This window comes from Salinactinospora qingdaonensis (assembly GCF_039539445.1).
Classification (GTDB): Bacteria; Actinomycetota; Actinomycetes; order Streptosporangiales; family Streptosporangiaceae; genus Salinactinospora; species Salinactinospora qingdaonensis.
This window is the reverse complement of sequence record NZ_BAABDD010000013.1, coordinates 39,013-96,683: the sequence shown is the minus strand read 5'-3', so window position 1 is coordinate 96,683 and position 57,671 is coordinate 39,013. Positions and strand designations below refer to the sequence as shown.

At 68.4% G+C, this 57,671-nt stretch carries 49 protein-coding genes, 1 tRNA gene and 1 other RNA gene (1 of these 51 running past the window's edge); 19 read left to right on the top strand and 32 right to left on the bottom strand.

Annotated features, from left to right (window positions below):
- Positions 1–415, bottom strand: partial view of an Lrp/AsnC family transcriptional regulator gene (locus ABD848_RS14990; protein ID WP_344972242.1) — the 5' portion only. Its footprint begins 89 nt before the window's first position; 415 of the gene's 504 nt are visible here — the first part of the coding sequence; the start codon lies at positions 413–415; its stop codon lies beyond the left edge, outside the window.
- 187 nt (positions 416–602) lie between these two features.
- Between ABD848_RS14990 and ABD848_RS14985 the strand changes: the two genes are divergently transcribed.
- Positions 603–1,088 (top strand): DUF2000 domain-containing protein, encoded by a 486-nt coding sequence (locus ABD848_RS14985; RefSeq protein ID WP_344972240.1) that lies wholly within the window; start codon positions 603–605, stop codon positions 1,086–1,088.
- 418 nt (positions 1,089–1,506) lie between these two features.
- Here ABD848_RS14985 and ABD848_RS14980 read toward each other — a convergent pair whose 3' ends face one another.
- The 3 genes from ABD848_RS14980 to ABD848_RS14970 form a co-directional block, all read right to left on the bottom strand.
- On the bottom strand, positions 1,507–2,025 hold the full coding sequence (locus ABD848_RS14980; protein ID WP_344972238.1) for a hypothetical protein: 519 nt from the start codon (positions 2,023–2,025) through the stop codon (positions 1,507–1,509).
- Positions 2,026–2,032: 7 nt separating this feature from the next.
- On the bottom strand, positions 2,033–3,133 hold the full coding sequence (locus ABD848_RS14975; protein WP_344972236.1) for a helix-turn-helix domain-containing protein: 1,101 nt from the start codon (positions 3,131–3,133) through the stop codon (positions 2,033–2,035).
- 355 nt (positions 3,134–3,488) lie between these two features.
- Entirely contained in the window at positions 3,489–4,049 is a 561-nt protein-coding gene (locus tag ABD848_RS14970) for an NADAR family protein (protein ID WP_344972234.1), read from the bottom strand.
- Positions 4,050–4,234: 185 nt separating this feature from the next.
- On the opposite strand from ABD848_RS14970, the gene ABD848_RS14965 reads away from it, so the two are divergent.
- From ABD848_RS14965 to ABD848_RS14955, 3 genes are all read left to right on the top strand, one after another.
- Positions 4,235–6,031, top strand: coding sequence for a S9 family peptidase (locus tag ABD848_RS14965; protein WP_344972232.1), 1,797 nt, complete (start codon positions 4,235–4,237; stop codon positions 6,029–6,031).
- A gap of 2 nt (positions 6,032–6,033) precedes the next feature.
- Positions 6,034–6,759 carry a GntR family transcriptional regulator gene (locus ABD848_RS14960; RefSeq protein ID WP_344972230.1) on the top strand — a complete coding sequence of 242 codons (726 nt, stop codon included), beginning with the start codon at positions 6,034–6,036 and terminating at the stop codon, positions 6,757–6,759.
- Positions 6,760–6,851: 92 nt separating this feature from the next.
- The gene (locus ABD848_RS14955) at positions 6,852–7,637 is read left to right on the top strand and encodes an SDR family oxidoreductase (protein WP_344972228.1); all 786 of its coding nucleotides are present in this window, start codon (positions 6,852–6,854) and stop codon (positions 7,635–7,637) included.
- A 135-nt stretch (positions 7,638–7,772) separates the two neighbouring features.
- Here the strand turns inward: ABD848_RS14955 and ABD848_RS14950 are convergent, their stop codons facing one another.
- The 8 genes from ABD848_RS14950 to ffs all read right to left on the bottom strand — a co-directional run bounded on the left by ABD848_RS14950 (position 7,773) and on the right by ffs (position 15,230).
- A complete protein-coding gene (locus tag ABD848_RS14950; RefSeq protein ID WP_344972225.1) occupies positions 7,773–8,012 on the bottom strand; it encodes a hypothetical protein in 240 nt (79 codons plus the stop codon).
- A gap of 459 nt (positions 8,013–8,471) precedes the next feature.
- The gene (locus ABD848_RS14945) at positions 8,472–8,705 is read right to left on the bottom strand and encodes a hypothetical protein (RefSeq protein WP_344972223.1); all 234 of its coding nucleotides are present in this window, start codon (positions 8,703–8,705) and stop codon (positions 8,472–8,474) included.
- A 278-nt stretch (positions 8,706–8,983) separates the two neighbouring features.
- Entirely contained in the window at positions 8,984–10,045 is a 1,062-nt protein-coding gene (locus tag ABD848_RS14940; RefSeq protein ID WP_344972221.1) for an aspartate-semialdehyde dehydrogenase, read from the bottom strand.
- On the bottom strand, positions 10,042–11,313 hold the full coding sequence (locus ABD848_RS14935; RefSeq protein ID WP_344972219.1) for an aspartate kinase: 1,272 nt from the start codon (positions 11,311–11,313) through the stop codon (positions 10,042–10,044). Before ABD848_RS14935 ends, ABD848_RS14940 begins: the two co-directional genes overlap by 4 nt.
- A gap of 208 nt (positions 11,314–11,521) precedes the next feature.
- A complete protein-coding gene (gene recR, locus ABD848_RS14930) occupies positions 11,522–12,121 on the bottom strand; it encodes a recombination mediator RecR (protein WP_344972217.1) in 600 nt (199 codons plus the stop codon).
- 233 nt (positions 12,122–12,354) lie between these two features.
- The gene (locus tag ABD848_RS14925; RefSeq protein ID WP_344972350.1) at positions 12,355–12,690 is read right to left on the bottom strand and encodes a YbaB/EbfC family nucleoid-associated protein; all 336 of its coding nucleotides are present in this window, start codon (positions 12,688–12,690) and stop codon (positions 12,355–12,357) included.
- A gap of 153 nt (positions 12,691–12,843) precedes the next feature.
- Positions 12,844–14,940 carry a DNA polymerase III subunit gamma and tau gene (locus ABD848_RS14920; RefSeq protein WP_344972215.1) on the bottom strand — a complete coding sequence of 699 codons (2,097 nt, stop codon included), beginning with the start codon at positions 14,938–14,940 and terminating at the stop codon, positions 12,844–12,846.
- Positions 14,941–15,134: 194 nt separating this feature from the next.
- Positions 15,135–15,230, bottom strand: an RNA gene (gene ffs, locus ABD848_RS14915) — signal recognition particle sRNA small type.
- A 482-nt stretch (positions 15,231–15,712) separates the two neighbouring features.
- Here ffs and ABD848_RS14910 point away from each other — a divergent pair.
- From ABD848_RS14910 to ABD848_RS14895, 4 genes are all read left to right on the top strand, one after another.
- On the top strand, positions 15,713–16,948 hold the full coding sequence (locus ABD848_RS14910) for a fatty acid desaturase family protein (RefSeq protein WP_344972213.1): 1,236 nt from the start codon (positions 15,713–15,715) through the stop codon (positions 16,946–16,948).
- A 453-nt stretch (positions 16,949–17,401) separates the two neighbouring features.
- Entirely contained in the window at positions 17,402–17,860 is a 459-nt protein-coding gene (locus tag ABD848_RS14905) for a DUF5994 family protein (protein ID WP_344972211.1), read from the top strand.
- A gap of 311 nt (positions 17,861–18,171) precedes the next feature.
- Positions 18,172–19,020 carry an alpha/beta fold hydrolase gene (locus ABD848_RS14900; RefSeq protein WP_344972208.1) on the top strand — a complete coding sequence of 283 codons (849 nt, stop codon included), beginning with the start codon at positions 18,172–18,174 and terminating at the stop codon, positions 19,018–19,020.
- 243 nt (positions 19,021–19,263) lie between these two features.
- Positions 19,264–19,351 (top strand) — tRNA-Ser (locus ABD848_RS14895).
- A 245-nt stretch (positions 19,352–19,596) separates the two neighbouring features.
- On the opposite strand, the gene ABD848_RS14890 is transcribed toward ABD848_RS14895, so the two are convergent.
- Positions 19,597–20,640, bottom strand: coding sequence for an enediyne biosynthesis protein UnbU (locus tag ABD848_RS14890; RefSeq protein ID WP_344972206.1), 1,044 nt, complete (start codon positions 20,638–20,640; stop codon positions 19,597–19,599).
- Positions 20,637–22,541: an FG-GAP repeat domain-containing protein gene (locus tag ABD848_RS14885; RefSeq protein ID WP_344972204.1), complete on the bottom strand. Its 1,905-nt coding sequence runs from the start codon at positions 22,539–22,541 to the stop codon at positions 20,637–20,639. Before ABD848_RS14885 ends, ABD848_RS14890 begins: the two co-directional genes overlap by 4 nt.
- A 666-nt stretch (positions 22,542–23,207) precedes the next feature.
- Between ABD848_RS14885 and ABD848_RS14880 the strand changes: the two genes are divergently transcribed.
- From ABD848_RS14880 to ABD848_RS14870, 3 genes are all read left to right on the top strand, one after another.
- The gene (locus ABD848_RS14880) at positions 23,208–24,392 is read left to right on the top strand and encodes an acyl-CoA dehydrogenase family protein (protein ID WP_344972202.1); all 1,185 of its coding nucleotides are present in this window, start codon (positions 23,208–23,210) and stop codon (positions 24,390–24,392) included.
- Between the two features lie 63 nt (positions 24,393–24,455).
- Positions 24,456–24,887, top strand: a complete 432-nt coding sequence (locus ABD848_RS14875; RefSeq protein ID WP_344972199.1) for an SgcJ/EcaC family oxidoreductase — start codon at positions 24,456–24,458, stop codon at positions 24,885–24,887.
- Between the two features lie 25 nt (positions 24,888–24,912).
- Positions 24,913–26,289 carry an FAD-dependent oxidoreductase gene (locus tag ABD848_RS14870; protein ID WP_344972197.1) on the top strand — a complete coding sequence of 459 codons (1,377 nt, stop codon included), beginning with the start codon at positions 24,913–24,915 and terminating at the stop codon, positions 26,287–26,289.
- A gap of 269 nt (positions 26,290–26,558) precedes the next feature.
- On the opposite strand, the gene ABD848_RS14865 is transcribed toward ABD848_RS14870, so the two are convergent.
- The 6 genes from ABD848_RS14865 to ABD848_RS14840 all read right to left on the bottom strand — a co-directional run bounded on the left by ABD848_RS14865 (position 26,559) and on the right by ABD848_RS14840 (position 34,074).
- Positions 26,559–27,809, bottom strand: a complete 1,251-nt coding sequence (locus ABD848_RS14865; RefSeq protein ID WP_344972195.1) for a cytochrome P450 family protein — start codon at positions 27,807–27,809, stop codon at positions 26,559–26,561.
- 138 nt (positions 27,810–27,947) lie between these two features.
- Positions 27,948–29,102 (bottom strand): epoxide hydrolase family protein, encoded by a 1,155-nt coding sequence (locus ABD848_RS14860; RefSeq protein ID WP_344972193.1) that lies wholly within the window; start codon positions 29,100–29,102, stop codon positions 27,948–27,950.
- Positions 29,103–29,233: 131 nt separating this feature from the next.
- Positions 29,234–30,610: a condensation domain-containing protein gene (locus ABD848_RS14855; RefSeq protein WP_344972191.1), complete on the bottom strand. Its 1,377-nt coding sequence runs from the start codon at positions 30,608–30,610 to the stop codon at positions 29,234–29,236.
- Between the two features lie 58 nt (positions 30,611–30,668).
- Positions 30,669–31,760 (bottom strand): 4-hydroxyphenylpyruvate dioxygenase, encoded by a 1,092-nt coding sequence (gene hppD / locus ABD848_RS14850; RefSeq protein WP_344972189.1) that lies wholly within the window; start codon positions 31,758–31,760, stop codon positions 30,669–30,671.
- A gap of 76 nt (positions 31,761–31,836) precedes the next feature.
- Complete coding sequence (locus ABD848_RS14845; protein WP_344972187.1) at positions 31,837–32,049, bottom strand: MbtH family protein; 213 nt, start codon at positions 32,047–32,049, stop codon at positions 31,837–31,839.
- A gap of 240 nt (positions 32,050–32,289) precedes the next feature.
- On the bottom strand, positions 32,290–34,074 hold the full coding sequence (locus tag ABD848_RS14840; RefSeq protein WP_344972347.1) for a non-ribosomal peptide synthetase: 1,785 nt from the start codon (positions 34,072–34,074) through the stop codon (positions 32,290–32,292).
- Positions 34,075–34,517: 443 nt separating this feature from the next.
- Between ABD848_RS14840 and ABD848_RS14835 the strand changes: the two genes are divergently transcribed.
- Both ABD848_RS14835 and ABD848_RS14830 read left to right on the top strand, forming a co-directional pair.
- Entirely contained in the window at positions 34,518–34,856 is a 339-nt protein-coding gene (locus ABD848_RS14835) for a YciI family protein (protein WP_344972185.1), read from the top strand.
- A complete protein-coding gene (locus ABD848_RS14830) occupies positions 34,853–36,103 on the top strand; it encodes an RNA polymerase sigma factor (protein ID WP_344972183.1) in 1,251 nt (416 codons plus the stop codon). Before ABD848_RS14835 ends, ABD848_RS14830 begins: the two co-directional genes overlap by 4 nt.
- Before the next feature lie 127 nt (positions 36,104–36,230).
- Here ABD848_RS14830 and ABD848_RS14825 read toward each other — a convergent pair whose 3' ends face one another.
- Positions 36,231–36,884, bottom strand: coding sequence for a DUF899 domain-containing protein (locus ABD848_RS14825; RefSeq protein WP_344972181.1), 654 nt, complete (start codon positions 36,882–36,884; stop codon positions 36,231–36,233).
- Positions 36,885–37,444: 560 nt separating this feature from the next.
- Between ABD848_RS14825 and ABD848_RS14820 the strand changes: the two genes are divergently transcribed.
- Positions 37,445–38,344 (top strand): VOC family protein, encoded by a 900-nt coding sequence (locus ABD848_RS14820; RefSeq protein ID WP_344972179.1) that lies wholly within the window; start codon positions 37,445–37,447, stop codon positions 38,342–38,344.
- 316 nt (positions 38,345–38,660) lie between these two features.
- Here ABD848_RS14820 and ABD848_RS14815 read toward each other — a convergent pair whose 3' ends face one another.
- The 11 genes from ABD848_RS14815 to ABD848_RS14765 all read right to left on the bottom strand — a co-directional run bounded on the left by ABD848_RS14815 (position 38,661) and on the right by ABD848_RS14765 (position 50,640).
- On the bottom strand, positions 38,661–38,948 hold the full coding sequence (locus ABD848_RS14815; protein WP_344972176.1) for a putative quinol monooxygenase: 288 nt from the start codon (positions 38,946–38,948) through the stop codon (positions 38,661–38,663).
- Positions 38,949–38,998: 50 nt separating this feature from the next.
- Positions 38,999–40,648 (bottom strand): MFS transporter, encoded by a 1,650-nt coding sequence (locus ABD848_RS14810; protein ID WP_344972174.1) that lies wholly within the window; start codon positions 40,646–40,648, stop codon positions 38,999–39,001.
- A gap of 423 nt (positions 40,649–41,071) precedes the next feature.
- Positions 41,072–41,851 (bottom strand): alpha/beta fold hydrolase, encoded by a 780-nt coding sequence (locus ABD848_RS14805; protein ID WP_344972172.1) that lies wholly within the window; start codon positions 41,849–41,851, stop codon positions 41,072–41,074.
- 202 nt (positions 41,852–42,053) lie between these two features.
- Entirely contained in the window at positions 42,054–43,634 is a 1,581-nt protein-coding gene (locus ABD848_RS14800; RefSeq protein ID WP_344972170.1) for a 4-hydroxyphenylacetate 3-hydroxylase family protein, read from the bottom strand.
- 336 nt (positions 43,635–43,970) lie between these two features.
- Complete coding sequence (locus ABD848_RS14795) at positions 43,971–44,780, bottom strand: alpha/beta hydrolase (RefSeq protein WP_344972168.1); 810 nt, start codon at positions 44,778–44,780, stop codon at positions 43,971–43,973.
- 71 nt (positions 44,781–44,851) lie between these two features.
- The gene (gene trpC, locus ABD848_RS14790; RefSeq protein ID WP_344972166.1) at positions 44,852–45,688 is read right to left on the bottom strand and encodes an indole-3-glycerol phosphate synthase TrpC; all 837 of its coding nucleotides are present in this window, start codon (positions 45,686–45,688) and stop codon (positions 44,852–44,854) included.
- Positions 45,689–45,738: 50 nt separating this feature from the next.
- A complete protein-coding gene (locus ABD848_RS14785) occupies positions 45,739–45,939 on the bottom strand; it encodes a DUF6052 family protein (RefSeq protein ID WP_344972164.1) in 201 nt (66 codons plus the stop codon).
- Positions 45,920–47,248 (bottom strand): phenylacetate--CoA ligase family protein, encoded by a 1,329-nt coding sequence (locus ABD848_RS14780; RefSeq protein WP_344972162.1) that lies wholly within the window; start codon positions 47,246–47,248, stop codon positions 45,920–45,922. Before ABD848_RS14780 ends, ABD848_RS14785 begins: the two co-directional genes overlap by 20 nt.
- 2 nt (positions 47,249–47,250) lie before the next feature.
- A complete protein-coding gene (locus tag ABD848_RS14775) occupies positions 47,251–49,107 on the bottom strand; it encodes an FAD-dependent monooxygenase (RefSeq protein ID WP_344972160.1) in 1,857 nt (618 codons plus the stop codon).
- Between the two features lie 4 nt (positions 49,108–49,111).
- Positions 49,112–49,936, bottom strand: coding sequence for a tryptophan synthase subunit alpha (locus ABD848_RS14770; RefSeq protein ID WP_344972158.1), 825 nt, complete (start codon positions 49,934–49,936; stop codon positions 49,112–49,114).
- A complete protein-coding gene (locus ABD848_RS14765) occupies positions 49,924–50,640 on the bottom strand; it encodes an indole-3-glycerol-phosphate synthase (protein WP_344972156.1) in 717 nt (238 codons plus the stop codon). Before ABD848_RS14765 ends, ABD848_RS14770 begins: the two co-directional genes overlap by 13 nt.
- A 610-nt stretch (positions 50,641–51,250) precedes the next feature.
- Between ABD848_RS14765 and ABD848_RS14760 the strand changes: the two genes are divergently transcribed.
- From ABD848_RS14760 to trpD, 5 genes are all read left to right on the top strand, one after another.
- Positions 51,251–52,021 (top strand): tryptophan 2,3-dioxygenase, encoded by a 771-nt coding sequence (locus tag ABD848_RS14760; RefSeq protein WP_344972154.1) that lies wholly within the window; start codon positions 51,251–51,253, stop codon positions 52,019–52,021.
- Positions 52,018–53,295: an aminotransferase class V-fold PLP-dependent enzyme gene (locus tag ABD848_RS14755; RefSeq protein ID WP_344972152.1), complete on the top strand. Its 1,278-nt coding sequence runs from the start codon at positions 52,018–52,020 to the stop codon at positions 53,293–53,295. The genes ABD848_RS14760 and ABD848_RS14755 overlap by 4 nt, the downstream gene beginning before the upstream one ends.
- A gap of 78 nt (positions 53,296–53,373) precedes the next feature.
- On the top strand, positions 53,374–54,711 hold the full coding sequence (locus ABD848_RS14750; RefSeq protein ID WP_344972150.1) for a tryptophan 2,3-dioxygenase: 1,338 nt from the start codon (positions 53,374–53,376) through the stop codon (positions 54,709–54,711).
- A gap of 10 nt (positions 54,712–54,721) precedes the next feature.
- On the top strand, positions 54,722–55,732 hold the full coding sequence (locus tag ABD848_RS14745; RefSeq protein WP_344972149.1) for a methyltransferase: 1,011 nt from the start codon (positions 54,722–54,724) through the stop codon (positions 55,730–55,732).
- 346 nt (positions 55,733–56,078) lie between these two features.
- Positions 56,079–57,239, top strand: coding sequence for an anthranilate phosphoribosyltransferase (gene trpD / locus ABD848_RS14740; protein ID WP_344972147.1), 1,161 nt, complete (start codon positions 56,079–56,081; stop codon positions 57,237–57,239).
- Positions 57,240–57,671: the final 432 nt, after the last annotated feature.

Below are 57,671 nucleotides of genomic sequence, written 5' to 3'. Positions count from 1 at the left end.
CCACGCTGGTCTCCACATCGGCCACCTCGGGACGCTGCGTCAGTCGGTCGATGACGAAGGCGTAAAGACCATCGGTGTCAGCCACAGCGATGTGGATGAGGAAATCCCGACTGCCGGAGGTGACGAACACACCCACAGTCTCCGACAGTCGCGACACCCACTCGCGGAAGCTCTCGATGTTGCGGCGAGACGGCGGGCGGATGCGTACCGCGATCATCGCCTGCACGTGACGACCGATCGCGTCGAGGTCGACATCGGCACGGTAGCCACGCACCACGCCCCTCTCCCGCAGCGCCCGCACCCGCTCCAACGAGGTCGAGGGTGCCACCCCCACGGCAGCGGCGAGGTCGCGGTTGGTCTGCCGAGCATCCTTTTGCAGTTCCCGCAGAATCGCGCGGTCAAGTTCGTCGATCATAAAGAAAATCCCCTTTGCCCCGAATAAAATTCGGCAGATCTTACATAAGAACGGATTTTCATTTAGCTTATACGCGATTCTCCGCACGCAGGGAAGATCAACGACGCATCCGTGCCGATGGTTCGGCGCCTTTACCTGGGCGCCGAACCATGGGCGAGGGCTGCCGAAACGAGAGGACGCCTTACTCATGGCCGATCAACGGACCGCGCCGGTCCCCTTCCAACTCGCTGACAACGAGATCCAGATCGACCTGTCCACGCGGGAACTCGGGTTCAAGTGGGTCATGGTGGTCAACCGGGACCTGCCGTCCGGGTTGATCGCCAACACCACCGGCTGTATGGCCGCCGCCGTTGGCAAAGCGATCCCGGCTCTCGTCGGTCCCGGCGGGACGGACGCCTCGGGAACCGACCACGTCGGATTGCCGTGGTCGGGGTGCACGGTTCTGGGTGCCGAGGTGGAGAAGGTGCGCGAGATCCGCGAGAAGAGCCGAACCAAGAGTGGCCTGTTCGTGGTGGACATGCCCGAGACGGCCCAGATCTGCCGTGTCTACGGCGGCTACCTGAACACGCTGAGTACCACTGCCAGCGAAAACATCACCTACCACGGAGTGAGCATCGTCGGACCGCGCAACAAGGTCGACAAACTCGTGGGACGGCTCCCGCTGCTGGGCTGAGCCTCCTCGCACCGCCCGTCGACACGGCGACCTGTCCCGCTAAGACAGTCATGAAGACAAGCCGGTTCGCCCAGCGCCCCAATGACGGTGAGGACGGCGGCGGCAGCACGGTCCCCGGAACCTGTTCGAGGAAGCGGCCTCGGCCTACCGATGGTGGAGGGAGGCCGGGGCCGCGGACCACACACGGTTCGGCCCCACCGTGCATCTCCACGGACACTCCGCGTGGCTGGATCACCCCTCCCACATCGTGGCGTACTCGGTAAGGAGGGGTGGAGGCACACCTATCTGCGGACAGATGCGGCAGTAGAGAACGACTCAGGCCGGAAGCGATAGAGGTGCCGTCCCGGGACGAGCACGGTGGGTCCCTTAGCCCGGATCTCGAAGGCGCCGGCGACGATACGCAGCTATCAGTGGCACGTTAGTCGAGCAGCTTCTCTTCTCTGGCCCACTGCTGGAATCCGCCTTTGTCAAAGGGGAGTCGCATGCCGGAGTCCTTGAGCTCGTCAGCGAGTACTGATGCGTTCGTGACCGTACAGTCCTGTCGTCGGCAAGCGTCGGCGATCAGGCCAACCGTCCCTCGAACGGTCAGCCCGTGCTTCTGAGCAACATTACGAGCATCCAGGTCGTCTACGATCAAAACTCCGCCGTGGACGTCAGCGTAGGCGCACAGCGTGGTCTCCCCAATGTTGTGGCCGTCACCAGTCAGCCCCATGCGCATGCTCCACTTCACCACAGCGTTGAGCAGTTCCAACGAGTCAGTCTCAACCACCGAGATCCATTCCGCTCTGAGAACCGCTGTCGAGGCCTGGGGGTCATTACGGTGGATCTCGTCGAGGACGGCCCGGGTCGTCGCAGGTGCGAAGCCCTTGACCAAGTCCCCCAGCACATCGAGGCGGTCCGCCTTGGCGGAGTGCAGCAGTGGAGATGCGTCGAACAACAATCGTTCAGGGGGAGAGTGCTTCCTCGGTGAGTTCTTCGATCGAGACCTGGTCCCGCATCATCTCCACGGCACGTGTGGGGGTAATGGCGTGCGCTCGCATCGCCGCCATCACCGCAGAGGCATAGCGGGGTGAGACCCGTACCGATTCGAGGTCCGGCTGAGGTTTCCACCCCAGAGCGTCCTTGAGTTCGACCTCGGTGGGGATACGGGCTTTCAGCCGACGCAACTCGTCATCACCGGTCGCTCCGCTGTCCCTGAACTGAGTGAGAGCGAGACCCCATGAGACCCGGTAAGTCGCCGACAACCGGACCAAAGCATGGCGCCGTTCCTTCTCGGTGCCCTCTTCAGCGACCTCTCGCGCTTGCTCACAGGGCAGCAGGAACTCGGCGGCGAACACTTCCACCACCCTCTCTCGCTCCTCGCGTGAAGCATGCACTCCGAGGTCACTGGAGAACTCATCCCCCAACACCAGGTGTCCCAACTCGTGGGCGGCGGTGCTGCGTCGCCGTCCCGGTACCAACTCCTTGTTGACCACGGCCACCGCGACGTCACCATCCACCAAGGATGCGCCGTCCGAGGGCAGAGGGATGACCGCGACGAACTGACCCGCCCGCTCGCAGACATCGGCGACGGAGTCGATCGGTTCGGCGCCAAGATCGAGCTGCCCGCGCAGCCATCGGGCGGCTTCTCTGGCCTGTTCGACGTGAGCCACCTCATGGGGGTAACGCAGCATCGGAGCGGGGACGAGGAAGGTGGTCTGGATGAGTTGACGTACGTCGCGCAACCACCCCGCGAGCAGTGCCTCGGTACGGTAGGCGCTACTTGCGGCCGGACTGTCCCCGACATCGGTGCTGTCAGCGATAGACGCTCTACGCGAGATGACCTCGGGGGCAGGGTGCAAGAAATGCGTCAAGGGGTAGTCGAGCGCGCCAGCGAGTCGGGTGAGTTCGACCGCGTCGATCCGGCGGTCTCCCTTCTCCAGCTTGGAGATCATGCTGCGCTCCAGGCCGACCTTGTCAGCGAGGTCCTGCTGGGAAAGCCCGGCAGCCGCCCTGCTCTCCCGGATGCGCTCGCCGATCAGCGCCCAACTCAACTCCATCTCCATATGTGCGATGATCGCACAATTACCGGAAGCTGTGAATGAGGGAAGCAACAAAAAATACAAACTGTTTGGACACAACTCCGAGGAGTCATTTCTCAGGTGTTTCTGTCGGGCGCGCTCACTCAGCAACATGGGCCCCGGAGGGGGTTCTTGTGGAAGTGGCCGTCTTCGGCAGGACGGCGGGGGTGGGGTGGATGCGGCCGGCAAGTCCGGGGCCTGGGGGAATCGCCACCTACGAGGATCGACCGGCGGCGTCCTTACGCCCGGGCAAGCGGCTCGGCGCAACTCCCGCCACAGCAGTACCAGCCGCGATATGGCCGGAACCGGACACGCTATGGCCTTATATGGACACGTTTCGTCATGGCGATAGCTGCTCTCTGGCGTGCATCAGGGCGAAACCGAGCAGGTTCAGGCCGGGCCAACGGGTGGGGTCGGTGGCGCGTTCGTCCTTGGCGGTCACGCCGATGCCCCACACCAGGTCATGGGGGTTGGCCTCGGCGAGGATACGCCGGCGGGTGCCGAGCAGGAAGTCCGCCAACTCGGGGTGCTGGCCGAACTTCTCGACCGAGCCGCGCGCCACGATGTCAAAACGGTGCTCGCACCACACCTGCTCGTCAAAGCCGCGGACCTTGCGGCCCAGCGCCTTGGCCTCGCCCGGATGGGTGGCGGCGGTGATATGTCGCGCCGTCACGTCGTCGCCGAACAAGCGCGCTTTCTGCGCCATCATCCAGTGCTGCGCGGTGGCGTAGGTGACCCCGCCGACCGTGAACGGCGCCGGCCACCACTGGCTCAGACAGCCCGGCCCGATCGAGCCGTCGCGTAACGGTCGATGGCCCCAGAAGAACAGGAACGCGAAGCTTTCGCCGCGCTCGGTGCGGTCACGCAACTCCGGCAACGACAGTGGGGACGGCTCGACCATAAGGGTCATTGTGCCGGGTGTGGGAGGCCGCGGCGAGCGGCCGGCGAGTTACGGTCATCCACGACACCGAGTCGGTGACCACGGCATTCACATCGGTCCCCGTGCCGGATGGCCGGTCACGCCCGATCGCCCCTATCCGATACGCCAGGTCCGATGATCCGAATACTGCTGCTTTACTGGGTGCCATGGGAGAACACTGGCAGGACAGGTTCCGGGCGGCGAAGATCAGCCTGCCCTCATGGGCCAGAAACGCACCACAGCGCTGCCTCTTCCGCAGCAACGCCAGCGGCACGTGGGAGATCTACACCTGGGACCGGGAAAGCGGCGAGCAGCGCCAAGCGACGAAACGGCGGCAGGGCACCATGGTGGGGGTCCTCGACCCCACCGGCGAGTGGGTGTGGTGGTTCGACGACACCGACGGCGACGAGTTCGGGGTGTGGCGGCGCCAACCCTTCATGGGCGGCCTCGACGACCTCGCCGTGCCGGGGCTGGAGCCCTCCTACGCCGCGGGGCTCGCCTTGGGCGCCTCAGGGGTGGCGCTGGTGGGCCGCTCCACCGACGACGGTTTCGACGTGCGGCTGAGCGTGCCCGGTGCCGAACCCCGCACCGTCTACTCCCATCGCCAGGAGGGCTGGCTCGCCGACCTCTCCGCCGACGAGTCGCTGTTCGCCATCGCCCACAGCGAGCACGGTGACAGTCGGCACATGGCCGTGCGGGTGCTGCGCATGGACACCGACTCCGGCGCTGTCGAGACCGTGGCCGACCTGTGGGACGGTCCGCACAAGGACCTCTCGCCCGTGGGCTTCGCGCCCGACGATTCCCGGCTGCTCCTGCTGCACGAGCGCCACGGCCGCCTCGAACCCCTCATCCTCGACGCCATCACCGGCGCCGAGCACGAGATCCACCTCGATCTGCCCGGCGATCTGCTGGCCGACTGGTACCCCGACGGTGCGTCGCTGCTCATCGAGCAGGACTACCACGCCCGTTCCCAACTGTTCCGCTACGACTTGGCCAGTGGCGAGCTGATCTCTCTGGAGGTCGCGCGCGGCCTCGTCTCGGCGGCGGGTGCCCGTCCCGACGGCACCGTGGAGTATGTGTGGTCCAGCTCGGCCGAGCCGCCGGTGGTACGCGACACCACCGGAACCGTGGTGCTGTCGGCGCCCGGGACTCCCGCGCCCGCCTCGGTGCCGGTCACTGACGCGATGGTGCCCGGGCCCGGCGGGGAGATCCACGCGCTCATCTCCACACCCGAGGCCGGCACCGCTCCCCACCCCACCGTGTTCATCGTCCACGGCGGCCCGCAAGCCCAGGACTTCGACACCTTCGCCCCCGACGTGGCCGCGTGGGTGGATCACGGTTTCGCTGCCGTGCGCGTCAACTACCGCGGCTCCACCGGCTACGGCAGCGCCTGGCGCGACGCCTTGGAGGGACGGGTCGGGTTGACCGAGCTGGAGGATGTGAAGACGGTGCGCGACTGGGCGGTGCAGTCGGGGCTCACCGACCCCGAACGCATCGTGATCGAGGGCGGCTCCTGGGGCGGCTACCTGGCGCTCCTGGGAGCCGGTGTCTACCCCGACTCGTGGGGAGCCGTGATCGCCGCCGTCCCCATCGCCGACTACATCACCGCCTACGCCGACGAGATGGAGGCGCTGCGGGCGTTCGACCGTTCCCTGTTCGGCGGCTCCCCCGACGAGGTCCCGGAGCTGTACCGGCGCTCCTCTCCGCTGACCTACGCCGACGACGTGGCCGCGCCGGTGCTGATCCTGGCCGGGGAGAACGACCCGCGCTGCCCCATCCGCCAGATCGACAACTACATCGAACGCCTTGCCGAGCTAGGGAAGCCGCACGAGGTGTACCGTTTCGACGCCGGTCACGGTTCGCTCGTCGTCGAGGAGCACATCCGTCATATGTCGGTCGAACTCGACTTCGCGTTGAGAAGCACCGGGCTAAACGCAGCGGAGTCGTCCTTCTCGGAGGTCTAGCTGTGGATGGGCAGCCACGCTACGTATGGCTGGCCAACACGCTTCGCCAGCCCATCCTCAGCGGCGAACTGTCCCCCGGGAGCCGGTTGCCGTCCCGGGCTCAGCTCGCCCGCGACCATGGAGTCAGCGAACAGGTGTCGCGGCGCGCGCTGCGCCTGCTGATCAACGAAGGGATCGTGGAAAGCCGCCCCGGGGCGGGCTACTACGTGCGCCAGGTGCCCGAACGCATCCGATTTCCACGCACCGACCACTCCTCGCGGGCGTTCTTGGGGACGCTGCACCAGCAGCCGGTCGACACGATCACCGAACCGGCCGGTGGCGACATCGCCGAGCGGCTGGGCATCCGCGAAGAGGAGGCGCTGTACCGCACCCGGCGGATCGGGGAACGCGACGGTTTCCCGGTCGTTGCGCACGTCTCGTGGGAGCCGACCGTGCTCACTTACAACACCACGCGCTCGCCGTGCGAGAGCGACCCCGACCTCAGCGTGGTGGACCGGCTGGGCGCGGCCGGGATACGTATCGACCGGGTCATCGAGGAGGTTACGGTGCGCCCGCTGAGCGGGGCGGAGGCGGAACTGCTCAACCGGATGCCCGGTGACCCCGCGATTGTGATGGAGCGCACCCACTACAACGGCGAGCGTGCGGTGGAAACCTCGGATCTGCTCGGCGCGACCGACCAGTGCCGTCTGGTCTACCGGCTCAGTATGGTCCGCACGCAGCGGCGGTGAGTAGGGCGCTCAAACCGGTCTCGGCCGGCTCACCAGCGGTGATACTCGCTGCCTACCAGCAGGGGGCGGCCACTCGTTTAACCTTGCAGAACATGGAGACCACCAACCTCGGAAATCTCAACGGTATGGGCGAGTTCGGTCCCCGGCCGTTGGACGGGGCCACCGCGATCATCACCGGCGCCTCCCGGGGCATCGGTCGCGCCATCGCCCTGCGCCTCGCCTCCGACGGCGCCCATGTCGTCGTCAACTACCGCAGCAATGCTGAGGCAGCCCAGGCCACCGTGTCCACGATCGAGTCGCACGGCGGGCTGGCCACCCCCCTCCAAGGCGACGTCAGCAGCAGCGAAGATGTTGAGCGGCTGTTCGACGACGCGGAGAAGATCAACGGCGGGGTCGACATCCTCGTGGCCAATGCCGGCCTGGTCGTTTTGGCACCGCTCGGTGAACTCGACGAGGCCGACGTCGATCGGATGATCGCCACCAACCTCAAAGGCACCTTCTTGGTGATGCGCCAAGCGGCGCGGCGGCTGCGCGACGGCGGGCGTGTCATCGCCATCTCCGGGGAGGCCACCCGGTCGGCCCCGGCCGGTTTCGGCGCCGCCGCGGGCACCAAGGCGGCGGTGGAAGCGATGGCCGTAGCGCTATCCAAAGAGGTGGGGCCGCGCCGCATCACCGTCAACTCTGTCCTGCCCGGCGTGACGCCGCCCGAGCGGATCACGCCACAGATGCAGCCTCACGTCGACGCCGTCGTGGCTGCCACCCCGCTGGGTCGGGCCGGGACACCGCACGACATCGCCGATGTGGTCGGGTTTCTCGCCAGCGACGACGCCCGCTGGATCACCGGGCAGACCATCGTGGCCACCGGTGGCGCGGTGTGAGGCGGTCACAGGCGGCCCACGAAAGGCGCCGCGAGACCCGTGCGGCTCCCGCGGCGCCCGCTGCACCGTTGGCCGCTCCACGCGCTGGGCTAAGGGTCCCCCCGTTCACGCGGGCGCGCAGTGCGGCCGAGAGTGCTAGTTGTTGTTGTTCACCGAGTTGTCGACGAAGTTGGCGTTGCAGTTGGTCAGCAGGTCGACGTTGAGGCCGACCGCAACCAGACCCTGCGTGTTCTTGCCCTGGTTACAGGCCGAGTAGTTGGTGTCCTGGTTGTAGATGTCCTTGCCGCTGGCCGAGGCGGCCCCCGCCCCAAAGCTCAGCAGAGCGGCAGTCGCCATGGTCACGGCCGCGGTCTTGCCCAGGAATCGCATATGCATACCTTCCCTAGTCGGGTGATGACAGAAGTTGAAGAGTGAACACTCTTTGTGTTCGACCCACAACTAAGAGTAACAATACCCAGAGGTGGCCACAGGAAAACAGGACGGAAGCCGCCGCAGCCGGCCTTGGCCAGCCTCGACGCCGCCGCGGACACCTCAGGCGGCGGTGGAGGCAATGGCCGTATCGCCACCCAACGAGGTGCGAGCACGGCCGTGCCCACCGCCATTCCACGCGCCTCCGGCATGGCCGCGCCCGAGCGGATTGCGCCACAGCCGCAAGTCCCACACCGACACCGCCATCGCCATGCGTGGCTAATAGTGATTATTTAACTACGGAGAGTATCGGAAAAAGCGCCGCGAACCCCTTGAGGACCTCGCGGCGCCCGCGCACCGTCAACCGGCCGACACGGCGAACCGGCGGCTTACCGCCCACTCGCACGTGCAGCACGGGGTGGGGTACTAGTTGTTGTTGTTCACCGAGTTGTCCTGGAAGTTGGCGTTGCAGTTGGTCAACGCGCTGATGTTGAGGCCGACCGCAATCAGACCCTGCGTGTTCTTGCCCTCGTTACAGGCCGAGTAGTTGGTGTCCTGGTTGTAGATGTCCTTGTGGCCGGCGGAGGCGGCCCCCGCCCCAAAGCCCATCAGAGCAGCAGTCACCATGGTCACGGCCGCAGCCTTGCCCAGGAATCGCATGTGCATACCTTCCCAGTTGGGTAACAACAGAAGCGACCACCGAACACGCTAAGCATTCGTTCGGTCGCCGAGAGCGATGATGCCCGACGCGACAGCGCAAAAACAGCGCGAAACGCAAAGCCTGAGGAAATTATTTATTTTACTTCCATCTTCAATAGAAAGATGAACAGTTGAATTTGAGGAATTTTGGAAACAGCGAATTTCCTGCTAGGTCGGGGGTTTCACGAAAAAGCGGCGGCGGCACCGGGGCCCGGTGCCGCCGCCGCTGAACGAGGAGGTCAGCCCCGAGTAAACTCGGCCGCCACGACCTCGGCGATCTGCGCCGTGTTGAGTGCGGCGCCCTTACGCAGATTGTCACCGCACAGGAACAGGTCGAGCGACGTCGGATCGTCGATCGAGCGGCGAATCCGCCCCACCCATGTGGGGTCAGTGCCCACCACATCGGCCGGCGTGGGGAAGTCGGCCGTGGCGGGATCGTCTTGAACGACCACGCCGGGTGCGGCGGCCAGCGCCTCACGGGCCGCGTCCGCGTCAACGTCGCGGTCGAAGCTCGCATGCACCGACAGCGCGTGCGTGGTGATCACCGGCACGCGCACACAGGTGGCCGACACCTTCAGATCGGCAAGCCCGAGAATCTTGCGGGACTCGTTGCGGACCTTCAGCTCCTCCGAGGACCAGCCGTCCTCCTTGAGTGAGCCGGCCCAGGGCACCACGTTCATCGCCAGCGGCGCCGGGAACGGTCCCAGCTCCCCGACCGCGGCGCGCACGTCACCGGCCCGATCGCCGAGGGTACGATCGCCGGCGACCTTGTCGATCTGGTTGCGCAGCGTGTCAATGCCCTCCTGACCAGCGCCAGAGGCGGCCTGGTAGGAGGCGACGACCAGACCGTTGAGTCCATAGGCGCGGTGCAGCGCACCCAAGGCCACGATCATCGACAGGGTCGTGCAGTTGGGGTTGCTGATGATGCCGCGCGGACGGTTGGCGGCCTGCTCGGCGTTGACCTCGGGCACCACCAGCGGCACCTCGGGGTCCATGCGAAACGCGCCCGAGTTGTCGACAGCCACAGCGCCGCGCTCGGCGGCCACGGGCGCCCACTCCTTCGACACCTCGTCGGGAACGTCGAACATGGCGACGTCGACATCGTCGAAGACCTCGGGCGCGAGCGCCTGAACCTCGACCTGCTCGCCACGCACGGTGAGCCGCTTGCCCGCCGAACGCGGGGAGGCCACCAGCCGGATCTCGCCCCACACGTTCTCGCGGGTGGAGAGGATGTCGAGCATGACAGAGCCGACAGCGCCGGTGGCGCCGACGACGGCAAGGGTGGGAAGGCGGTTACTCATCGGCCGGTACCTCCGTAGACAACGGCTTCGACCTGGTCGGAGTCGAGCTCAAAAGCGGTGTGCGCTGCGGCGACGGCGCCGTCGATCGCGTCCTGTTCGACGACCACGGAAATGCGGATCTCCGACGTGGAGATCATCTCGATGTTGATGCCGGCGGCGGCAATGGCGTCGAACAGCCGCGACGTGACACCGGGATAGGAGCGCATCCCGGCGCCGATCAGGGAGACCTTGCCGATCTGGTCGTCGTAGCGCAACGACTCGAAACCGATGTCGTCTTGCACCTTCTTCAGCGCTGTCAGCGCGTTCTGCCCGTCGGCGGCCGGCAGCGTGAACGAGATATCGGTGCGCGCGGTGGAGGCGGCCGAGACGTTCTGCACGATCATGTCGACGTTGATCTCGCTCTCAGCGAGCGAACTGAAGATCTTGGCGGCCACACCGACCTGGTCAGGCACGCCGACGACCGTGATCTTGGCCTCGCTCCGGTCGTGGGCGACACCGGAGATGATCGGTTGTTCCATGCCTTCGCTTTCCTCAACTTCCGAGACGACCCATGTGCCGGGCTTTTGGCTGAACGACGAGCGGACGTGGAGCGGGATGCCGTAGCGACGCGCGTACTCCACACAGCGCAGGTGCAAGATCTTGCTGCCGGAGGCGGCCATCTCCAGCATCTCCTCGTAGGAGACCTTCGGGATGCGCCGCGCCGAGGGCACGATCCGCGGGTCGGCGGTGAAAACCCCGTCGACGTCGCTGTAGATCTCGCACGCATCGGCGTTCAGCGCCGCGGCCAGGGCCACGGCCGTGGTGTCGGAGCCGCCCCGGCCCAGCGTGGTGATGTCCTTGCTGTCCTCGGAGACCCCCTGGAAACCGGCGACGATGGCGATGGCGCCCTCGTCGACCGCCTCCTGAATCCGTCCCGGGGTGACATCGATGATCTTGGCGTTACCGTGTGCGGCCGTGGTGATGACGCCGGCCTGCGAGCCGGTGAAGGACCGGGCTTCGTATCCCAGGCTGCCAATGGCCATCGCGACCAGCGCCATGGAGATACGCTCGCCGGAGGTCAGCAGCATGTCGAGTTCCCGCCCCGGCGGCAGGGGTGTGACCTGCTCGGCGAGGTCGAGAAGTTCGTCAGTGGAGTCGCCCATGGCCGAGACCACGACGACGACGTCGTATCCCGCTTTTTTCTGAGCGACGATCCGTTGGGCCACTCGCTTGATGGCTTCCGCGTCGGCCACGGAAGACCCGCCGTACTTCTGCACGATCAGAGCCACGGTCGGCGCTCCTGAAGAGTTGGGATCACAATGACAACCGTTAAGTGTAGCGATCTGGTTCGTTACGGCACCCCGTCACCAGCGACGGTGGGTACCAGCGCAAGGATTTACCCCATCATCGGGGCGGTAAGCGCGGGGTGGCGAGGATACGGGACACGCCTGGCGGAACCTCATTGTGCCGCCGGTGCGGCGCGCCCGGCAGGGGCCGCTAAAGCTCCAGGCTGCGGCGCCCCTCGAAAGCCCGTCCGAGTGTCACCTCGTCGGCGTACTCCAAGTCGCCGCCGACGGGCAGCCCGCTGGCCAGCCGCGAGATTTTCAGCCCCATGGGTTTGACGAGGCGGGCCAGATAGGTGGCTGTGGCCTCGCCTTCCAGGTTGGGATCGGTGGCCAGAATCAACTCGGTGACCTGACCATCTGACAGGCGCGTCATCAATTCCTTGACGCGCAGGTCATCGGGGCCGACACCCTCCATAGGGCTGATGGCTCCGCCCAGCACGTGGTAGCGGCCACGGAACTCTCGGGTGCGCTCGATGGCCACGACGTCCTTGGACTCCTCGACGACGCAGATGACAGCGGCGTCGCGGCGCGGGTCACGGCAGACGCGGCACTCCTCCTCTTCGGAGACGTTGCCGCACACGGAGCAGAAGCGAACGCGCTCCTTGACCTCAACGAGCGCGTTCACCAAGCGCTTGACGTCGGCATCCTCGGCGGCGAGGAGGTGGAAGGCGATCCGCTGCGCGCTTTTGGGACCGACGCCCGGGAGTCGCCCGAGTTCGTCGATCAGATTCTGAACCGCGCCTTCGTACATCGCCCGCCTGCTCGCCTTCGCCGTGTCAGCGTCGCCTCCCACGGTAATGCAGCCACGTCCCGCCCGCGACCGTAGCCCGCCGCGCCGTCCAGCAGACCCGCTCCTTCTGCGCTGCGGGGAAGAGGGCCGCGCCGCCGGCGCCGCTCTCAGAGACGTCCGGCCGCCGGCCGGACGTCACGGCTCGCGTGCCGCCGGCCCACCATGCTCTCGGGCGGGGTCGTGCGCACCGGCCGTTAGAACCCCGGCAGACCGGGCATGCCACCCTCGCCCATGCCTTCGGCCAGGGGGCCCATTTTCTCCTGTTGCAGCTCATCGACCGCGCGCTCGGCGTCACGCACCGCCGCCAACACCAGATCGGCGATCGTCTGCGCGGTCTCACCGGCGTCGTCGGGGTCGATGGCCTTGGGGTCGATCGTGACATCTTGCAACTGGCCCCGGCCGTTGAGCGTGGTCTTAACCAGCCCCCCGCCGGCGGTGCCCTCAACCTGGGCGTCGTCGAGTTCCTGCTGGGCAGCCATGAGCTGCTGCTGCATCTGCTGCGCCTGTTGCAGGATCGCCTGCATGTCCATTCCACCGCCAGAATTCACTGGAACGTCTCTCCTCACGCGCATCGGCTACGTCTGCGAGCGTAGCCGCTCGTCACGGAACCCGTCGCGCTCTCAGCCACGTGGGAGAGGCCCGGCGCGCCGCGTTCGCGGCCATGACCACTGTCGGCGGTGGTCTCAACTCGCGTCGGTATCGGACTCGTCGATGATCTTGCCGCCCAATTCCCGTTGCAGCAACGAGAAGCCCGCGGGCTCGGGGGCGCCGGGCTCGTCGGGGCCACGCTGCGGCGTGGCGCCGGCGGCCGGCGCGGAGGGCTGCTGTGTGGCCGGGGCGGGCCGGGCGGGCTCAGGCGGCTCGGGCTGTGGAGTCTCCTGCCCTGTCGGCTGCGGATGCGCCGGGCCGCTCGGTGCGGCCGGCTCGGTCTCTTCCGAGGCGGACGGTGTGGGTTCAGGCGAGGGCTGCGCCTCGCCGGCGGGCGGCTGCGGCGCCTGCCGCGGAGGCTCGGGAGAGGACGGAGGCGGCGGTGGCGGCGCGGCCTGCGCGACGGGCAGCGGTTCAGGGGCGCCGACCGCGGCCTCGACCTGAACCTCCAAACCGAAGGCCTGTTGGACGGCGGCGCTGACGTCGCGTCCGCGCCCTGCGCCGACGAAGGAGTTACGCATCCCTTCGTGCTCGAAGTAAAGAGTGAGGGTTTGGCCGTGGATGGTGGTCGCGCGCACCCCGTCGCGTACCAGGGCGTGAGCGGCCGGCTTACGGCTAGCCGCCAAAGTCTCGACGACGGTGGGCCACTGCTCGTCGAAGGAGCGCGGGCCGTCCCCCTGCGATGCGGCGACCGAGTGGGCGCGCGGCGGCGCGGGCTGGGCGGGAGCTGGGGGACGCCCTGAGCCGGCCCCCTTGGGCTCGGGCCAGCCGTCGTCAGCCGCGGGCGCGGCGGGAGCCGGCTGGGCGGGCCGCTGCACCGGTTGGCGGCCGGGCTGTTCACCGGCAGGGGCCGGGGCCGGCGGCGCCGGAGGCTGCTGCGGCTGCGGCGCCTGCTGAGGCTGGGGGGCAGCCGCGGGCGCGGCAGTGGCGGCGGAAGCGAGGCGGCGCTCCAACCGGTCGAGGCGGGCTGCCAGCTCGCCGGCGTCGCCCCCCGAAGGGCTGGCCTGCCCGGCCCGCCCAGGCTGTGCAGCGGCCCCCGGCAGCAGCACCCGGGAGCACAGCAGCTCCAGCAGTAGCTGCGGCGAGGTGGCGCCGCGCATCTCGGTCAACCCCTGGTTGAGGATCTCGGCGGCGCGGGTGAGGTCGACGCTGCCGATCGAACTCGCCTGGTGGCGCATGTGGTCGACCGCGTCGGGCGAGACGTTGATCAAGCCCTTGTCGAGAGCGTCGGGTACCGCGGCGAGCACCACCAGGTCACGGATGCGCTCCAGCAGATCGCTGGTGAAGCGTCGCGGATCGTGGCCGGCCTCGATGATGCGGTCGATCAGCTCGAAGACCGCCGCGCCGTCGCGGGCGCCTAGCGCGTCGACCATCTCGGCCAGCAGCGCGGAATCGGTGAAGCCCAGCAGCGCCACCGCGCCGTCGCGGGTGATGCCTTTGTCGTCGGCGCCGGCCAACAGTTGGTCGAGGATCGACAGCGAGTCGCGCGCCGACCCGGCGCCGGCACGCACGACCAGCGGCAGCGCGGCGCTCTCGAACGGCACCCCCTCGGCGGTGAGGACCTCCTCCAGGAGTTCCCGCAAGGTTCCCGGCGGGATGAGCCGGAAGGGGTAGTGGTGGGTGCGCGAGCGGATGGTGCCGATGACCTTGTCCGGTTCGGTGGTGGCGAACACGAACATCAGGTGCGGCGGGGGCTCCTCGACGAGTTTGAGTAGCGCGTTGAAACCCTCGCGGGTCACCATGTGCGCCTCGTCGATGATGTAGACCTTGTACCGCGAGTTCACCGGGGCGAAGAACGCGCGTTCCCGAAGGTCGCGGGCGTCGTCGACACCGCCGTGCGAGGCGGCGTCGATCTCGATGACGTCGATGCTGCCGGGGCCGTTGGGGGCGAGCGCCTCGCAGGGCTCGCACTCGCCGCACGGATCGGGCGTGGGTCCCTTCTCGCAGTTGAGCGAGCGGGCGAGGATGCGCGCGCTGGACGTCTTACCGCAGCCGCGCGGACCACTGAACAGGTAGGCGTGGTTGATCCGACCGTTGCGCAACGCCTGCCGGAGTGGTTCGGTGACGTGCTCTTGCCCCCGCAACTCACCGAACGTCGCCGACCGGTACTTGCGATACAGCGCGATGGTCACGGCGCGTTCACTGCTCCCTCCGCGAACCGGCACGTCGCGGTCACCGGCGTGACTCGCGCACCGGTGCTCGCATCCACACGCCCCATTCAACCGTGCCACGGTGACACTCGGGGCCAGATCCCCGCGCTCGGCGGGAGCGAGTTCTCGCGGGGGCTTTCGCGGGCGAGGGGGAGCCGCGAGTCGCGCCGAGAGACGAAAAGGACCCCCCGCGCACCCGCCAGAGCCTACTTATCCTTGCTGCCTTCCGGCCCTGGGGAGGTTCGTAAGGTGACGCCGCACGAGGGGTCTGCCTCGTAGTCTATAGGCCATACGCCGTGTTCCGGTAACGCGGGACCGGAGTGTCGCCACTCCCACGCTGCGGGGGCGCCGAACGCGCTTTCGTCTGGCCGGGCACGCACCGCCACACCCGGCAAAACGACGGGCGTAAAAGACGAGCGCGAAAAACGTCGTCGTCCCGCGAGAGGCGGCTCGCTCAGCCCCGCCTGCCAACCTCCACACCGCTCCTCTCGCCTCGCGGACGCCCTACTCAGCGGGCGCGGCTCGGCCGGTGGCCGCGGAGAAGGTCAGGAATGTTTTCTCTACAGGGCGTGTTGAAAAAATATAGGCGGAATGCGGTCGGTTCTTCCGAGCACGGCCGTCACCGCGCCCCAACCCCCAGGTGCCCCACTGTCTCCGATTTCCGGATGTCCCTGGAAGGGCGGACGTTCGGCAAAGTCAAGGCCACGCTGATCGTGCGGCCTTCGCCCATTCGCCTTGAACAGGAGACATTCATATGTCCCAAGGGACCGCGAAGTGGTCTACCCCGAGCGAGAGCACCAGGCGCCTCGCCTCCCAGGAAGAGGCGGCCGAGACCTTCGTCGACCACTCAGACGGCGGCCTCGTCGCCGTTTCTCCCAAGGAGGATCAGGGGGTGAGCGCCCCCCTCGACCAAGATCCCATCGGCTCGCGGACTGAGGAGCCTCGCCGCAGCGTCCCGGGCCGCCCCTCGGCCACCCGCCGGGGCAGCGACTACGCGGTGCTCTCACGTGAGGTTCAGGCGGCTGGGCTGCTGAACCGACGGCCGGCCTCCTATGCGGTCAGAATCGGTGTGAACCTGCTCCTGATGGCCGCGGGGTGGGGAGCGTTCGCGCTGATCGGCCCGTCATGGTGGCAGATGCTGACCGGCGCACTCCTCGCGGTGCTGACCACCCAGACCGCGTTTATCGGGCACGACGCCGGTCATCAGCAGATATCCGATTCCAAACGTGTCAACAACCTCATCGGGCGATTGCACGGCAACCTCTTGGTCGGGCTCAGCTATAGCTGGTGGCTCTCCAAGCACAACAGACACCACGCCCACCCCAACCAGGTCGGCCGCGATCCCGACATCGGCGGCAACGCGATCGCCTTCACCGAGGAGCAGACCCGCGCCCGCAAAGGCTTGGGGGTCTGGCTGGCGCGCAGCCAGGCGTGGCTGTTCTTCCCCATGCTGCTCTTGGAAGGGATCAACCTGCACGTCGCCGGCGTCCGTGCCCTGTTCGGTCGCGCCACGGCCACCCGCGGCACCAAGCTGGTCGAGGCCGGGCTGCTCCTGGCGCACTTCGGCGGCTATCTCACCATCGTCTTCCTCGTTCTCTCCCCGCTCCAGGCCGTGTGTTTCATCGCCGTGCACCAAGGAATCTTCGGCCTGTACATGGGGTGCTCCTTCGCGCCCAACCACAAGGGCATGCCGGTATTCGCCAAAGGCGACAAAGTCGACTTCCTGCGCCGGCAGGTCCTGACCTCGCGCAACATCCGCGGTGGCCGCCTCACCGACCTTGCCCTGGGTGGGCTGAACTACCAGGTCGAACACCACCTGTTCCCCTCCATGCCCCGCCCCGCCCTGCCCCGCGTACAGCCCCTCGTGCGCGCGTTCTGCGCCCGACACGGCATCACCTACCACGAGACGGGACTGCTGAACTCCTATGCCCAAGTGCTGGGCCACCTCCACACGGTCGGCGCGAGGCTGCGTCCCGAACTGGAGTACTGAAACGCCTCGCGGGCGCGCGAACCTCTCGCCGCGGAGCGGCTCCGACGGCGCGGCCGTGCACAGGTGATTTCCGAGCGGTACCGACCCGGCCAGAGGGCGTGCCCATCCCTCTCATCACCCGCTCTTTACCCGCCCTCGCGTAGGGTGAAGGTATCCGGAGACGAAAGCGTCCTCACGCGAGGCTCGCCCGCCGCTCCGGCCGTTCCAGGGAGACGCCGCACTGATTTCCTACCGTGCCCGCAAGGCCCCGCGCGTTCCACCGGACCATAGCCGTTGCGAACCGTGCGCACCGACGTCGAAGCGCCCCGCTCCCGGAGTCTCGACCGCTCCGCCTTGTGCGCAGGCCGTAGCCGGTGACCGCGCATCCCCACTTTCCCGGGACCGCTCACACGGTGAGCGGTCTCCCAGACAGGAGCACTCTTTCCCATGCGGACGCCCGCACCACGCCAACCTGTGACCGCTGAGTCGCCACCGTCGACGCCCCGCCTCCTCCTGCAATCCGTAGCCACCCGCGACGCCCTGCTCGACGGCGGCTGGTGGCCGCGCTCCAACATCCCCATGGCCGAGCTGCCCGGCCTCATCCTCGCCCTTGAGGATTACCGGGGCCCCATCCACCACATCCTGCTGGGCGCCACCGGATGGGCGAGCCGACCCCACTTGCTGGACGTGGCCGGACGCGCGGTTCGGCTCGTCTGGTCCACCTCTCTGCCGACCGACCTGCTCACCGCGATCAGCACCAGCGGCACCCGTATCGACCTCCTGGTCGTACCGCCCGGGGTGAACATGCCTACGGCCTGGGCTGCCATCGGACTGGCCGCCCAAAGCACCAACACCACACATGCCTCCGAGCTCATCACCGCCGCCGACCACCTGCTGCTGCCGTCGGAAGGGAAAACGGACAGCGTCGGGTAGTCCAAAAGCGGCCGACCGGCCGCTACGGCTACGCACCCCCGTGGGCCGGGGACGGGGGATGACCATCGCCCTTCCGAGCCCTGATGCGGCCCCCGAAGAGCGAGCGAGTTCCTCACCATGGCTTACGCCGAGGGCCGCGCCGTTGACCCCTTTATCACCACTCCGCAAGAAGTGATCTTGACCACGTTTGTGTCCTGGTGTAACAATCCTTTTCGCCAGCCGGCTCGCCTCCGCAGAGCGCGCATCAGTCCTGTTCGGTCGGGGACGGCCGTAATCCCGGCGCCGACGCCGGTCTTCGCAAAGGAGTGACGATGCCCGCCGACCCCACCCCGGTGCTGTTCGTGCACGGCTACTGGCACGGCTCGTGGTGCTGGAACGAGGTCATCGCCGAGGTCGCGAGTACCGGCCGCTGTTGCCTGGCGGTGGACATGGTGGGGCACGGCCTGCGGGCCCGGCGCCCCGAGTCGGTCAATGCCCGCCCCTTCGACACCGAGGCGCTGGCGACCGAGGCATCGCCCGTGGCCGATGTGGACCTCGACCAAGCGGGCGATCTGTTGGCGTCGCAGATCGAGCGACTTGGCCGCGGCGGCCCGGTCACCGTGGTGGCGCACAGTATGGGCGGCACCGTGCTGACGCGAGCCGTGCAGCAGGTGCCCGAGTTGGTGGCGCACGCGGTGTACCTGGCCGCGTTCATGCCGGCCTCCGACGTCCCGGCGATCGCCTACATTCAAACGCCCGAGAACGAGGGGGAACTCGTCGGGCCCTCACTGCGGGCCGACCCCACGGCGATCGGCGCGCTGCGACTCGACCCCGCCGCACCTGACGCCGACTACCGCGGCCGGCTTCGAGAAACCTTCTACGGCGACGTGGACCCCGGCGTCGCCGACGCCGCGATCGGGCTGCTGAGCCCCGACGCTCCGGCCGGCATCGCCCTCGGCGCCACCACCTTGACCCGGGAGGGCTGGGGCTCGGTTTCCCGCACCTACGTCACCTGCGCGCGCGACATGGCCATCCGGCCGGCGTTGCAGCAGAAGTTCATCGCCGAGGCCGACGCCGCCTTCCCAGACAACCCGACCTCGGTCGTGACGTTGGACGCCTCGCATTCGCCGTTCCTGTCGATGCCCGGCGAGGTCGCCGCAATCGTCGGAAAACTGGACTGACAGCCCCGACCACTCATCGGCCTCCGGCGGGGGTGTGCGCGCCTTGGGCCGTGGACGCTGCGACAGTCGGCCGTAAACCCGGCCACGGCGGGACCGCGGTCTCTGTCGAGGCGGTCTTCCGCGGGGAGTCGGCGCGGACGGGCAGGCGAGAGGCTTGAGGTGGGCTCGTCCCGCTCTTGGGGAGGGGCGACCCCATAGCGCGATGTGTCACAGAAGGTCGCAGATTCCTGTACAGTGGCGTGCGGAGGATTCGCCTAGTGGCCTAGGGCGCACGATTGGAAATCGTGTTGGGGGCAACCCCTCGCGGGTTCAAATCCCGCATCCTCCGCCATTCCATGACGGCATACATGGGCGCGTGAAGGCCCGAACCGCAGCAGCGGTTCGGGCCTTCGTCGTGTTGGCGGGGCATCGTCGCCCATCGCGGAAGCGGCGGCCACGCCCGCCGGAGACCGATCCTCCGGCGGGCGTGCCTTCGTCAGCTCGTGCCTCGATCGCTGCGCGATCTCACCAGCCTGCGGGGACGCTCACCCGCGTGTACCCGCCGCCTGCCCTCGCCGCGCTTCTAAAAAACAGCACTTAGCCGGTGGTGTCGGAGGTGGGCGCGCTCTGCCCGCCGGTGCCCGCGGTCGTGGCCCGGCCGGTGGAGTCCTGCTCGGCGCCCCGGGAAGTGGCCAGCAGGATCACGCCGCGCACCGCGCAGGTGATGACCAGGGCGAAGAACAGCCCGAAGACGATGTGGAAAGAGACCAGCAGTCCGTAGACGGCTGCCGTGCCCACCCCGAAGATGACCTGGTTGCGCCGGTTGGTGGGGGTGGTGCTGGGGTCGGTGATCATGTAGTTGGTGAACAGGATGAATGCCACGCCGGTCATCGGCATCAACGCCGCCAGCAGAGCGTGGTCCAGCACCAGCCACCGTAGGACGGCTTGGGCGGCGAAACCGCCGACCCACCCCAGGATCAGGGGCCACCTGCCGGTCAGGTTGGCGTTGAGCATGGTGCCCGCCATGAGGATGCCCAGCGGGATCAGCCAGTCCAGGGCGCCGAAGGTGTTGTTGGTGAAGTGGTAGGGCGGAGCGATGCCCACCCACGGGAACAGGATCAGCGTCACGGCGATCCCGGTGTTGGAGGGGTTCAGGACGTGGCGCCTGCGGCCACGCACGGTGACGCGGAAAAGGTATTTGCTGCCGACGGCGACGGCCACGGCGAGCAGGTAGGGCCACAGCGACTCGTTGCCCCACAGCAGCATGGCGCAGGCCAGCGAGGAGATGTGGGTGGGCAGCAGGTAGTCCACGAACTGCTGTGGTCCGCCGGTGTAGCCGGGGGCGCGGCCGTCGGCCCGGGCGTCAAGGGTCTCCAACAGCAGGTCGAGCACATAGCCCACCAGCACCGCGACGATGGGGGTCAGCGGCGACTGCTCGAAGCCGAGAAACAGGTGACCGAGCACGTTGAAGACGGTGATCGAGATCGCGAACATGCGCAGCGCTTTGAGGCGCTTGTCCACTGGCGGCGTGGCCGGCGCGGCACTGCCGTGCTCAGGGGGTGGGGTCGCTATCGAGGGGGCGTTGTCCTCGGGAGCGTGCTCGGCTGCGCTGGGCACGCCCCCCGGTTGGGTTGTCGTCATCGCAGAACCGCCGTTCCGTCGTCGTTGAGCTCGACCGTGCTGTCTCCGGGGGGCAGCTCTACCTGAGCTGATTGGACGTCACCGTCGGCGAGCCATTCGACGGTGACCGGCAGCGAGCCGGTGCGCGGGGCCGCCAGGTGCAGGGTGTCGTCGGAGACGCCGACGTGGCCGTTGCCGGGGAAGAGTTGGCGCCGCTGCTGTGGCAGATCGCCGGTGGGCGGGGCGGTGACCGTGGCGCCGCTGGCGGGACGGTGGGCGTCGCCGACGGCGGCCGGTGTGACCAGGTTCAGGCTGATGCCGGGGCGGGCGTCGGGGGCCTGGTTGAGCAGCACCCGCGAGTCCTGCCACTGGTTGGCGAGCACGGCGTCGAGGAGACCGTCGCCGTTGATGTCGCCGAAGGCGTAGGCGCGGCTCACGTCGGGCTCGTCGAGGCCGAGGGGTGCCGCCAGGTCGGCGTAGCGGCCCTCGGGGTCGCGCACCCAGAAGGGGTTGTGCTCGTGGCCGGAGACGTCGTCGCCGGGCTGGAAGTTCGTCCAGATCCACGGGTGCTTCAGCAACTGGTCGTTGCCCATGGCGATCTCCTGGAGTTCGGCCCAGCGGTCGATCTCACCGGCCAGGAAGCCGGTGGCCTGGAAGAGCTCGTCGGTGCCGTCGTTGTTGAAGTCGCCGGCTTTGACGTCCCAGGACCAGCCGCTGCGGGACAGTCCCAACGGTTCACTGTCGTCGTGGTAGGGGACTTCGCCCTCCAGCAACTGGGAGCCCTCGCCGGTGGGCACGAACGCGAAGTTGCTCTCATGCAGGGCGTAGGGAGAGGTGATGTTGCTGACGACGATGGTCGGGAGTTCGGCGTCGTCGGGGTAGGTGAAGGTGACGCCCATCCCCTTGAACGACCCGTTGCCCAGCACCTTGGACTTGGGTTCGGTGATGTCGCGGTCGTCGCGTACCAGGTCCAGCTCCACCTGCCCGGGCTCGGAGTGGTTGACGAGCAGGCTGTCGTTGCCGAAGTCGTTGGCGAGGTAGATCTCGGGCAGCATGTCGTCGGTGAGGTGCTGGAACCCGATCGCCAGGGTCCATGCGGTCGTGGCCTTGCGCGGCAGCGCGTTGCTGTCGTCGACCACGGTGGGCGGGGTGTCGGGTTCGCCGGTGGGGGTGGTCAGCAGGAGCTGATTGCGGCCCCCGTTCCGGGCCAGGCTCATGCTCTGCTGCATCTCCATGCGGTGGTCGTCGTCGGCCTCCGGGTCGAGCACTCGGGCGCCGTCGGGGAAGTAGTTGCCGACGAGGATGTCGAGATGGCCGTCGCCGTCGATGTCGGCGATGTTGGTGGCGGTGGTGTTCCACACCTGCATGGGTTCGACCAGCTCGTGGGCGGTGAAGTCAGCCGCGTCGGGGGTCTGGTCGGGGCCGGCGGTGTTCATGAACAGCACCGGGGAGCGTCCCCAGTAGTAGATGAGGAAATCGGTGTCGCTGTCCTCGTCGTAGTCGGCCGGGACACACCCCATGGGGGCCATCGTGTCGTCGTAGGGCAGGCCGGTGGGCACCAGTTCGACCACCGGGTATTCGGGGGCACCGCTGCCGGGGGCCGACCGCAGCGTGACGCTGTCATCGCGCGGATCGACCAGGCAGACGTCGGCGGCTTGGCCCAAACCGCGGAGGTCGGCCAGGGCGACGGAGGCGCCGACCGCGGAGATCCAGCCGCGGAAGTGCTCCAGCGCCGGGGCTACCTGACGTTCGTAGGCGGCGTCAGGGGGTGCCGAATTCAGGTCGAGAACGTCGAAGCCGTAGGGCTCGGCCATTTTGGCGGCCTCGGCTTCGGTCGGCGAGGGTCGGACGGTGAACGCGCCCATCACGGCGATGACGGCGAGCGCCACAACGACCGTCGCCCCGCGGAACAACAACCGCATTGTCTACCCCTAAGCATGGTCATAGAAATGATCGCCACTCATTGCGTTTCTCCGAGTCGGTCTTGTCGCGCGGTCTGGCTGCTGAGACTGCCGTCCGCGACTGCTCGCCCGGCGGATTCTTGTGTCGCCCCAGAACGGAAACGAGACGTTTAGACGTTTCGCCACCTCCGGAACGGTGTTTTCTTTCTTGTCGTCGCTACGGCCGGGAGGCACTGGGTCACTCGGCTCTACCAAACGATTAATAGCAACGACATAGATGGCCAGACAAGTAACACCGCCCTGAAGGGCAATCCGAAAGAAAACACCGGAGCGACGCTGTGCATTCCACTTCCGCGCCATCTCCGAGAAAAGTCGCAATCGAGGAGACGCACGCCTGCCGGGATCGGTGGGACGGTCTTAGGGAGCATCGACGAAGGATCGCAGTCGTGTCTACCGAGCGCGGAAAGGAGCTCCTCCGGTTCACGGTCAAGTGAATCTTCAGCACTACCGAATCGACGACTGCTGTCCCCAGATATCGGCGACCACACGTCGCTTTTTCGCGGCATGCCACGCCGTTGAAAAGCGCACTCCGGGCGACGCTTCTCGCGGTCCTTTTCCGCCACAGGCGGCGGGGCGCACGGCGCGCGCTTTCGATTCTTTCGCATGAATTCCCTGAGGAGGACAGACATGGTGCTGGCCACCGAACAGCCCACGCGGGAGGAGCTGGTCCGCCGCGTCTCGGACCTGGCGCCCACCCTGCAAGCCAGAACAGCCTGGTCGGAGGAGAACAGGCGCGCCCACGACGACTCGATCGCGGACCTGGCCGAGGCCGGGATCTTCAAGATGCGGGTGCCCGCGCGCTACGGCGGTTATGAGTGCGACACCCGCTCCCTGGTGGACGTGGCCACCGAACTGGGTAGGATCGACGGCTCGCTGGCTTGGACGGCGTCGGTGTACTGGATTCCGACCTGGATGGCCTGCCTGTTTCCCGACGAGGTCCAAGACGAGGTGTTCTCGACCCCCGATGTGCGGGTGTGCGGGACGCTGAGCCCGGGCGGGATGGCCACCCCGGTCGACGGCGGGGCCGTCGTCAACGGCAAGTGGGGGTTCATCAGCGGGGCGCCCCACAGCCACTGGCAGGAGATCATCGCGGTTATGCCCGGTGACGACGGCGAACCGGCGCCCGTTATGGCGCTGGTGCCGATGTCGGAGCTGCGGATCATCGACGACTGGCACACCTCGGGCATGCGGGGCACGGGAAGTGTCAGCACGGTGGCCGAGGACGTCTTCGTTCCCTCTGAGCGCATCCTCCCGCTGGGCGCCGTACTGCAAGGCCAGTCCGCCTCCGCGCACAACACCGGCTCCCCGATCTACCGCGTTCCGCTGCTGCCGGTGGCATCGGCGTCCTCGGTCGGTGCGGTCCTGGGGATGGCCAAGGCCGCTCGGGACGTGTTCTTCGAGCGGATGCCCAAGCGCACGATCACCTACACCAACTACACGAGCCAGGCCGAAGCACCCCTGACCCACTTCCAGGTCGCCGAGGCCACGATGCGGATCGACGAAGCCGAGTTCCACGCCCACCGCCTGGCGGAGATGGTGGACACCAAGGGTGTCGAGAACGCGACCTGGACCGTGGAGGAACGGGTGCGCGCGCGGGCCGACCTCGGCGCGGTGTGCCGCCTTGGCAAGGAGGCCGTTGACACCCTGGCCACGGCGAGCGGCGGTTCGTCGATCTACAACGACGTCGCGATGCAGCGGATCTCGCGCGACATGCAGGCCGTGAACCTCCACGCCCTCATGCACCCCAACACCAACACCGAGCTGTACGGGCGTGTCCTGTGCGGCTTGGAGCCCAACACCCTCTACCTCTAGGGCCGCCTCAAGCGCGTGGCGCCCCGCGTGTGCATCTCCCCCTGTTCAGCGAAGGAGACAAGTATGAGCATCGACAACTCCCCCGCAGCCATGACCGCCCCCTCCGAGGCCGACAAAGCGGCGGTGGCCAACCTCCCGCAGCGGATCGTCGCTGCCTGGAAAGCCCATGACGCCGAGGCGTTCGCCGAGGTCTTCACCGAGGACGCCACGATGATCCTGCCCGGCCTGTACCGGAAGGGACGCGACGAGATCCGCTCCTTCATGGCGGCTGCGTTCGCGGGACAGTTCAAGGGCACCCAGGTCACTGGAGACCCCCTGGACATCCGGCTCTTCAACGGCACGGCAGGGGTGGTGGTCACCCAGGGCGGCGTCTTGGCTCCCGGAGAGAGCGAGGTTTCCGACGAGCGCGCCATCCGGGCTTCGTGGGTGGTCGTCAAGGAGAACGGCGAGTGGAAGCTCGCCGCCTACCAGAACAGTCCGCGCGATGCCGCCTGAGCTGAGAACGGGGGAAGCTACCACGATGGACGACTCCACGGAAGATCGCGCGATCGTACTGGGCGGGAGCATGGCGGGGCTACTCGCGGCGCGTGTGCTCTCCGACTGGTACTCGCGGGTACTGGTGGTGGACCGCGACAAACTGCTCGGCGTCACCGAGGCGCGGCGCGGCGTACCCCAGGGTCACCACGTCCACGGTCTGCTGGCGCGCGGCCAGCAGATCCTGGACGAACTGTTTCCCGGCTTCACCGAGGAAGCCGTCGCGGCCGGCGTGCCCACTGGGGACCTCGGCGAGTTGCGCTGGTTCTTCGACGGACGCCGGCTCCAGCCGGCCAGCACTGGCCTGGTCTGCGTCTCCGCTGCCAGGCCGGTCTTGGAAAAACAGGTCCGCGACCGGGTGGCCGCACTGCCCAATGTGGCGTTCGCCGAGCAGCGCGACATCGTCGGACTGACGACGACACCGCGGGGCGACCGGGTGACCGGGGTGCGGGTGCAGCCACGGTCAGGCGGCGACGAGGAGGTGCTGGAGGGCGCGCTCGTCGTCGACGCCAGCGGCCGAGGGTCGCGGACTCCGGTGTGGCTAGAGGAGATGGGCTACCGGCGCCCCGAGGAGGAGCGGGTCAAAATCGACCTGACCTACACCACCCGGCACTACCGGCTGCGCTCCGAGGAGGCGTTGAACGGCGATCTGTCGATCAACCCGGTGTCGACGCCCTCCCATCGGCGGGGGGCGTTCTTCTCCCGCATCGAGAACGGTCGGTGCGTGCTGTCGCTCACCGGTGTTCTCGGTGACAGCCCGCCGGCCGACCCCGAGGGTTTCCTCGACTTCGTGCGTTCGCTGGAGGTCCCCGACGTCTACGAGGTGATCCGGGACGCCGAGCCCCTCAACGACCCGGTCTCCTTCCGGTATCCGGCGAGCGTGCGACGCCACTACGAGCGGTTGGAACAGTTCCCGGACCGACTGCTGGTGGTGGGGGACGCGGTGTGCAGCTTCAACCCGGTCTACGGGCAAGGTATGACCGTGGCCGCGATCGAGGCGACCATCCTGCGTAAGCATCTGCGGCAGGGCCGGCCGCCCCAGCCCATGCGCTTTCTCAGCGACGTCTCCGATGCCCTCGACGCTCCGTGGGACATCTCGGCGGGAGGTGATCTGGACTTCCCGGAGGTGGCGGGCAAACGCCCCTTGAAGGTGCGGATGGCCAACGCCTACATGTCGCTGCTGCGGTCGGCGGCCACGCGCGACGGGCAGTTGACGCGGGCGTTCATGCGGGTGGCGGGTCTGATCGATCCGCCGGAGACCCTCATGCGGCCGGCGATGATACTGCGCGTGCTGCGCAATGCCAGAGGCCGCCGCGAGCCGTCGGCCTCCGCACAGCGGGGCAAGCGGGCCGTGGACGCTTAGGACCGCGCCCACCCGCGGGGCGGCGGTGCCGGGAAAAGCCCGGCACCGCCGCCTTTTTCGGCTGCGCCGCCACACAGGGGGAGCGGGTGAGGGGGCGGTGGCTTGGCGGGCGCGCCATGGGTGTCGACAGTGGCGGCCCGCCGCCTACCGCGATCGGCCGCGGGAGCGGCAGGGCCGGCAGCGCGGCTCACCAGCGGCACCCGCCAGCGGGCGGGTGAGCCGAAAAGAAACCGGCCGGCGGGGCGCCGGCCGGTTCAGGTCGCAGGGACTCAAGCGGCGTCGGCCGCGGCGGGAACCGGAGAGGTCAGCCGCACCGGCAGTGTGCGGTGGCCGTTCATGATAAAGGTCGGCAGGGGCTGCAACCCCTCGGCGGGGGTGGCCAGCGTCATGTCGGGGAAACGCTCGAACAGGGTGGCGAGCCCCACGCGCGCCACCAGGCGGGCGATACCGGCGCCCAGACAGTAGTGGGGGCCGAGGCCGAAGGAGAGATGGCCTTTGTCGGTGCGGGTGATGTCGAAGTGGTCGGCTTCGGCGCCGTTGAGCGCCGGGTCGCGCCCCACAGCGCTGTAGTTGACCAGGATCGGGTCACCCTTCGGGATGGTGAGGCCGTCCAGTTCGATGTCCTCGGCGGCGTAGCGCAGCGGCAGGTGCGCCAGCGGCGACTCCACGCGCAGCGTTTCGTCGATGACATCGTCCCACGAGGCGTTCCCGCTGGTGACCAGTTCCCGTTGCTCGGGGTGGGTCAACAGCGCGGTGATGGCGTTGTCGAAGAAGTTGATCGTGGTCTCCGAGCCGGCGCCGAGGATGGCGAAGATGGTGTCGGTCAACTCGGCCTCGGAGAGCCGGGAACCGTCCTCGTCTCTGGCGGCGATCAGGTCGCTGGTGATGTCCTCGCCCGGCGACTCGCGCTTGGCGGCGATCAGCTCCTCCATCGCCCCTCGCCAACCGAGCAGGATCTCTTGGGCCTGATCGGGGGTGACGGTGGTGTCGACCATCATGTCGATGACGCTGGCGGTTTTGGCGCGGGCCTCCTCGGACATGCCGATCAGGTCGGCCACCAGGCGGGCGGGCAGCGGGTAGGCGAACTTCTCGCGCAAGTCCACCACCTCGCCGGGCTCCGTGGCGGCCAAGGCGTCGACGAGTTGGTTGGTCAGTTCCTCGACGCGCGGCCGGATGGCCTCGGTGCGGCGGGGGGTGAACGCCTTGCCGACCAACTTGCGCAGCCGGACGTGGTCCTTACCGTAGGCGGTGACCATGTTGTCCATCGCGACCCAACTGATCATCTCCCAGTCCGGGGGGATCTCGCCGTTGATGAAGGCCGGCCAGTGGTTGCGGGCGCTCTTGGTCACGCGAGGGTCGGTCAGCACCTGCCGGATGGCGGCGTGGCTGTTGAGGGACCACGCCAATACCCCGCCGGGAAGCTCGACCTGGACGGCGGGTCCCTGCTCGCGCAGGGTCGCGGCTTCGCCGTGGATGTCCTGGCCGGTCGTGTCGAGTGTGAAGGGACATTTGTTCGCCAAGGGTGTCTCCCCGATTTCGGTTGCGGGACATGGGAACGGTGCGGGAAAAGGGGTCGGCCCAGGAGGTCGCCGCGCGGCTCTCGTCGGAGGGCGCCGTCCCGAAGGCTCTTGCGCCTCGGGTGCTGGACCGTGCTCGGCTCACTTCAGTGAGCGGAAGAACGTGCGGACGTCGTCGACGAGTGCGGCGGGCCGCTCCATCGCGGCGAAGTGCCCGCCGTGATCGAACTCGGTCCAGTGGGTGATCGTCGGGATGTCGCGTTCGGCGATCCGGCGAACCGGCAAGAAGATGTCGTTCGGGAACACCGCCACGCCCACTGGTGCGGCGACCGGCGGCGGCACCTCTCCGGCCACCGCGTGGCTCATCGCCTCAGCTCCCTCGTAGTAGAACTGCGCCGAGGAGCCGGCGGTGGCCGTGAGCCAGTAGATGGTGACGATGGTCAGCATCAGGTCGCGGTCGACCGCCTCCTCGGGCGCCTTCTCTGCCTCGGTCCACTCCAGGAACTTCTCCACGATCCAGGCGAGCTGGCCCACCGGAGAGTCGGTGAGGCCGTAGGCCAGAGTCTGCGGCCGGGTGGCCTGGACCTTCATATAGCCGGAGAGCTCGGTGTCGAAGCGCCCCAGCGCGGCGAGGCGCGCCTGGTCGGACTCGCTGAGCCCGGCCAGCTCCTCGGGGTCGCCGGAGGGAAACGTCATGAGCATGTTCAGGTGAACGCCGACGACGTGTTCGGGGGCGACCCGGGCCAACTCAAGGGAGATCACCGAGCCGGCGTCGCCGCCCTGGGCGGCGTAGGACTCGTAGCCGAGGCGGCGCATCAGCTCGGCCCACGCCTTGGCGATGCGGTGGGTGTCCCAACCGGTCTGGCGCAGGGGGCTGGAGAAGCCGTAGCCGGGGATGGAGGGGATGACGAGGTGGAAGGCGTCCGCGGGGTCGCCGCCGTGGGCTCGAGGGTCGGTGAGGGGGCCGATGATGTCGAGGAACTCCGCAACCGATCCGGGCCAACCGTGGGTGAGCAGCAGCGGCAGCGCATCCGGCTCGGGCGAGCGAACGTGCATGAAGTGCACGTCCTCGCCGTCGATCTCGGTTATGAAGTTGGGGTACTGGTTCAACCGCGCCTCGACCGCGCGCCAGTCGTACGAGGTGCGCCAGTACTCTGCCAGCTCCTTGAGGTACTCCGGCGGCACGCCGCGGCTCCAGCCGACGTCGGGCAGGCCGTCGGGCCAGCGAGTGTTGGCGATCCGGCTCTTGAGGTCGTCGATGTCGGCCTGTGGAATCTCAATGGTGAAAGGACGCATGGTCCCCCCTTTGTTCTGGATGGTGTTCACCGCAGCGGAATTGTTTTCACATGTTCCCGGCGATGATCCTGTACTGGGAAAATGGTGAATGAAGGGACGGTGGTCCGGGGAGAGTGAGGGCGACGTGGCGCTCAGACTTCCTTGATGGATGCGTCGGGATCGGTCACCAGCGTCCGCAGGATCTCGCGGAATTGTTCGACCATTTCCCCGATCGTGCTGTCGTCGTATTCGCCTTTGTTGAATTTGATGTTGCCGAACATCCCCTGGGAGGAGTCGATATCGAGCGTCCACAGCACCCCGTTGGGAATGTCGGAGCTGACCGACTGGGAAAGCAGCCTCTTGCGCACCTCGGAGTACTGGACGTCCCCGACCGTTTCCGCCTCCATCGTGAAGGGGTGCTGAAAGACCTGGATCGCTGAGACGGCCACCCCAGGCTGGGCGGCCGGAGCCATGATGTCGGGGGCCTCGGCCAGGATCTTCGCGAACGGGATGTCGTTGGTTTGGGCTTCCAAGCAGGTGGAACGCGAGCGAAGGACGACGTCGCGCAGCGTCTGGCACTCGGTGAGATCGGTTCGCAGCGGGATGAAGTTGAAAAACGGCCCCACCGTGTTCTCGAATCGGGCATCTCCCCGGCCGGAGCTGATCGTGGGGACGACGACGTCGGGAGTGCCCGTGCGCTTCCACAACAGGAGGTTGTAGGCGGCGAGCAAGACCATGAAGGGCGAGCTTCGCGCGGCGACGGCGAACCGCAGGGTGGCGGCCGTGAGCTCCGGGTCGATCAGGAACCGGTGGGTGGCGGTGGAGCCCAGCGCGGTGTCGGGCTCGGCGCGATCGGTGGGCAGCGGCAGCATTTGCGCGCCTTGCAGTTTGGCGCGCCAGTACTCCCGGGGGCCGGCCGTGGTCTCTTCAGTGACGGTGTCGCGCTGCCACTTGGCGTACTCCCGATACTGGCGCATCTCGGGCAGGTCGGGTCCGCCGTAGCCCCTGCGGGCGGCGTAACAGGCGGCGAGGTCACGCATGATCAGCAAGAGGGACCAGCCGTCGGCCACCGTGTGGTGGACCAGCAGCGCGAGGACGGCGTCACGGTCGTCGAAGCGTCCCAAAGCCGCGCGCAGCAAGGGGATGTCGCGGACACTGTGCTGGAAGGACTCGACCTCGTTGAGGAACTCCTCGACCTGCTCCTCGCGGTTCTCGGGGGCGCCGTCGAGATCGCGCACCAGCAGATCGGGCGGGCTGGGAGGCAGGATGCGCTGATACCCGCCTCCGCCCTCGCGCACGATCGAGGTGCGAAGCGCCTCGTGGTGGGTCACCACGTCGCCCAGCGCCGCGCGCAGCGTGTCGATGTCGACCTCGCCGTGCAGCCGCCAACCGCGGACCACGTGGTACATGGGGCCGAAGGGCCCCACCTCGCCCTCTCCGGCGAACATGCACAGGAACTCCTGGCTGAAGGAGAGCTCGACCTCGTGCTCCGGGGCGTTCGGTGCGTGGGGGGTGTCGGTGGCGTTCATGGAGTGCTGCCCTTCGGTCGGTGGTGCGTCGGGGTCGGATCGGGGCCGTCGCCCTCGCTCATGCCGCGTCCCCGTCCTGGGCCCGCTGGGCTTCGACGGCCTCGTAGAGCGCCTTGATGTTGCCGCTGCCGAAGGTCTGGGCGCCCATCCGTTCGATGAGTTCCACGAAGAACGTCTTCTGGGGGTGGATGCTCTGGGAGAAGATCTGGAAGAGCTGGCCGTCCTGGTCCTCATCGACGAGGATGCCGAGCCTGCGCAGGTCGTCGACGGAGTGCCGAGACAGCGTCAGCCGATCGGCGAGCATGCTGTAGTAGGTCTCAGGGGTGTTGAGGAAGTCGATGCCGGCGGCGTTGATCGCCCCCACCGACTCCACGATGCTGTCGGCGGTGAAGGCGACGTGCTGCACACCGGCGCCGCCGTGGTTCTTGAGGAACCCGTCGATCTGTCCCGGTTCGCGCGAGACGTCGGGCTCGATCAGCGTCAGCGTCACGGCGCCGGAGCGGCTCTGGACCACCTTGGAGTTCATGGCCTGGGCGCCGACGACGATGCGCTCGGTGAAGACCATCTCGAAGTCGAGGAGGTGTTCGTAGAACTCCACCGTGGGGTCCAACTGCCCGGCTTCCAGGCACACGGCGAAGTGGTCGACGTCGCGCAGCCCGGAGTCCCAGCCCGGTGCGGCCGAGTCGTCGGCCGGACGCAGGCCGGGCAGCGGCTGTTCCTCCGCCTCCGGGGAACGCTGGACGAAGGTGTGCGCCACGTCGGCGAAGCCCATGATCGTCGCCGTGACGATCCCGCCATGGTTGACAGGCGGGGCGACCGGACGCGCCCCCCGGCTCATGGCCTCGTTGAACGCCGCGGTGGCGTCGTGCACGCGCAGCGCGATGTCCGCCACCCCGTCGCCGTGGCGCTCGACGTAGGCTCTGCCGGGGTGGTCGTTGAGCAGGGGCTCGGTGAGGACCAGCCGGATGCGTCCCCGGCCAAGGCCCACCGAGCGGGCCTCGGCGGCGGTCTCCGACGGAGCGGTGCCGGCCTGTACGGCGAAACCGTAGCCGTCGACGAGCCACTCCTGGGCCGCCGCGATGTCGTTGACGTAGAACCGGATGTGGTCGACGTTGATGTCTTCGAAGGCCGATCTGGTCGAGTTGGCCATGGGGCGTCGCTCCATTCGATGGCGAATTGGCAGGTGGGGGTGGTGAGGGAGTGTTCGGGCGCGGGGCAGCCCGTGGTCAGGAGGCGCCCCTGCCGGCGGGAGTGCCGCCAGGTCTGATATCGGTCCAGTGGGCAGTCACGTACTCCAGGCAGGCTTCGCGCTCAGCCGGGCCGTAAACGGCGGTCCAGCCCGCCGGTACGGAGGAGGAGTCCGGCCATAGCGAGTGCCGGCCTTCGGCGTTGACCAGGACGGTGTAGCGGCCGGGAGTCTCGTCGAAGGGGTTGGTCATCGCGGTGCCTTTCGGTTGGGGACGGGCTCGCCGCCGGGGCCGGTTGGGGACTGGGCAACGGTCTCGTCGGGCCACCCGAGGGATAGGGGCACGAAAAGCACCAGTGGGCGACGCCGAGGGAGACGGCCCGGCGGGGCCAGGGCGGTGGAGGGGATGGACCGGGCGGGGGCGCCGGCTCTTCAGCCCAGCTACGGGGCACTGGAGGTGGCGGCGCCCACACCGCGGCAAAAAGGAGCGCCTCTACTGGCCGAGCTGTGGTGCGCTGGTACCTGCCTCGACGATCTCCTGGTCGACGTGTTTGGCCAGCAGGGAGACGGTGGGAGCGTCGAAAAGCACCTCGATTCCCAGCTTCAGCCCCCATTCCAGCTCGATGCGCAGGAGCAGACGCATCGCCAGTAAGGACTGGCCTCCCAGCTCGAAGAAGCTGTCGTCGATGCCCACCGGCCGGGTCACCCCCAGCACCTCGGCGAAGACGGTGCACAGGGTCTGCTGCGTGGGGGTGTGCGGGGGACGGTAGGCCGACGACCGATCGAAGTCGGGGGTGGGCAGCGCCTTGCGGTCCACCTTGCCGTTGGGGGTCAGCGGTAGGGCCGTCAACACGGTGAACGCCGCCGGCACCATGTAGTCCGGCAGTCGAGCTTGCGCGTAGGAACGCAGGTCGGCGATGTCGAGCTGTTCGGAGTCGGTGACGACGTAGGCGGCGAGCCGTTTCTCGCCCGGCTCGACCTCGTGGGCGGCGACGGCGACCTGGGACAGTCCGGAGTAGGCGGTCAGAGCCGCCTCCACCTCGGCTAGCTCGACGCGGAACCCGCGGATCTTGACTTGGTCGTCGCCGCGTCCGACGAAGTCGAGGAGCCCTGCCGGGGTCCAGCGCGCGAGGTCGCCGGTGCGATACATCCGCTCGCCCGAACCGGTGAAGGGGTCGGCGACGAAACGCTCGGCGGTGAGGTCGGGACGGCCGAAGTACCCGCGCGCGACGCCGATTCCGGCGACGTAGAGCTCTCCCACCTCGCCGTCGGCGACCGGGGCGAGTTCCTCGTCGAGGACATAGGCCCGCATCCCCTCCATCGGACGACCGATCGGCACGATGGCGCCGAGGTCGGAAGGATCGGTCATCGGCGCGTGTGTGGCGAACAAGGTGGTCTCGGTCGAGCCGTACATCGCGCGTACGAGCAGGCCGGGGCATGCCTCCATCACCTGCTGCACCGCCGCCGAGGAGATCACGTCGCCCCCGGTCATCACCTCACGCAGCCCAGCGAGGCACTCCGGTGCCTCGTCGGCCACCACGCGGAAGAGTCCCGCCGTCAGGTGGACCGCGGTGATCTCCTCGTCGCGCAGGAGCCGCCGCAAGGTGGCGACATCCAGCTCGCCGTGCGGGGCTACGACGATGTGATGACCGTGCAGGAGCTGCACCCAGACCTCGTAGGTGGACACGCCGAAGGCGTAGGGGGCCACCATGAGCACCCGCTCGTGGTGACCGTTGCGCCAGCACGGCTCCGCCACCAGGCCCATCACGTCGCGGTGGGTGACCGCGACGCCTTTGGGGGTCCCCGTCGAGCCGGAGGTGTACATCACGTAGGCCAACTGTTCGGGGGAGGCGGCGATCGCCGGGTCGGACTCTGGCAGCGTCGCCGTCTCCTCATCGGTGTCGACGATCACGGTGGGGCCGCTTTGGGGCAGGCCACGCTTGCGCATCGCCGAATCGGCCAGCAGGATGGGCCGGTCGGCGTGGTCGACGATCCACTGCATGCGCTCCAGCGGGTAGGCACTGTGCAGCGGCAGATAGCACGCGCCGGTCTTGACCACCGCCAGGAACGCCACCACCACATCGATCGAGCGTTCCATCAAAATCGCGACCGGCGCCTCTTCTCCCGCGCCCAGCCGCAACAGCCGGTGCGCGAGCTGATTGGCACGCCGATCCAACTCTCGATACGTCAGGCGAGTATTCCCAGCGGAAATAGCCACCGCATCCGGTGTTTGGCTCACCTGAACGGCAAATCTTTCTTGGATGGAGGCGGATAGCATGGTCTTCTCCAATCCGTTCATTCCTTGGAGCCACAAAAACCGCCCCGACCGAGCTCACAACGCGGTTCTCGTTCAGCTATGCAGTTAGGCTGACAGTTCTCCGCGGGAAGCGGCATCTCCCGGATTGCCCTGTCCCGGTGAACGAACCGGCGGTACGGCCGGCCCGCTCGCGGTCGGGACAAGGCCGGGCACGGGTGCGCCGCCCGAGCGGTCCAGCCGCACGGCGGCGCGGTATTGGCTCGCCCAGCGGGCACCCACCCTCTCGACTGGTACGGGGGCGGAAGGCAGAATGACCTCTGGCGTAGGGCTTCAGGGCACGACAGCCGGAGACCGCGGCGAACCCCTGACCGCCCGGACGGCACATACGACATGCAGGCGTTGCGCAACGGCCGCGGTTGGTTCGGCCGTTGGCTACGGCAGCGTCGGTGTTACGGGGGTGGGACATGAAGTACATGCTCATGATCTGCGGCGACGAGGCCTACATGGGTGACGCCAACTCCACGGCGGACCCTCCGGGGTGCGGGGGGTGGCAGGAGGAGATGACCAGCAGGGGAATCCTGCGGGGAGGCGAAGGACTGCGTCCAAGTAGCGACGCCACGACGGTGCGCGTGCGCGACGACGAGGTCATGATCTCCGACGGTCCTTTCGCCGAGACCAAGGAGCAGATCGGCGGGTTCAGCCTGATCGAGTGCGCCGACCTGGAGGAGGCGCTGGAGGTGGCGTCAAAACACCCCGCCGCCAGGTTCGGCACCATCGAGGTCCGACCGATCTGGGAGACGTGAGCACTGAAGCCAGGGAAGCCATCGTCAAGGCGTTCCACGAGGAGTGGGGACAGATCGTCGCAACCCTGATCCGGGTGAGCGGCGACTGGGACCTCGCCGAAGAGAGCGCCCAGGACGCTTTCGCCCAGGCGCTGGAGCACTGGTCGACCCATGGCGTCCCCCGCCGTCCCGGCGCGTGGCTCACCACGACGGCCCGCAATCGAGCCACCGACCGACTGCGCCGGGAGGCGGTTGGCAGCGCCAAACTCCAGGAGGCCGCCGCGCTGTGGCGTTCAGCGGAGGCCGGCGACGAGGAGGCGTCCCAGAGCGGCATCCACGACGACCGACTGCGGCTGATCTTCACCTGCTGCCATCCGGCGCTGGGGCTGCAATCCCGGGTCGCGCTCACCCTGCGGACCCTGGGGGGGCTGACCACGGCCGAGATCGCCCGGGCGTTCCTGGTCTCGGAGGCGGCGATGTCGCAGCGCCTTGTGCGCGCCAAACGCAAGATCCGCAATGCCGGTATCCCCTACCAGGTACCGCCGGCTCACCTACTACCGGAGCGCACCACCGGCGTGCTGGCGGTGCTGTACCTGCTGTTCACCGAGGGCTACACCGCCTCCTCAGGCGCCGACCTGGTACGCCAGTCGCTGTGCGCCGAGGCCATCCGCCTCACCCGCGTCTTCGTCCACCTGTTACCGAACGAGACCGAGGCGCAGGGCCTCCTCGCGTTGATGCTGCTGCACGACGCGCGGCGCGCCACCCGGGTCGACGGAGCGGGCGAGCTGGTGACCCTGGAAGAGCAGGACCGCAGCCAATGGGACAGCGCCAAGATCGCCGAGGGGACGCGGCTGCTCGACACCGCCCTGCGCCAGGGGCGGCCCGGAACCTACCAACTCCAGGCAGCGATCGCCGCCTGCCATGCCGTCGCCGCCGACCCGGCCGACACCGACTGGGCGCAGATCGCCGCACTGTACAGCCAGCTTGCCCAACTGGCCTCCTCGCCGGTGGTGGAACTCAACCGGGCGGTGGCGGTCGGCATGGCCGAAGGCCCCGCCGCCGGGCTGGCGTTGGTGAGGGAGCTGGAGTCCTCGACAGCACTGGCGGGCTACCATCTGCTGCCGGCCACCCGCGCCGACCTGCTGCGCCGGCTGGGCCGCAACGACGAGGCCGCAGCAGCCTACCGTGAGGCTCTCGACCTGGCCACAACCGATGCCGAACGCCGTTACCTGGCCAAGCGGCTGGCGCAAACGCAGGAGGGTGATTGACCCGCCGCGGCCGGAGCCACGCGCTGGAGGCGAGGCGACAACCGCGGCGGGTTCTCGAAGAGCGCACCGGCCACCCTGCCAGGGTGGGCCACCACCGGCCGGTGCGGGTGCAGCTCCCCGAACGGCGCTATGACGTCTCGTACTCGTCGTGGTAGCGGACCCACGCTTGGGGAAAGCCCAGTCCTTCCTCCTGGCGCCCCAAGGGGGTGAGGTCGAGGTAGTTGTAGGTGCCGTTGAGCAGGTCGCTGCCGCGGTCGTGGGTGGAGTAGGTGTGGAAGACGCTGTCGCCCTCCCGCACGAACGCGCTGATGCCGGGAGGCTGGGGGTCGCGCTCGTCGATCTTGAAGTGCAGGTCGGGGTAGAAGTCGCTGCCGTATGAGGACACCCATGGCACGGTCCAGCCCATGCGCTCCTTGAACTCCTGGATGCGGGGCAGCGGAACGGGGCAGTCCACCACCAGCGAGGTGTCACGGGCGTGCAGGTGTGCCAGATGGCCGACGTTGTCGATCCAAAAGGAACAGCTCACGCAGAACGTCCCGGTTTCGGGAGGCACCATGAAGTGGTAGACGATCAACTGGCGGCGGCCGTCGAACAGGTCGAGCAGGCTGGCTTTGCCGTCCGGGGTGTCGAAGACGTAGTCCTTGTCGAGCAGCACCCTCGGAAGTTCGCGACGCTTGGCGTTCAGCGCGTCCCGAGCCCGAGTGAACTCCTTCTCCTGTTGCAGGAACTCCCTGCGGGCGACCAGCCATTCGTCTCGTGACACGACCTTCGAGAGACTCACCATCGGCTCCTTAGCGTGGGAGGACGTCCCGGTACGGCGGCTGGAGGAGCGCCCACGCCCGACCATGACGCCGAAACGGCCATCTGCGCTTTGGCCTGGCTAGCCACACCGGCGCGGCGTCGAACCGCCATCTCCCATACTCAGTAGCGGCGGCAGTGGCCGCATCTTCTCGGTTGCTGTTTCCCGCCGGTGGTGTGCCGGCACCGGCCGCAAGCGGGGAAGCCTTCCGGAAAGCGGCGACCGAACGGGCTTTTCCGTCTTCTATTTTGCTCAATTCCGCCAATATATTCATCTTCGCTTTTTCGTAAAGCGCGCGAGCAGTAAGATCTCACGAGAAGACAACCGAACACGCGGCCGCTAATTTTTCCAGTGAATTCGCGCCGCTGCCCCTCAAGCATGCGGCACTATCGTGACCGCCGGTTTCAAAGAGGCGGCGGGCGGGCCGGAAACCAGGGGCCTGGATCGCGCAGGCCCGCCGGAAACGCGGTCTCGCTCCACAGCGAAGCAACCAACGAGACACGAAGAGAGATGCGGTAGTGGCACTGCACAGAATTGCCTCGGTGGTCATCGGTGTACCCAATATCGAGGAAACGTCGGCCTACTACACCGACTTCGGGCTCACTCCCACCCGCGACGGCTGGTTCGCCACGGTGGACGGTGGGGAACAGCTTCGACTGGTCGACGCGCCCACGCGCCGGCTCATCGGATTCACCATCGGAGTCGACGACGAGGACGACCTCGCCCGCGCGGCCGCTCGGCTGAACCGGATCGGCGTGGGCCATGAGCGCCGCGGAAACCGGCTGGTCAGCTCTGACCCCGTCACCGGGACCTCGGTCGCCCTCCAAGTACAGCAGCGGGTGCGCCAGGAGCCGTCGCCGCTGCCCCCACAGAACACCCCGGGACGTATCGAACGCATCGGCACCCGCTCACCGGGGATCTTGCGCGAAGCCCCGGTCCAGCCCCGCAAGCTCGGGCACGTCGTGCTCGGCACGACCGACTTCGCGACCTCGGAGAAGTACTTCGTGGAAGGCATCGGGTTCAAGGTCAGCGACCTGGTCAAGGAGGCGGGGGCGTTCTTGAGGTGTTCCACGGAGCACCACAATCTGCTCCTGCTCTACGCCCCCGTGAACTTCCTGCACCACACCTCGTGGCAGGTGAACGACATCGACGAGATCGGCCGCGGCGCCGCGGCGATGCTGGAGGGCCATCCGGAGCGCCACGTTTGGGGACTGGGCCGCCATCACGTCGGCTCCAACTTCTTCTGGTACCTGAAGGACCCGGCCGGCAACTTCGCCGAGTACTACAGCGACACCGACTGCATCGTCGACGACCAACTGTGGGAGCCCGAAGTGTTCGAGGGGGCCCTGGGGCTCTACAGTTGGGGACCTCCGCCGCCCCCGTCCTTCCTGCGGCCCGACGACCTGGCCGCCCTGATGGTGGGGGCGCATGGAAGCTCCTAGGTTCTGTTTTTCGAACGGCTGGGGTGCGGGACTATGGGGGTGTTCGTCGTCCGCTCGTGCCTCGATCGCTTCGCGATCTCGGCAGCCGGCGTGGGCGACAGCGGGCGCGCTCACCCGCGTGCGCCCACCGTCGGCCCTCGCCGGCCTTGTCAAAAACAGAACCTAGACCGGCGGGGAGGGCGGCGGGGCCGCCCGGCGACACACGTGGGGGCCGCGTCCTGAAACGTGGACGCGGCCCCCACTGCTGGCGTGGCCGGTGGCGCGCCACGAAGACCGGAGCTTGGCGGCGCGCCCGTGCCTGCTGGAGCGGGACCTCCTAGAAGGGCGGGCCAGAGGAGCTGATCTGGTGCTTCTGTAGGTCGCCGCCGAGGATCTCGCTCACGGGAGCCGGCGGATCGGCGATTTCGCGCCAGGCGGCGAGCTGCTCCTCGGACTCCCAGTGCTCGAACATGTTGATCCGGCCCTCCTCGATGGGGTCGGCCGCGATGACGAGATCCAGGCAGCCGGGTTGGCTACGCGCGCGCTGGATCAGGTCGTGGTGGCTCTCGACGTACTTGTCACGGTCCTCCGGAGCCACGTACAGCTTTCCGGCGATAATCAGCATGGTGTTTCTCCTTGTGTGTCGGCGATGACGATTGTCGCAGCCTTGGCCCCTCAGGAGCCGTCCTTTGCGGTTGTGGTCGTTTCCTCCACAGCGGCGTCGGCAGGTGTGGCCTCTGGGGTGCCGTCCTGCCCGTCCTGTCCGGACTGCTCGGACTGGTGGGCCTGGGCCTCGCCGGTCGGGGGCACCTGCCGCAGCGTGGTGATCGCGATGGTGGCGAGTCCGATGAACAGCAGGCAACCGAAGAACGCCACGGTGTTCAGCCCGGTGGTGAACGCCTCGCGGGCGAGAACGAGCAGCTCGGCGCTTAGCGCCTCAGGCAATTGTTGGGCGGTCGCGACCGCGCCGGCGATGCTCTCTTGGGCCGCGTTGGCGGCCTGCTGGGGAAGGTCGCCGGGAAGCGCGTCGGTGATCTGAAAGCGGTAGACGGCGGTGGCGATGCTTCCCAGAACCGCGATGCCCGAAGCGACACCGAACTGACCGCCGGTCTCGGTGATCGCCGAGGCCGAGCCCGCCTTCTCCGGGGGCGCGGCACCGAGGATCATGTCGTAGCCCAAGGCGGTGGCCGGGCCGATACCGGCCATGATGACCCCGGTGCCGATGACCAGCATCGGCACTCCCCCGCTGCTGGGCACCTGGCTGAGCAGCAGGTAGCCCACCGAGGAGATCAGCAGGCCCACGGTGATGACATAGGCCGGCCGGACCCGCCGGGCGATGCCGGAGGAGACCATGATGGTGAAGATCATGGCGAAGGCCGTGGGGATCAGCCAAAGCCCCGCCTGGAGGGGAGACAGGCCGGCCACGGTCTGTAGGTAGAGGTTGATCAGCAGGAGGCTTCCCCCCTGGATGCCGCCGACGAGCATGCTGAGCGTGAAGGCGCTGCGGTAGATGCGGATGCTGAACAGTTGCAGATCCATCAGCGGATCGGCCAGCCGGCGCTGTCGGAGGACGAACAGCACGCCGAAGACGAGCCCGATGACGACCGCCGCGGCGACCAGGGGACGCCAACCGTTCTCGGCCAGGTCCTTGATCCCGTAGATGACCGGCAGGATGGCGGCCAGGGACAGTGCGACGCTGAGCAGGTCGATCCGCCCGGCATCGGAGTTGCGGTACTCGGGCAGCAGCATCGGGCCGGCGACCAGCAGCAGCGCCATGACCGGAACCCCCAGCAGGAACACCGAGCCCCACCAGAAGAACTCCAGCATCAGCCCGCCGATCATGGGGCCGACAGCCATGCCGCCCATGAAGCACATCATCCACACGCCGATGGCGGCCGAGCGCTGCTTGGGGTCCTTGAAGATCGTGCTGATCAACGACAGCGTCGAGGGCATCAAGGTGGCTCCGGCCACCCCGAGCAGAGCCCGAGCGGCGATCAGCATCTCGGGGGTGACCGAGTAAGCGGCCAGCACAGAGGCGGCGCCAAACGCCGCCGCGCCGATGAGCAGCAGCCGGCGGCGACCGATCCGATCACCCAAGGTTCCCATGGTGATCAGGAACCCGGCGAGGATGAAAGCGTAGATGTCCAGAATCCACAACTGCTGAACGCTGCTCGCGCCAAGGTCGGCCCCCAGGTGCGGCAGTGCCAGGTACAGCACGGAAAGGTCGATGGACAGCAGCAGCGTGGGCAAAACGAGCACGGCCAGCCCAAGCCACTCCCGCCGTCCAGCCCGCGGTGCGGGCTGGTTTCCGGTACTCGTATCCATGAAAGGTCCTCTTGGGTGTTGGCTGTCTACAACCTGTTCGCCCTACCGACGAACGGAGTCGGCCGCGAACAGACACGTGCGTCAAAAAAATTTCGGGAGTTGTGGGACGGGGCGCGCCGGCGCCCTTCCGGCGGCGCCGGCGCGCCAGGAGCCGCCCTCACGGCCGAGGGCGTGGGAGGGGCGCCGCAACGGTGGGCCGCCTGCTGGTGCCGGGTGTGACCAGAGGCGAAGGCGCGCGGGCCGCGTCGGGAGAGCAGGTGAGCGCGGTCTCGACGGCGGCGCGGTAGCCGGCGCAGCGGTCAGGGAGGCACCCGCGAGTGTTCCCGCTCGTCGTTGAACGGGGACACCCGCGGGGCCGATCATCGGGCGAACGCAGCAAAAAGGGGTGGGGCTGCGGTGGCCCATGCCGGTGCGGCCGGCGCCTCAGTCGGCGAGGAACTCCTTGACCAAAGGGGCCACGGCCTCTCCGACCAGGTTGTGGTTGTGGTCGGGCAGCGAACGGCGCTGCGCGTTGGGAAGGGCGTCCACCACCGCCTGTACGGTGTTGCGTCCCCAGTCCGGGCTCGCTTCGCCGTCGATGACGAGCGTGGGCGCGGTGATGGAGCTCACACGTTCGGTGGGGATGGAGCCGTCCCCAAGGACGGTGGCGTCGTAGATGAGCGAGGGGGCCAACGCCTCAAGGGCCGGCCACATCGATCCCTGCCGCACCTTGGCGACGAACTCGGTGGGCAGGGCAGCCGCCTCGAGCATGAACAGCTCGACCGCGTCGCCCAGCCGACCGGAGTCGATCATCTCGGTGAGCTTGGGCACGTAGTCCTCGGAGATGGGAGGACGGGTGTCGTCGACGATGAACGAGGGCTCGTAGAGCGCCAGCTTGGTGATGGGCAACCCGGCCGCCGCCGCTTCCAGGGCCAGGATCGCCCCGGAGCAGTTGGCGAACACGTGCGCGGTTCCGCCGGCCTGCTCGATCAGGGCTCCAAGATCCTCGATCTCGCGCTCGACGGCGTAGGGCGGCGTGTCGCCGCTGTCACCGCGCCGGCGACGGTCGTAGGAGAAAGCGGTGAAGTGGGGCGCCAGCGCCTCGGCCAGTGACGCGGTGGCCGAGCGGTCGTTGAGCGCACCGCCCACCAGAATGACCGGCGGCCCCTCACCCGACCGGTCATAGGCGATTGTGGTGCCGTCCTTGGAAATTAATTTTTCCACCGGTTTTCCCTTCGCAGGTGTCTGATCGAACGAGGGCGCTTTCTGCGCGACCGTGTCCGAGGAACGATCGCCTTTCTGCGCGGAAATTCCTGACGGCATCGTCGCACCCGGTTTTTCGCTTGAGCGTCTCCTGGAATGCGAATGTGGATTTTTCTTCGGAGCGATCGGGCCGTGGGGAATGCGGGTGGTAGGTGCCCCGCGGTCACCCGTTCAGCAGGTCGTTCCTGATACCGCTAAGGTCGGGTAGGGAAGACAGGTCCGGAGCGGTCCAGCCGTCGATGTCGTACTCGGCCATGCACTCGTCGACAAAGGCTTGGTAGGAGTCGAGCCCGCCCGAGGCGATCTGGGCGGACAGCAGCTCGATCCTGGTGTTTTCGTGGTTGCCGGAGTAGTTGCGCTCGTAGAGCTCGTGTCGTCCGCCGAACTCCGAGCCCATGGCGTCCCACAGCAACTTCATCAGCTTGACGCGGTCGACTGCTTCTGCGCCGCCCGAACCCCGCAGGAATCTGTCCAGGTAGGGACGGATATCCGGGTTCTTGAAGTCGTCGGCGCTGGAGTTGACGTAGATCAGGCCGCTGGCCACGTCCTGTAGCACGATCTCCCGGATACGGGGGTAACCCACCTGCATGAACCAGCGGTAGGCCATCCCGTACTGCGGGTTGGGCAGCACCGCGCCGTTCTTCCAGGAGACGGGGTTGCGTGCCGCCGCGTCGGAGAGGCTCCAAAAGAGGGAGCGCCAGGCCAGCACCTCACCCAGTCTGACCTGTACGCCGCGGAAGTCCTTGGTACCGGCGATCTCCAGGGCCTTGGCCAGCAGGCCGGCGATGAACTCCAGTTTGACCGCCAGGCGCGTGCAGCCTTGGAAGGTGGCGCGCTCGTTGAAGCCGGAATGCCCGGTGAACATCTGGGCCTTGGCCACGTTGCCGTAGACGAACACGTTCTCCCAGGGGATGAGCACCTTGTCGAGCACGAGGATGGTGTCGTTCTCATCCAGCCGCGAGGAGAGGGGGTAGTCGAAGGGGCTGCCCATGACTGCCGAGGCGGCGCTGTAGGAGGGGCGGCAGATCAGCTTCATCCCCGCCGCGTCCATGGGCACGGTGGCCACCAGGGCGAACTTGCGATCCTTGATGGGCAGGCCCCAGTGGGCGATGAAGTTGTAGTGGGTGAGCGCGGACCCCGTCGCGACGACCTTGGCGCCGCTGACGACGAGCCCGGCGTCGGTCTCGCGCTCCACGTGGACGAAGACGTCGGCGACCTGGTCCGGCGGGCGGTCGCGGTCGACCGGTGGGTGCACGAGCGCGTGGTTCCAGTACAGCACCTTCTCCTGAGACTCCCGGTACCAGCGCCGCGCGTTGTCGGCGAAGGGCTCGTAGAAGTCGGCGTTGGCACCCAGCGTCCCCAGGAACGACGCCTTGTAGTCGGGACTGCGCCCCATCCAGCCATAGCTCATGCGTGCCCATTCGGCGATAGCCCGCTGGTCGGCGACGAGGTCCTCGGCGCTGTGGGAGGTGGTGAAGAACCGGTGGGTATAGCCGCCGCTACCGGTGTCGGTCGGGGTGGTGAGAACGTCGCGCTTGTCGGGGTTGTGCAGCGCGTCGTAGAGACGCGCCGTCATCCGGACAGGGTTGCGAAACGCCGGGTGGGACGTGACGTCCTTGACGCGCTCGCCGTAGAGGTAGATCTCACGGTCATCGCGCAGGCTCTCGACGTACTCCTCTCCCGTCAGTGGGCGCGCTGACCGGCCCCCGGCCGCGTTGTCGGAAGCGTCATGGTCGTTGGTCATGGGCTCCTCCTCTCATCGGGGTCGTTCGGCACCGCCCACTGGCCGAGCACGGTCGACCCCGCATCCCACCGGCCGGGCCGCGGGTGCCCGTGCCGCTTTTGACCGGCTGGCCGGACCCGCCGCCCGCCCCGACGGCCAGGCAGGACGCCGGGAGAGCCTCGCCCCCGGCGGAAACGCCCTCACGTAGGTGGAGATGGCGGGCGGGTGCGGCAACGGCCCGCCGCGGCCTCAATGCTGGCAGCCGAAGACGAGGCGGGCGTCTCGTGGATTGCGGCGTCCACGACCGCCGCGCCGCCCCTTCGCGTGAGGACACGGCGCCCGGGAAAGCGAGGTCGGTCACGGAGTCGGTTCGGGGCCGACCAGCGCTGCGAGCGCGTCCAGCACCCGCGGCCACGCCGACGAGGTGGGAGTGACAACGGCGAAGTGGTCGGCACCGGCCACCTCCACGAGCGTGCAGGCCGTCCGCGCCGCATAGTGGCGCGACATCTCCACCGGCACCCGGGGGTCCGCCCGCCCGTGTACCAGCGTCACCGGGACGGGAGGCCGTCCCAGCTCGACCGGGGCGGCGTGGCCGTAACGGCCGGGGAACTGATCCGGCCCCCCGCCCATGAAGGCGTCGACGGCGTGCTCGCCCAGCCCCCGCCGCCACGCCTCAGCCAAGTCGAGCACCGGCGCCACTGCCAGCACGCCGGCTACCTGGGTGGGCGGGGAGCCGGCTCCGGGGGCCGTCTCGGGCAGCCGGTGCCGCAGCACCGTCCACACTGCGAGGTGTCCCCCGGCCGAGTGGCCGGCGCGAACGACGCGGTCGCGGTCGATCCGGCCGGGCGCCGCCCGCTCGACGAGGTCGGGGAGGGCGTCGGCGGCCTCGGCGGCGTCGACGAGGGTGGTGGGCCAGCCGCCTTCGCCGCCGGCCCGCCGGTATTCGATGTTGGCCACTGCGAACCCATGGCCGGCGAGGTCGGCGGCCATCGGTTCGAGGTAGCCACGGTCGTGGGCCTGGCGCCAGAAGCCCCCGTGCCAGAGCAGCAGCAGCGGCGCCGGCCGTGCCGGATCGGCCGGGAGTCTGACGTCGGCCACCTGCTCGGGGTGCGGCCCGTAGGCCACGGTGAGGTCGGGGCCGGCCCGGGAAGCTGGGGCGGAGGTCATGGTCTACTCCTGCCTGTCGAGGACGCTGGTGGTGCCGGGGGTGAGGGCGGGGACGCTCGAGGCTCGGACCGTTACGCTTTGGACCTGTCCTGCGGGGTGTGCGCCGCTGCGGCTGTGGTGGAGACGTCTCGTCCAGCCGCCACCAACTCCGCGACCGCGGCTTGGGGGCGGGCGTTGGTGACCAGCCCTTCGCCGACCAGCACGGCGTCCGCGCCCGCTGCCGCGTAGGTGAGCAGGTCAGTGGCTGTCTGCACACCCGACTCGGCGACCTTGACGGTTTCGGCGGGAAGCCTGGGGGCGACCTCGGCGAAGACGCCCCGATCGACGTCCAGGGTGTGCAGGTCACGCGCGTTGACCCCGATGACCTTGGCGCCGGCCTGAACGGCGCGGTCGGCCTCGGCGGCGGTGTGCACCTCGACCAGGGCCGTCATGCCCAGGGACTCGACGAGCTCCACCAGTGACACGAGTGTCTCTTGAGCGAGGGCGGCCACGATGAGCAGGACGAGGTCCGCACCGTGCAGCCGAGCCTCGTAAACCTGGTAAGGGCTGACCACGAAATCCTTGCGCAGCAGCGGAGCCGCTACCGTGGCCCGCACGGCGTCGAGGTCGGCGAGCGAGCCGCCGAAGCGGCGGCGCTCGGTCAGGACGCTGATGACGCCGGCGCCGCCGGCCTCGTAGGCGCGCGCGAGCTCGGTGGGGTCGCCGATGTCGGCGAGCGTCCCCCGCGACGGGCTACGGCGTTTCACCTCAGCGATGACCGCGACCCCCGGTGCGCGCAGCACCGACATCGCGTCCCGGGGCAAAGCGGCGCGCGCCGCCTTCTCCTTGACGGCTGCGAGCGGAAGCTGCGCCTCACGGGCGGCCAGGTCCACACGGACACCGTCGATGATCGATTCGAGAACGCTCAATTCAACACCTCACGGCTAGCACGCGAAACGGCTGTCCCCACCGCCGGGGCTCAGGCTTCCCAGCGGTGGGAGTAGAAATCGAACTCCAGCGCCTGCCCATCGAGCGCGGCGTGCAGCTCCGCAACGGCCGCCCGTGCGGCGGCCCGGACAGAGGGGACCTCGCATGAGCCGGCCAGCTCGTGCAGGGCGGTGTAGGACTCGGTCAGCCGCAGCTCCTGCTCGGCTGAGAGGTCATTTCGTTCGTTCGTCATGAAACCTCGCAGACTTGATCTCGAAGCGGGGGAGACTGCCGGGCTCGGCGAGCTCCACCTGGGGACGCAGTCCTATGTCGAGCTTCATCCGCTCCGCGATGCGCTCGCAGAGATCGGTCGGCTCCGCGCCGGCCGCCCCTCGCTGCTCGACGCGCACGATCATCGTGTCGAGGCCGCGGACGGTGCGCAGGGCCGTCTGGAACTCGTCGACCTCGTCGAAGCCGCGGATGATGTCCTCGACCATCACAGGGGTGACGGAGATGCCGCGGATCTTGCGCATGTCATCGCTTCGGCCGAGAATGCCGCCCTCGTACCAGTCCCAGGTGCGGCCACAGCCGCACTCCCGCCACGGCCGCTTCACCACCAGGTCGTCGGTCCAGTACCGAAAGACCTGGATTCCCTCGCGCCCGAGGGCGGTCATCACGCGAACACCCTGCTCGCCATAGTCCACCGGCCGCTTGGTCTCGGGGTGGAGCACCTCTTCGATGACACTGGACTCGATGATGTGGCAGCCGCGTGGGGTGTCGGGGCACTCGAACATGAAGACGGTGGCCAGCTCGGTCATCCCCGCGAAGTCGTAGACGCGCGCGCCGAACGCCTCGGCGATCGCTTTGGTCGTGGTCTCGGGCCTGGGTTCGCCGCCGGTCACCACAATGTCGACGTTGGCCTGGGTACTCAGATCGATCCCCATCTCGCGCGCCGTCTCGATGAGCCGCAGAGCATAGGTGGGGGTGCACCCCAAGACCTCGATCTGCTGGTCGACGAGGAGACGAACGCGCGACTGGGAGTTCATCGAGCCGTTGGGCACGACCGTGCACCCCATCCGCTCCAGGGCGTAGTGCATCCCCCAGAACCCCGCGAAAAGGCCGTAGCCGAAAGCGGTCATGCCCCGGTGGCCGGGACGCACGCCGGCACCGTGCAACGCGGTGCACCATACGTCGGTGGCCCACGTCCAATCGCGTGTGGTGTCGAACGTACGCAGCGGGGGGTTGCCGCTCGTACCGCTGGTCTGGTGGTAGCGCACCCCCAGCGAAGGGCTGGTCGAGGGCAGGATGCCGTAGGGCGGCGCCACCTGCTGCGCCGCGATGAGGTCGGACTTGTACAGCAGCGGGACGCGGGCGAAGTAGTCCTGGAGCGAGTCGACGCTCTCGGGGAGGCGTTGGCTCCAGAACGTGGAGTTGGCTCTGGCGTGCTCCAGGGCGCGGTGCAGCTTGCGCCACTGCCAGGCGGCCAGCCGCTCACGCGGCATGGTCTCGGTCGTGGGGTTCCAGTAGCCCGCGGGCTTGGCGCGGGATCGTTCACGTGACACCGCTAGATCTCCTGTTCGGTCGGCTCGGGCGGGCAACGCAGGACGCACAGGTCGGCCCAGCCGGCGGCGACGACGGTGTCGACCTGGTCCAGGCTGTGGGTGCCGCCGTCGACGATGACGGCGACACCGGTCTCGTTGCGGACCGCGTCAGCGACGCGGACGACACGCGCGTCCCACTCCCGCGGGGTGGGGGCGGCTATGGATCGCGGCGCCTCCAGCAGGACGACCTTGACTCCGCCCTCGGCCAGCGACCTGACCAGCGTCACCGCCTGCTGGGACTCGGTCGCCGGGTCCGCCGCCGCGCCAACGGCGAGCGCGGCGGCGATGGGGGCATCGTGCGGCCAATGGGCGGCCAACTCGGCCAGTGGCCGCAGCGGCGGCTGTTCCAGCAGTTCGGTGAGGGGGCTCTCGGCGAGGTCGAGCATGGCCATGGCGTAGCCCTCCGCCACGGCCCGTTTGACGAGGTCGTGGTAGGCACCGGGCATATCGGTGAGGGGCAGTCGGATGCAGGCGGGGGAGGACTCCGGTGCCGCCGGGGGGATCGCCTCAGGGTCGGTCGACGCCGGTCCCGTCGGAGCCGACGGGACCGGCGGGGTGGGCTCGGTGATCACCAGGCCGCTGCCGGAGGCCCCCTCCGTGGTGACGACTCGGTTGGGCAGCCGCAGCGAGCCGATCCGCACCGGCGCAAAGGCGGGGGCGGGCGCGATCTGCGTCGGCTCCCCGGTGGCTCGGGTGTGGAACCAGCCGTCGAACTCGGCTGCGAACCGCGGGTCGCGCCTGGCGATGTCGCCGTGCGTGATCCGCCAGGAACGCGCCATGAGCTGGTAGGCGAACTGGATCGGCTCGAAGCCGAGGTAACGGTCGATGTTTTCGAAGTACCACGCCGACAGGCGGGAGGCCCGCTGGAACCGGGCGACCGTGCCGCGTCGGGACTCCTCGAACCGGGCCAGCGCTTCAGCTAGGGGGCGTGTGGTGTCGCCCAACTCTCCCGCCAGCGCGATCGCGTCCTCAATGGCCAGGCGCGTCCCCGAGCCGATCGACCAATGGGCCGTGTGGGCGGCGTCGCCGATGAGCACCGTGTTGCCGTGGTGCCACGTCCGGCACTCCAGGTTGGGGAAACGGGCCCAGGGCAGCCCGTCGGAGAGGATCGCTCCCCCGTCGAGGTCTTCGGCGAAGATCTCCTCGCACAGCCGGGCGGCAGCGTGGGTGTCCATGCTCGCCAAGCCGGAACGTTCCCACGTCTGCTGGGAGACGTGGACGATCATCGAACTCCACCGGGAGCCGGAGGGGTAACAGTACCCCTGGAAAAGTCCCCACCGGGTCTCGCGGAAGATATAGGTGAAGTAGGGGAAGACGCGGTCCACGCCGAACCAGGCGTACCTGAACGGCGAGTGGTCGACCCGGGGGCGGAAGACCTCCTCGTGCTCTCGCCTGACGACGGAGTGCACCCCGTCGGCGCCCACGACGAGGTCGGCGCCGGCGTGCTCGGCCAGGCTGTGGACCCGGTGACCGAAGTGGAGGCTCACCCCCAGGTCGGCGGCGGTGTCACGCAGCACGCCCAGCAGTGCGTCCCGCGGTACCCCGTGGAAACCGTTGCCGTTGACGAGCCGACGAGTGGACCGGTACCTGATGTCGACCAGGCTCCAGCTCGTTCCCGCCGCCGTCACGGCCGCGTGGGCGGCGGGGTCGGCCCGTTCCAGCGCGTCCAGCGCCCCCTCGGGGAAGACGACGCCCCAGCCACGGCTGGCGTCGGCCGCGTGGCGCTCGAAGAGGCGCACGTCGTCGGCGGTCCCGTTGCGCCGCAGCAGCCCGGCCAGGAACAGCCCCGCCGGCCCACCGCCGATGATGTCGACCCGCATACCGTTACACCGCCCCGCTGGTCTTCTCGGTGAGGACCGTGGCCGCTTTCCAGCGCCGGGTGGCGGCTCGGAGCCGCTCGAGGCGCAGTTCCGGCTCCGACTCGCCCAGAATCCGCAGCGGCCGGCTGCCGAGGACGACCCCGGCCGCGTGGGGTGCCAGCGCCCGAATTTCGTGCTCGTGTCGGATGCCGAACCCCACGAGGAACGGTTTCGCCGCGCTCTGGCTCATCCGCGCCGCGGTCTCCGTGGCGGCTTCGAGGTCCAAGGGCTCGCCGGTGCCCGAGGCGAGGTTGCGGTAGGTCAAATGCTCGGCGTGCTCCTCCAACTCCCGGGCCTGTCCCGGCGGTGTCGACGGGGTGACGAGGGGGATGGCGCTAAGGCCGGCCGCGGCGACGCGGCGCACATCGGCACCCCCGGCTGGGCTGGTCAGCACCAACCCGTCCGCGCCGGCCTGCCGAGCGTCGTCGATGAGGCGGTCCCACCCGAGATCGTTCACGGTCGCCGGATACACCAGGGGAAGCAGGGGGGTTTGGGGGACGGTGCCGCGCAACAGGCGCAGCAGCTCCCACGCCTGTTGCGTACCGGTGGGGCGGGCGCGTTCGAACGAGTCCCTGACATCGGCGCCGCGGGGGCTGGTCGTCGGGGTCGGTATCCCCAATTCGAGGATGTCGGCCCCTGCGGCGACAGCGGCCAGGGCCGCACTCAGCGGGTCACCGGTGCGCGGGTCCGCGGCCAGCGGATCGCCCACCGTGAGGTAGACCGCGAGCAGCCGCTCCCGCCGCGCGCTCGCGCGCCGCACGCACTGCGCGATCCGATCTAGCGTCGCCATGCTCGCGCTCCCTCCCGGAACTCGCGCGCCGTCGCGGCGGGATCGGCGCTCTTGGCCACGGCGGTTCCCACCAGCACCGCGTCCGCCCCCGTGCCGGCGACCCTGCCGACGTCGGCGGTTGTGTGCATGGCGCTCTCGGAGATCACGAAGACGTCGTCGGGGACCATGGACATCAGGGATGCGCTGAGGTCGACGGTGCCGTCGTCGAGCTCCAGGGCGGTGATGTCGCGATTGTTGATCCCCACCGCGACCGCGCCGAGCTCGATCGCCCGCTCTAGCTGCGACCGGCTGTGGACGCCCACGACCACTTCCATGCCGAGTTTCTCGGCGCGGGACTTCATCTCCTGGAACAGGTCCGGATCGGTGACCGTGCTCAACGAGAGCTGCACGGCGTCGAACCCCGCCTCCTCGGACTCGTCCATCTGCGCCACGGTCGTGAAGAACTCTTTGCGCATCAGGGGAACTGCGGCGATGCGGCGTATCCGTTGGGCGGTCGCAACGCTTCCGCCGAAGTAGACGGGGTCGGTCGGAGTGGACAGCGCGTCCACCCCGCCCGCGAGAAGCGCGTGAACGTAAGGTTCGAGCCGCTCGGGGGAGATCAGCTGCCCGTCGCGGGGCGACCGGCATTTGACGTCGACCATGAGCGCGGCACGACCGTCGCGGCGAGCCTCGGCGAGCACGTCACACAGACTGCGATCTTTCACGATCCTCCCTAGCGAACCGGGCCCCGGGTGAGGCCACCGAGTTGCTGCGCCGGCCGCCGCCGCGGGTTATGACCGCCCGCGACCGCCGCTGGCTGACGGCAGTCTCACCTCCGAACGGTGTGCGCCACATCTTCTGGAATGCTGTCCCGGCCGCGCGATCGCGGTGGCCGAGAAAAACCGCACGATCGAATATGCCGCCGCTCATCGATAAATTCACGAAGCTCCCACCGCGCGGGCACGCCGACGAAAAATCAGGGCCACCGGACGGGAGACTTTCGTGTCACTTCATTGGAACCAATCCTCTTCTTCCCGATTGCTCGTTCCACTCCGACTTCGACATCTCTCTTCTTTGGACCACGTTTTTCTCCTTAGCCTGTCGGCATGGCATGGCGGTGTATTTATTGGCGGCCCCGGGAGACAACGGCGGGGACGGTGACCTGCCCCACCAGAGAACAGAACAGGTCGGACCCAGCACCTCGACGCCTTTCCAGCAGGTCAGAACAGGGCGTGGCGGTGTACCGGCCCGGCGCGCCGAATCCCTACCGCTCGCCCTGGCGGGGCTGCGCTATCTCGGTGAAGTGAGGAAACCGTGGCCATCGAAAACAAAGCAGTGACCACGTATTCCGCCTATCTTGCGCTGGATGAACTCCTCTCGGTCCAGCGCCCCATTTCGGAGCAGCACGACGAGATGCTGTTCATCGTCGTCCACCAAGCGCACGAACTGTGGTTCAAACAGTTGCTGCACGAGTTCGTCGAGTTACAGCGTGGCCTGGAGGACGGGGACACGGCGAGCGCGCTGCACACCCTGAACCGGTCGCTGACCATCCTCCGCCTGGTGGTGTCACAGATCGGGGTGATCGAGACCCTGACCCCCGACCAGTTCCTCGGGTTCCGGGCCGGCCTGGGCGGCAGCGGCTTCCAGTCGGCGCAGTTCCGCGAGATCGAGGTGGTGCTGGGCCGGCGCGACCCGCGGATATTGCGTCGCTACCCGGAGGGCAGCAGCGAACGCGAACGGCTCGAACGGGCGATGCACCGTCCCTGCGTGTTCGACTCCTTCCTGCGCTACCTGGCCGTCCACGGCCACCCGGTTCCCCCCGAGATGCTGCGCCGCGACACCTCCCTGCCGCTGGAACCCTCAGCGGGGGTGCGGCGGGTGCTGGCCCAGGCCTACCGCGACGGCGGGCTGGCGGTGCAACTGTGCGAACGGCTGCTGGAACTGGACCAGGTCGTCCAGGAATGGCGTTACCGGCACGTGAGGATGGTGGAGCGGGTCATCGGCGACAAGTCGGGCACCGGCGGCTCCTCCGGCGCCTCTTACCTGCGCACCACCTTGTTCCAGCCGATGTTCGCCGACCTGTGGGCGGTGCGAAACGAGCTATGACCGACCAGTCCGCACGGCTCGCCCCCTACTACCGGGCTTTCCGGGTCTCGGAGCGGTTGCTGCTGTCGGGCCACTCGCACCAGGCGTGGCCCGATGTCGCGCTCTCCGGCCAAATAGAGGCGTTCGAGGACGCCGCACTGGAGGTGGACGACAAATGGGGCAGAGCGTTCGAGAAGGCCGAGCGGGTCCGTGAGGGGATACGCGGCTTCCTCAACGACCCCGGCGCCGAACTGGCGCTCGGCACGAACACCCACGAACTCGTGGTGCGCTTCCTGTCGTCACTGGACCTTCGCGGCCGTCCCCGCCTGGTCACTTCAGACGGGGAGTTCCACACGCTCCGGCGACAGTTGGCGCGGCTAGCCGAGGAGGGGATCGAGGTGGTCCGGGTCCCAAGCGAACCCGCCGACACGCTCGCGGCGCGCCTGGCCGCCGCCGTGGACGACGGCACGGCCGCCGTCTTGGTCTCGGCGGTGCTGTTCGAGACCGCACGGATCGTTCCCGGCCTTGACACGCTGGCGCGGCACTGCCGGCGCCGCGGGGTGGAACTGCTTGTCGACGCCTACCACGCGCTGGGGGTCGTGCCGTTCTCGGCCGGCGAGGTCGACTCGGCGTGGATCGTCGGCGGCGGCTACAAGTACCTCCAGATGGGCGAAGGGAACTGTTTCCTGCGCCTACCCGAGCACGCTGGCGCGCTGCGCCCGGTGATCACCGGCTGGTTCGCCGAGTTCGCGGAACTGTCAGCCGAGCACGACGGGCACGCCGTGGGGTATCCGGCGGGCGCACTGCGCTTCGCCGGGGCCACCTACGACCCGACGAGCCACTACCGCGCCGCGCGTGTCCTCGACTTCTTCGCCGAGCACCAACTCACGGCAGAACTGCTGCGCGAGATCTCGCTGCACCAAGTGGGGGTGCTGGCCGGTCTCTTCGATGAGATCGACGCTCCCGAGCGCGTGATCAGCCGCGACCGCACCGTTTCCCGGGAAGGGTTCGGCGGCTTCCTCGCCCTGCGCTCACCCTACGCCTCCCGGTTGCGCGACGGCTTGGCCCGGCAGGGCGTCTCCGCCGACAGCCGTGGCGAGTACCTGCGGCTCGGCCCGGCACCGTACCTGTCCGATGCCCAACTCGCCGCAGCGATGGCGGCGCTGGCCGCGGAGCTATCCGCCCTGGAGGGATCGACCCGCCGGCGGAGCCACCCGAGGGCCTCCCCCGAGCCGCCAGCAGAAATCGACCCGGAATTCCGCACGAATTCTTCCCAAGGGAAAACAGTCGACTAACGCAGCAATGCGGGAGATGCAGCGCGAGGCCACCGGAACGAAGCTGATTGAGGAAATCTATTCATAAGGGAGCGCGCTTTGTCAGCAAAAGCACATCCCCATGACGATGCCAAGACAGCGTGGCCCGCGCACGTCGGGATCGGAGGAGTCAGCGTCCACAAGTTCCGGGAAACCGCGGAGGACGCCTCACCCGCCAGGGCTCTCAACCGGCTCACCGCGTGGGTCGACACCCTCAGCGGCGATCCGGGGCAGCCCGTCCCCACCGACAGCTTCCCCTTCGCCGAGATCCTGGGGCACTACCAGCTTTGGGGACGCACCCACGTGTCGCCGAAGCTGGCGAACGGGCTGCGCGACACCTACGTCAAGCTTCCCACCCCTCGATCGAGCCAGGAGCGCATCCTCGTCGATTGGCTGCCGAGCACGTTCGACCAGCAAGACGGCGACTACGACTCCTACATCGCCGCGCCCATGCTGGAGCGGCTGGCCGCCGCCACCGGGGAGTCGAGCGTCGACGTCGGGCTGGACACCGAAATCGTCGTGCTCCTGGCCGACCTGCTGCGGACCGAGGGCGAGGCTCTGGCCGCCGCTCCCGACACCTCCCGGCAGCGGGTCCGCACCCACGCCACCGTGCAGGCGCTCGCGCGGGTCACGGGACTGTCTCCCAAAGCCGGCGTCTCCGTACCCGACGAGGTCCCGCAGGTCGGCAAGAACGACCCCGCGCTGGCCGAGGTCGCTTCGCGGTTTGCTGAGGCGACCCTAGGCGATGCTCCCCCCGACATCCACCGCGCCGTGGAGATCGCCCTACTGCCGACGACCCCGCTCCACGATGAGCTGATGTTCATCCGCAACGTGCAACTGTTCGAGCTTGTCTACCGGCAGATGTCGCGCTGCCTGCAACGCACCCGCCTGGCCCTGCTCGCCGACGACATCGAGACAGCGGTGGCCGAGCTGGACGACGCGGCGGGGCGCGTGGAAAACACGCCGGCCCTCTACCGCATCCTCACCACCATGTCACGCGAGTCCTTCGCCGTGATCCGGTCGCACACCGACGGCCGCAGCGCCATCCAGTCGCGCTCCTACCGGGAGGTGGAGCGGATCAGCGCCCCGCGGCCCGCCGGGCCAGTCGATGACAAGTTGCCGGCGGTGACGGTGCCGACACCCACCCTGCAAGAGATCTACGCAGAAAAGGGCCAGGACGCGAATCCGGCGCTGCGGCCGGTAACCGAGGTGATGCGGCGTTTCGACCACGCCTGGCGCGCCATGAAACGCACGCACTGGGGGATCACGCTGAAAATCATCGGCAACGTCACTGGCACCGGTGGCACTTCCGGTGCCGCCTACCTCAAGACCGCCGCCGAGATACCGCTGTTTCCCGTGCTGCACGAACAGCGGGAGCGTGGGGACGACCGTGCTTAGGGAGCGAGCCATGCCCGGAACCGACGACGCCAACCACCTGCTGCGACGCAAGATCATGGGCTACATCGTCGCCCAGGCCATCTTCGCGGTGACCGAACTGGACGTGATCGAGCACCTCGGAGACGACGCCGTCGAGGTGGGCGAGTTGGCGCACCGGGCCGGCGCGGACCGGGACGCGCTCCAGCGGTTCCTGCGCGTCCTCGTCGCCGAGGGACTCTTCGAGGAGCCCGCCCCCGGCGTCTTCGCGGTCACCTCCCTTGGAGCGCTGTTGCGTCGGGACGCGCCGGGTTCGCTACGCCACCTGACGACGCTGATGGCCGGTGAGGCGTACCAGGCGTGGTCGATGGCCACGCACTCGCTGCGCAGCGGGCAGCCGGCGTTCGACGTCGTCTTCGGCAAGCCCATGTTCGAGTGGTTCAACGACCACCCGGCGGCGGCTGCCACGTTCGACACCGCCCAAGCCGGGCTGGTGGAGCTGCGGCTGCTGCCGCTGCTGGAACGGGACTGGAGCGAGGTGGGCACCGTCGTCGACGTCGGGGGCGGCAACGGTGGACTCCTCAACGAACTGCTGGCGCGCCACGAGCACCTGCGAGGCGTGCTGTTCGACCAGCCTCAGGTAGTGGAAGAAACGAAGCTGGCGCTGACCAAGGAGGAAACGAGGCAGCGCTGCGAGGTGGTAGGCGGGGACTTCTTCTCCGGCGTCCCCTCCGGCGGCGACGCCTACGTGCTGGCCCAGATCCTGCACGATTGGAACGACGAGCAGGCTATAGCGATCCTGCGACAGTGCAACCAGGCGATGCCGCCCCAGGGGCGGCTGCTCATCCTGGAACAGGTCATCCCCGAAGACGGGGAACCGCACCCCGCGAGACTGCTGGACCTGCACATGCTCGTCCTGCTCGGCGGCCGAGAACGCGAGGAAAGCGCCTGGCGGCGGCTTCTCACCGCCGCGGGTTTCGAAACCCTCCACGTCAGCCACTCAGCGCGTTCCTCCCTGATCGAGGCGCGGCCCGTGGCGGGCTGAGTTGCGTCCCGCCCGTTCGTCAACCCTCGGGCCGGCTGTCGCGAAGCCGCAAGGCGAGCGGGGGCGGACTCCGGTTGGCCCGGCCCTGGCCTTGCACTCGACCATCACCCCCCCTTACGCTCCGCCGCCCCTCCCGTCGGGGCCGGAGACCGGCCGGGAGCGCAGCGTCGGGAGATAACGCGGGGAGACGCAATCGAGAAGAGGAGCGGCAGCGTCAGGGATGAGACTGTCACGACCGGATATCGCGCGCAGCCGGCCTCCCCTGACGCCGGAACGGAGACAACCGCGGCAAGGTCGAGAGCCGTCGCGGTGCCCCAGCACAGCACGAGGAACCGGAGGCATACTCATGGGCGAGCGATCCCCGCACCCAACGACGGCCGAAAAACCTCCCCGAGGCTCCGGGGGACCGGACGCCGAGCGCCGCAGCGCCCCCACGCTAAGCGCATCGCACCCGAGCACCACCCCCTCGCACCGTGTCGACGGCTGGCCGGAGTTGCTCACCCGGCTCCTGAACGACACGGACCTCTCCACTGAGGAGACGTCGTGGGCCATGGAGCAGATCATGTCGGGAACGGCGACCCCCGCCCAGCTCGCCGGCTTCCTGGTCGCGTTGCGCGCCAAGGGCGAGACCCCTGCCGAGATCCTGGCCATGGCTCAGACCGCACTCGCCCACGCCCGGCGGGTACACCTGCGCGGTCCCGCCGTCGACGTCGTCGGCACGGGGGGCGACCGCTCCAACTCGGTCAACATCTCCACGATGGCTGCCGTCGTGGTCGCCGCTGCCGGTGCGCCCGTGGCCAAGAGCGGCAACCGCAGCGCCTCCTCACAGTCCGGGGCCGCCGATGTCTTGGAGGCGCTCGGCGTGGCGATCGACCTCTCTCCCGAGGCTGTGGAGCGCTGCGTGACCGAGGTGGGGATCGGGTTCTGCTTCGCCCCGGCGTTCCACCCGGCGTTGCGCCACGCCGCAGCGCCCCGGCGGGAGCTGGGGTTGCCGACGACATTCAACCTCCTCGGGCCGGTGACCAACCCCGCCCAGCCCCGCAGCGCCCTGGCCGGTTGCGCGTTCCGGGACAGGGCCGGGACGCTGGCGGAGGTGTTCGCCCGGCGGGGCGCCAGCGTGCTGCTCGTGCGCGGCGACGACGGCCTCGACGAGATCACCACCACGACCACGACCACGGTGTGGGTCATTTCGGAGGGCCGGGTCCACCGGCAGAGCTTCGACCCCCTCGCGGTGGGAATCCCCAGAGCGGACCCGCGGAGCCTGCGCGGCGGCGACGCCGAGACCAACGCCGACGTCTTCCGCCAGCTCGTGGCGGGCAAGCCCGGCCCGGTTCGCGACGCGGTGGTCCTCAACGCCGCGGCGGCGCTGGCGGCCTTCAACGGGCTCTCCGACCAGTTGGAGGACGACATCGCGGCAGGGCTGGAGCAGGCCAACCGGGCCATCGACTCCGGTGCCGCCCGCGACCTGCTCAAGCGGTGGGTGGAGTTCTCCACGGCAGCCCGATAGGGGAACGCGGCTCGGGCCGTGCCCGCGCAGACGCGACCCAACGCGGGGGGAACCGGGCGCGGCGGCACTGAAGTATCGGGCGGTGCACGCTGCTGCGCTCGGTCCCCTCCCACACACCGCCCCCGAGGAGCGGTGGGGTGGGGCTTTGGTCTGCGGAGAGCATGCGGGGTTTCCCGTCGCTCGTGCCTCGATCGCTGCGCGATCTCAGCAGCCCGGGGCGGGCTGTGCCTGAGGTGGAACGGGTGCCACGACGGGGCTGGGGGCCGACGGGGTGGGGCCAACACCGTGACCAGGCGGACGGGGATGGAACGGGTGCCACGACGGGGCTGGGGGCCGACGGGGTGGGGCCAACACCGTGACCAGGCGGACGGGGATGGAACGGGTGCCACGACGGGGCTGGGGGCCGACGGGGTGGGGCCAACACCGTGACCA

Coding starts and splice junctions, on each gene's coding strand:
- recR (WP_344972217.1), bottom strand. CDS start 12,121: ATGTACGAAGGCGCGGTTCAGAATCTGATCGACGAACTCGGGCGACTC.
- ABD848_RS14970 (WP_344972234.1), bottom strand. CDS start 4,049: ATGGTCGAGCCGTCCCCACTGTCGTTGCCGGAGTTGCGTGACCGCACC.
- ABD848_RS14875 (WP_344972199.1), top strand. CDS start 24,456: ATGAGCATCGACAACTCCCCCGCAGCCATGACCGCCCCCTCCGAGGCC.
- ABD848_RS14770 (WP_344972158.1), bottom strand. CDS start 49,936: ATGGCGACGCTAGATCGGATCGCGCAGTGCGTGCGGCGCGCGAGCGCG.
- ABD848_RS14880 (WP_344972202.1), top strand. CDS start 23,208: ATGGTGCTGGCCACCGAACAGCCCACGCGGGAGGAGCTGGTCCGCCGC.
- ABD848_RS14855 (WP_344972191.1), bottom strand. CDS start 30,610: ATGAACGCCACCGACACCCCCCACGCACCGAACGCCCCGGAGCACGAG.
- ABD848_RS14800 (WP_344972170.1), bottom strand. CDS start 43,634: ATGACCAACGACCATGACGCTTCCGACAACGCGGCCGGGGGCCGGTCA.
- ABD848_RS14810 (WP_344972174.1), bottom strand. CDS start 40,648: ATGGATACGAGTACCGGAAACCAGCCCGCACCGCGGGCTGGACGGCGG.
- ABD848_RS14940 (WP_344972221.1), bottom strand. CDS start 10,045: ATGAGTAACCGCCTTCCCACCCTTGCCGTCGTCGGCGCCACCGGCGCT.
- ABD848_RS14985 (WP_344972240.1), top strand. CDS start 603: ATGGCCGATCAACGGACCGCGCCGGTCCCCTTCCAACTCGCTGACAAC.
- ABD848_RS14785 (WP_344972164.1), bottom strand. CDS start 45,939: ATGACGAACGAACGAAATGACCTCTCAGCCGAGCAGGAGCTGCGGCTG.
- ABD848_RS14945 (WP_344972223.1), bottom strand. CDS start 8,705: ATGCGATTCCTGGGCAAGGCTGCGGCCGTGACCATGGTGACTGCTGCT.
- ABD848_RS14745 (WP_344972149.1), top strand. CDS start 54,722: ATGCCCGGAACCGACGACGCCAACCACCTGCTGCGACGCAAGATCATG.
- ABD848_RS14870 (WP_344972197.1), top strand. CDS start 24,913: ATGGACGACTCCACGGAAGATCGCGCGATCGTACTGGGCGGGAGCATG.
- ABD848_RS14890 (WP_344972206.1), bottom strand. CDS start 20,640: ATGACGACAACCCAACCGGGGGGCGTGCCCAGCGCAGCCGAGCACGCT.
- ABD848_RS14910 (WP_344972213.1), top strand. CDS start 15,713: ATGTCCCAAGGGACCGCGAAGTGGTCTACCCCGAGCGAGAGCACCAGG.
- ABD848_RS14955 (WP_344972228.1), top strand. CDS start 6,852: ATGGAGACCACCAACCTCGGAAATCTCAACGGTATGGGCGAGTTCGGT.
- ABD848_RS14835 (WP_344972185.1), top strand. CDS start 34,518: ATGAAGTACATGCTCATGATCTGCGGCGACGAGGCCTACATGGGTGAC.
- ABD848_RS14845 (WP_344972187.1), bottom strand. CDS start 32,049: ATGACCAACCCCTTCGACGAGACTCCCGGCCGCTACACCGTCCTGGTC.
- ABD848_RS14775 (WP_344972160.1), bottom strand. CDS start 49,107: ATGCGGGTCGACATCATCGGCGGTGGGCCGGCGGGGCTGTTCCTGGCC.
- ABD848_RS14815 (WP_344972176.1), bottom strand. CDS start 38,948: ATGCTGATTATCGCCGGAAAGCTGTACGTGGCTCCGGAGGACCGTGAC.
- ABD848_RS14885 (WP_344972204.1), bottom strand. CDS start 22,541: ATGCGGTTGTTGTTCCGCGGGGCGACGGTCGTTGTGGCGCTCGCCGTC.
- hppD (WP_344972189.1), bottom strand. CDS start 31,760: ATGGCCAACTCGACCAGATCGGCCTTCGAAGACATCAACGTCGACCAC.
- ABD848_RS14755 (WP_344972152.1), top strand. CDS start 52,018: ATGACCGACCAGTCCGCACGGCTCGCCCCCTACTACCGGGCTTTCCGG.
- trpD (WP_344972147.1), top strand. CDS start 56,079: ATGGGCGAGCGATCCCCGCACCCAACGACGGCCGAAAAACCTCCCCGA.
- ABD848_RS14795 (WP_344972168.1), bottom strand. CDS start 44,780: ATGACCTCCGCCCCAGCTTCCCGGGCCGGCCCCGACCTCACCGTGGCC.
- ABD848_RS14900 (WP_344972208.1), top strand. CDS start 18,172: ATGCCCGCCGACCCCACCCCGGTGCTGTTCGTGCACGGCTACTGGCAC.
- ABD848_RS14965 (WP_344972232.1), top strand. CDS start 4,235: ATGGGAGAACACTGGCAGGACAGGTTCCGGGCGGCGAAGATCAGCCTG.
- ABD848_RS14860 (WP_344972193.1), bottom strand. CDS start 29,102: ATGCGTCCTTTCACCATTGAGATTCCACAGGCCGACATCGACGACCTC.
- ABD848_RS14950 (WP_344972225.1), bottom strand. CDS start 8,012: ATGCATATGCGATTCCTGGGCAAGACCGCGGCCGTGACCATGGCGACT.
- ABD848_RS14975 (WP_344972236.1), bottom strand. CDS start 3,133: ATGGAGATGGAGTTGAGTTGGGCGCTGATCGGCGAGCGCATCCGGGAG.
- ABD848_RS14925 (WP_344972350.1), bottom strand. CDS start 12,690: ATGGACATGCAGGCGATCCTGCAACAGGCGCAGCAGATGCAGCAGCAG.
- ABD848_RS14840 (WP_344972347.1), bottom strand. CDS start 34,074: ATGCTATCCGCCTCCATCCAAGAAAGATTTGCCGTTCAGGTGAGCCAA.